Genomic DNA, 57,671 nt, shown 5'->3' with positions numbered 1-57,671 from the left:
GAGGTGGGCGCGTGGGCCGACCTGGAGCCGCGGACCCGGGAGTTGTACGCGCGGTACATGGAGGTCTACGCGGGCATGGTCGCGAACATCGACCACAACCTGGGCCGACTGGTGGACACCCTGGCGGCGCTCGGCGAGTTGGACAACACCGTCATCGTGTTCACCTCGGACAACGGCGGCACGGGCGAGGGCGGCGCCGAGGGCACCCGGGCCTACTTCAAGCGGTTCAATCAGCACCCGGCCAAGCCCGCCGACTGGCGCGGCGACATCGAGCTGGACCCGGACCTGATCGGCGGGCCGCGCAGCCTGATCCACTATCCGCGCGGCTGGGGCATGGCCTCGAACACGCCGTTTCGGCTGTACAAGGGCCAGACCTACGCGGGCGGGGTGCGGGTGCCGTTCGTGATCTCCTGGCCGGCCGGGTTGCGCGAACGCGGGGTGCGGCCGCAGTACCAGTACGTCACCGACGTGCTGCCCACGCTGCTCGACCTGGCCGGTGTGCCGGTTCCGCCGGAACGATCGGGCGCGCCGACGCAGGAGTTGGACGGGACCTCGTTCACGAACGTGCTCGCGGATCCGGCCGCCGAGTCGCGGCATGGCGAGCAGTACAGCGAGATGGTCGGCAATCGCAGCTACTACCGCCACCCCTACAAGTTGGTGACGCACCACCGGGCGGGCGACGCGTACGACGACGAGGAATGGGCGCTGTACGACATCACCGCGGATCCGACCGAGATCGACGATCTGGCGGACCGACATCCGGAGGTGGTCCGGGAGTTGGCCGCCGCGTGGGAGGCTGCCGCGTGGCGCAACGGGGTGTTCCCGCTGGCCGACGGCGGGGGGCTCGCGCTGCGTGGGCCGGCCGAGGAGCGGCTGCGCCGGCCGGTGCGGTTGCTCGCGGGCACGCCGGAGCTGGAGCGTTATCGCTCGGCGAAGCTGATCACCTTCCGGGACTTCGAGGTGTCCATCGAACTGGGCGGGCACGGGGCCGCCGATCAGGGCGTGCTGGTCTCGCACGGCGATCAGGGCGGTGGGTACAGCGTCTATGTCGAGGACGGCCGGCTGTTCTTCGCCTACAACGAGTACGGCGAACTGCACGAGGTGGACGCGGGCGAACTGGCGCCGGGCACCCGGGTGGTGGTGCTCCGGGCACACGCGCGGCCGCACTTTCGCTGGGACTTCACGGTCGCGGTGGACGGCGAGGACGTGGCCTGGCTGGAGGGTGTGCACATCCTGATCGGGATGGCGCCGCTCCAGGGGATCAGCGTCGGCGTGGATCGCAAGTCGCCGGTGTCCTGGCCGCTGTGGGAGCGCCGTCGCTCGTTCCGCTATACGGGCGACCTGACCGCGGTCACCTACACCCCGGGGCCACCGGCCCCCTACGACCCGGAGACGGTCGTTCGCGCGCTGCGCGAGGCGGCGGCCACGTTCGAATAGCCCCGGTCCGACACGGTGACCGCTCGGCGACCGGGCGGTCACCGTGTCTCCCGCGTGCCCTAACGTGCTCCGATGCGACAGGAACAGGTCACGCTCGTACTGCCGGACTCGGCCGGGCCCAAGTATCGATCCTTCGCCGTGGACGGCGCCGAGTTCGTCCGGGCCGCGTGGTCCGGGGAGGGGGCGGCTCGGCAGACCCGCAAGGAGTTCGCCGATCCGGCCGCCGCGGTGGTGACGCTGCGTCGGGAGGTGGGCAAGGCGCTGCGGGCCGGGTTCGTCCGGCTGGGCGGGCCGGAGGATCCGGTGGTGTTGGAGTTCATGCCGCCGGGCAAGACCGCGTCGCGGGCGCTGGACCTGCATCCGGACGGGCACACGGTGCTGATCGCCTACGACGGCGCGATCCGCCTGGTGGACGTGGCCACCGGGATCCGGCGCACGGTGCACGCGGTACCGACGGACGAGCGGCCGACCGGCATCCGCAGCGTGTTGTTCGACGCGACCGGATCGGCGGTGGTCTACACCGTCGGCGGGTTCACGCGTCGGCTCGACCTGGTCACCCTGCGCGAGGAACAGCTCGCCGGTTACCGGCAGTTCGAGGACGCCCTGTTCAACCCGTACACCGTGCAGCCGTCCTGGGACGCGGCCCGTGAACGACTCGTGGTCTTCGACTCCGGCGACCGGGTGCGGGTCCTGGACGCGGCCGGTGCGCAGGTGTGCGAGGTCTCGACCGACTCGTCGACCACCGAGTGCCGGGCCGCCGCGCTGTCCGCGTCGGGCCGGCTGCTGGCGGTGTGGCGGGTCAGTCGTGGGTTGGTCTACGGGCACCGGGACGCGATGCAGGACTCGACCAACGAGGTCGAGGTGTGGGACGTGGCGACCGCTCGCCTGGCGGCCCGGGTGCCGCTCGCGTGGGAGATCGGCGACCTCGGCTTCGATCCGAGCGAGACCCTGCTCCTGGTGAACCGGGGCCGGGTGCACGGGCCGTTCGCCATCTCGATCGACACCGGCGAGCCGGCCTGGCACTTCACCGACCCGCACCACCCGAACGGTTGGAACACGTGCTACGCGTGGGCCTACTCACCGAACGGCAAGCGACTCGCGGTCGGCGGCCGTCGCACCGGCACGCTGCACGTGTACGACGCGGAACTGCGCGAGGCCGACGGGCGGGCCCTGCCCGGCCACGACGACCAACGAGTACGCCGCCTCGCCTTCTCCGCCGACGGCACCCTCCTGGCCACGGGCGGCGACTTCGGCCGGGTCTTCGTACGCCGGGTCTAGCGGGTCCTCGCGGGCGGCCCGACCGGCCGCGAAGCCGCCCGTGCGGACGACCGGGCAACGTGCTGCCCGATCACCCGCACGGGTGAACGAAGGGCTACGGGGTCTTCGCCGCGGCGCACAGTGCGGCGATCGACTCGTCGGTGCAGTCGGCCCAGAAGGCCCCGACGACGTCTTCCAACTGGGTCATCGAGCGGGCCGCGTACAGGATGTCCTGGTAGTGGGTGATGTCGTACTGCATCGTGCCCATCGACACCAGGTCGAGGTCGCGGATGTCGACGGTGCGGAACTCGCGGATCTCGCCGTAGGACGACATGATCCCCGCGCCGTACGCCTTGAGCACGTCCGCCTCGTGCATGACGCCGAATTCCAGGGTGAACCAGAAGACCTTGGAAACGAATTCCAGCGCCTCGCGGCTCTCCACCCGGCGGGCCGCCTCGCCGGCCACCCGGTACAGCGCGGCGAACCGGTCCGAGGCGAGCATGTTCGCGTGCCCGATCACCTCGTGCACGACGTCCGGCTCGGGCGTGTAGAGCGGCACGCTGTGGTGGCGGATGTACTGCGTCGAGTGGAAGTACGAGTCGGCCAGTGATCCGTAGAAGTCGCGCAGCGGGACCAGGCCGGCCGCCGGCAGGTAACGGAACCCGGTGAGCGGTTGCAACGCGCCGCCGACCTCCTCCAACTGGGGGATCCGGTCGGTCGGCAGTTTCAGCCGCGCGGCACCCTCCAGATAGTCCGCGACCGCGTACTCCGCGTGCGCGATCGACAACTCGCGCGAGACCAGGCGCCAGACCTCGTGCTCCTCCTCGGTGTACTCGACCTCCGGGATCGGGTCGCCGCGGTGGTGCTTCAGGGCCAGCTCCGCGATGCGGTTGCGCCGCTCGCGATACACCGCGTCCGCGAACCCCGGGTGGCTGCGGGACAGCTCGACCTGGACTCCGCCGTCGGCCCTGCGGGTGACCGGGGCCAGATATTGGGCCTCCTCGAACATGGCGTCTCCTGATCGCATCGCCATCGGCTCGCCGGACGAGCCGAGGTACCCATACAGCACCAGTATGCGACGAATGCCTACTTTTCGGACCAATCGGTCCGGTGGGGGCGGTCGCGTGGATCGGCTATGCCTGCATCGAGACGGGATTCGGGCCCGCGTGGCAGGATCGCCCGTACATCGGGGAGGGCACCGTCGGGAGGGGGCGCGGTGGTGGATTCTCGCGGCATGGCCGGGGATCGTTCGAAGCGACGCGATGTGGTCGAGGCGCTCACCGAGACCTCCGACCATCTCGACTTCGCACTCGCCATGGTGCGCCGCATCGTCGGCGACCAGGAGCGACTGACCCAGTTGACCGAACGCATTCGCGAGATCGAGACGCGACTGCGCGACGATCGGTACTACCTCGCCGTGATCGGCGAGTTCTCGGCCGGCAAGAGCACGTTCATCAACGCACTGCTGGCCGAGGACCTGCTGCCCACCTCGGCGCTGCCGACCACGGGCGCGGCGACCAGGATCACCTACGGTGACGAGTTCGCCGTCGAGGTGCGCTTCAACGGCGACGGATACCGCTACGTCTACCCCTCCGGGCGCTACACCGGCGCGGCCAGTCCGCTCGGCGGGATGCTCGCCCAGTTGGCCCCGCACGTGGCCGTGCCCGACGACACGGCCGGCGTCCTGCGGCTGCTCACCGCCGACGACACCATCGCGCCGCACGTGCAAAGCCTGGAGGTGCGCCACCCCGCCGAGGCACTGCGCGACGGGCTGGTGATCATCGACACTCCCGGCACCAACGCCCGGGTCGGACACACCGAGATCACCCGCACGGTGATGCGCGACATCGCCGACGTCGCGGCGGTGCTCACCGCGTCCACGTCGCCCTCGCCGGTGTCGCTGGCCGAGTTCCTGACCGACGCGCTCGACCCCGGGCAACTGCGCCGTTGCATCGTCCTGGTCACCAAGATGGACCACATCGACGAGGACGAGCGGGAGGATCTGCTCGCCCACGTCCGGCAGCGGTTCGCCCGGATGCTGGGCGTGGCCGATCCGGTGATCGAGCCGGTGGCCGCCGAGCCGGTGGTCCGGCTCGCCTCCGGACGACCGTTGCGCGGACCGGAACAGGCCTACTGGGCCGAGGAGTTCCCGCGCACGCTGACCCGACTCCGGGACCTGATGCAGCGTCAGCGCATCGTCGCGGTATCCGACCACCTGCTCCGGCTCCTGGAGGACCTGCTCGAGGAACTGCGCCGCGAGGTGACCCTGGCCCAGCAGCGGCTGGACGCCGAGGAGGCCGAGCTCGCGGGCGCCCGGATCGCCGACATGGCCGCCTTCGTCCGGGCCCAACACGGCGAGACCGCACGCCTGCTCGGCGCCGGCGCCCAGCGCGCGCAGCAGGCGGTCGGCGGCATGGCCCCGCAGTGGTGGCGCTACACCCAGGCCGAGATCGACCACACGTTGGACGGCGCGGAGACCCCGGACGAACTGCGCGCGGTGATCGCGGTCCGCGCGCCCGAACTGATCCGCCAGGGCCTGCCCCGGATCGGCGACATCGTGCAGCAGGCCGTCACCGGCGCGCTGGCCACCGCCGCCGAGAGCGCCCGGGCCGCCGCCGACACCGCGTTCGAGGCGGCGTATCGCAAGCTCGGCGCGATCCACCGCCCGGCCGGCCCGGACCGGGTCACCGTGCTGACCGGGCATCAGCTCGCGGACGCGGCGATGCGTACATATCAGGACTCGGTCACCGGGGTCACCCAGCAGATCCGCGCCGTGCGACTCGATCCGGCCGGGCCGCGCACCCCCGGCGCCCGGATCGGCGGCGCGCTGGACCAGTGGTTCGGCGGCGCCCGCCACGGCGAGCCGGGAGCACCGTCCGGCCGAGCCGGCTTCGGCGGATTCATGGCCAAAGTGGCGGATTCACTCTCATCCACCGACATGACGGCCCTGCGGAACCGCGCACGCGTCGAAATGCATCAGACACTGCGAACCGTCGCCGACGGTTTGTCCCGACAGATCGACGAAGCCGTCGGCACGGCCACCACGCACTATTCGCTGGACGTCTCACAACACGTGGACCGCTACCGGGCCAGGTACGAGGCGACGGTCGCCGAACTGGTGACCGAGCATCACCGCCGTGAGGATATTCTCGCGGCTCGCAGAAGCCTGTTGCAGGACGCGGACAGGCAGACGGAACGGCGCCGCGACACGGTGAACAACCAACGCGAGCGCCTCACACGCCGGGGGGAATTCGGCAGATGAGCGACTACACGCACGACGACGACCTGTTCGCGATGGTCTCCGACGACACCATCGACACACTGGACACCGCCGACGGGGGCACTGTCGGGGCGGCACCACTGTGGGAGACCGACGCGGGCGGCGAGAGCAACGGCGCCTATCCCAACTCCACTCTGCCGTACACGGACCCGAACTTCGATCCGCTGCACGACCCGAACTACGACCCGTTCCACGCGGACAGCGACGGCGACGGCAAGATCGACATGTACGACCCGCACATGTTCGACCCCAACGACGGAGGCGACCCGGCCGCCACGCCCAGTCAGCAGTGGCGCGACGACCAGCTCGCGAACGACCCGTACGGCTCGGACCCGTACGCCGATCCCTACGGCGACCCGTACGCGGACCCCTACGGCGACCCGTACGGCAGCGACCCGTACGCCGACCCGCAGGGCGGCGACCCGTACGCCGACCCGGCGAGCTACCCGGGCACGGGCAACAGCGAGCCCGGTGTCCCCGCCGCGTGGGGCGCCGTCGACGACGGTTCGGGCAACTGGACGTACCACGCGCCGAACAACTGGACGCCGGCCGAGTTCGACGGCTTCGGCGACCCGGTCGGCGACGCGCAGTACTGGCAGCAGCAGGTCAGCCCGACGAGCTGCGCGGTGGTCTCCCAGGGGATGATCCTGGAGAAGCTCACCGGCCTGCCGTTGGACGAGAACGCGCTGATGACCGAGGCCCAGCAGGCCGGCATCTACGACCCGGAGAACGGCACCAGAACCGACGACATCGGCAAGCTGCTCGAAATGCACGGCGTGGACACCGACATGGTGCCGGGCGCCGACATGCAGCAGATGCTCGACGCGTTGGAGAAGGGCGATCAGGTCATCGTCGCCCTGGACGCTCAGGAGATCTGGTCCCCGATGCAGGACCCGGCCACCGGTGCGCCGATGGAGCAGGACCCCACGATGGGACACGCCGTGTGGGTCACCGGCATCGACACCCAGCCCGACGGCTCGGTCTACGTCCTGCTCAACGACCCCGGTGCGCCGTTCGGCCAGACCGAGCCGATTCCGCTCGCGGACTTCGTCAACGCGTGGCAGGACCGGGACACCACGATGATCGTCGCCCACCCGACGCACGCCTGATCGTTCGACATCACAACGGATTCGATGGGAGTAGGGACAACACATGTCGTTCGATCGTGAACACGTGCTGCGCCAGGCCGCACAGGTACAGCCGCGCCGACGCCCGGGCGTCGCGGGCCTGTTGAGCGGGATCCACCGCAGCGACGAGCTGCGCGGCTGGGTCACCATGGAATCGGTGGCGCTGCCGCCGGTGCCCGAGCGAACCGCGAACGGGTGGACGTTGTGGAGCCTGATCGGGGTCGGCAAGGCCACCCCGGGGCGCCGCGAACTGCCGATCCGCCCGGTGTGGGGCGCGGTCCAGTGGGCCTGGCCGTCCGAGGACGTGCTCCGGCACGTGAAGCTGACCGAGTTGCCCGAGGTCGCCAAGTCGATCGAGAGCACGATCGCGGACGAGGCCGCCTGGTCGTTGTCGATGCAGCCGGAGGCGCTGGCCGAGCGGGCTCGCTTCTTCCAGTCGCTCGGCCGCTTCCTGGCCGACCCCGAAGCGGACGCCAAGGGCGGCCCGCGGATCCTCGCCGGGCTGTACGCGCGGGTGATGCCCGAGGGGGCGGTGGCCGCGTACCACCGACTCGTGCCGAGCACGACCTCGTGGTTGCGGGCCGGTGCGCCGCGTGAGGCGGCGGCGCGTCGCGACTCGGGCGACTCGCCCTCCGGCCGACCCGGCCCGTCGGGGCAGACGGCGGACCGGAGGCAGGCCCCGGCTCCGGGTCCGCGCCCGGCGGGCGACGCTTCGGCTGTTCCGGGGCCGAACCCGGGCTGGGCGGGTCGCCTCGCGGGCGGCCCGTCCGGCGCGGGCGGGTCGGCGGGCGCAGGCGGGTCGGCGGGCGCGGTCCCGCCGCCTGCCGCGCGGGTCGCGCGGGTCGCGCGGGTCGCGCCCGGGGCGCCGGCTGCGCACAGGCCCGCACCGGCCGGCGAGGTGCCCGCCGGCTCGGTGACCAGCCTGGTCAAGCAGGCCCCGTCGGCGACCACGCTCGGCCGTCGGATCAACGACGCCCAGGCGATCGCCGGCGACTTCGGCCTGGACGCCATCGCCGCCGAACTGGACCGGTTGCGGGCCCGCATGCGCCGGCCCGGGCTGCGGATCGCGGTGGTCGGCGAATTCGGCCGCGGCAAGTCCTCGCTGATCAACCGGCTGCTCGGCGCCCCCGTGTTGCCCGAGGGCCGGCACACCCCGGTCCCGCTGGTGATCGCCGCCGGGCCGGAGCCGCGCCTGGAGTTGCAGTTCGCCGACGGGCGGGCCGAACCCAGGCCGGCGGTGTCCGCGTCGTGGGACGAGGTGCACCGGCTGAGTGAGCGGGAGGACCCGGATCAGGTCCGACTGGTCGGCGTTCGGGTGCTCGTCGCCGACCCCGAGCTGGCCAAGCTGGACGTCGAGTTGGTGGACACCCCCGGTGTCAACGCCGGGCGCGGCAAGGGCACCGACGCCGAGGAGGAGGACCGCCGGACCGAGGACCTGGTCCGGCGCACCGTCGCGGCCAGCGACGCGGTGCTGATGGTGGTCTCCGCGAGCGCGCCGCTCGGCCTGTCCGAGACCGCGTTCCTGGAGGAGGAGGTGATCGCCCGGCACGTGCCGCGGATCACCGTGGTGGTGTCCAAGCTGGACACCGTCGACGAGGACGAGCGCGAGGACATCGTCGACTACCTGGGCGGCCGGGTGCGCCGCATCGCACCGACGCTGCAGGTGCTCGCCGGCCCGCATCGCGAGGATGTCTCGCCGGTGACCGGCGTGTTGGCGCGGATCACCGAGTACACCACCTCCGGCGGCCGGCGCAGCATGCGCTCGCGGCAGACCGCGGGCCAACTGCTCGCGCTGCTCGACGAGATGGCCCGGGTGGGCCGGGACGGCCTGGCCGCGGTCGAGCTGGGCGCGGCCGAACGGCGGCGCGCCGTCGAGCAGTCCGAGGTGGAGATCGACCGGATGTCCGCCGAGTGGGGCAAGGTCCGGGTCGAGCTCCAGCAGCGACGCACCCAGACCGCGGAGAAGTTCCGCGAGCACCTCCAGCTCTCGCGCGGCGACCTGTTGGACACGCTGCGCTACGAAATGGAGCGCGCGCCCGACCCGCGGACCTGGTGGGAGCGCGACCTGCCGTTCCGACTGCGCCGCGAACTCACGGCGATGGCCAAGAAGTTCGAGGCCCAGTTGCATTCCAGCGTGCAGGCCGACGTGCAATGGCTGGACGCCAAGATGAAGGTGCACTTCGGCCGCGGCAGCGGCTACCGGCTGGAGAAGGTCGAGCAGTTGTCCACCGAGTTCGAACTCGGCGAGGCGGAGTCGCTCGGCCTCAAGGACCTCAAGAGCCGCAAGCTCGCCTGGCGGATCGGCCCGACCGGCCTGGCCGTGCTCGGCGCGCTGTTGATCCCGCTCACCGGCGGCGTCTCCGCGCTGCCGATGGGGGCGAGCATGGCCGCCTCTGCCGGCGGCATGGTGCTCGGCGAGGTCAAGTCGACGTCGTTGACCGAGGGTCAGCGCGCCCAGGCGATGAAGGCCCTGGAGCCGACGGTCGAGGAGGTGCTCGGCGGCTTCTCCGAGGAGGTCTCCAAGCGCCTGCACACGCTCTACGCCGGCGTGATGGACGAGGCGGTGCGCGGCCAGAAGGCGTGGCGCACCGATCGACAGACCGCGCTGGCCAAGGTCGGCACCGATGGACCCGCATGGCAGGATCTCATCTCGCGCAGCGAGCAGCTCGGGGTGCAGCTCAACACCATGCTGGGTGCCAGGGGCTGACAGCCGTCGAGGAGGGGAGCGTTCAGGGTGGACAGGGGTCACGGGGCGGCCGATGGGGCCTACGCGGGTTACGGCGCGTGGCGGGCACGGCAGGAGACCCTGGTCGGCCTGATCGACCGGCTCACGCCGATCGTGGCCGGACTGCGGATCGGTGCGGGCGTCAAGAAGTTGGATTCGTTGAAGCAGCGGGCCGCGTCCGAGGCGTTCAAGGTGATGATCGTCGGCGAGTTCAAGCGCGGCAAGAGCACGGTGATCAACTCGATGCTCGGCGAGAAGGTGCTGCCCTCCTTCGCGCGTCCGTGTACCGCGATCATCAACGAGGTGACGTGGGGTGACACCCGCTCGGCGCTGATCTATCCGCTGGAGGCGGACGGTACGGCGGGCGATCCGCTGACCGTCGGCGTGGACGAGATCGCCGACTACGTCACCATCGGCGCGGACGACGACAACACCCCGAATCCGTACGAGCGGGCGGTGGTGCGCTGGCCGCTCGAACTGTGCCGCAACGGCGTCGTGGTGGTCGACTCGCCGGGTCTCAACGAGGCCCCCGAGCGCGAGAAGGTCACCCTGAACTACCTCGAACAGGCCGATGTGCTGGTGTTCGTGGTGGACTGCCAGGCCGCGATGTCGCGCAGCGAACAGCTCTTCCTGGACGTGCACGTCAAGGCGCGCGGACACGAGGACGTGTTCTACGTCGGCAACAAGATCAACCTGGTCGAGGAGGAGGAGCGCGAGGACGTGCAGCGGGAGATCCGCAAGCGCCTCTCGCCCTACCTCTCCCGCCCGGACCGGGTCTTCTTCGTCAACGCCCGGGCCGCGCTGACCGGCCGGCAAAAGGGCGACCCGGAGCTGCTGGCCGGCTCCGGGATGCCCGAACTGGAGCGCGGCCTGGAGGACTTCCTGACCCGCGAGCGCGGCCGGGCCAAGATCCTGTCGCCCGCCCGGGAGTTGAAGTACCTGCTGATCGAGGCGCGCGAACAGATCGACCGCAAGGAGGCGTTGCTGACCCAGGACGTCGAGGAGTTGCGGGCCACCTACGAGCGGGTCCAGGGTCCGCTGACCCGGCTGGAGCAAAATCGCCGGGTGATCGTCGCGCAGATGGAGGAGCACCTGCGCGAGACCCGCGGCGAGGTGGAGGCCGCGACCCGGCGGTTCATGGACCGGGTCGCCGCGAACATCCCGAACTGGGCGCAGGAGTACGACCCGAGCAACACCATCGGCGCCAATCCGTTCAACGCGCGGGAGAAGATGGAGGCGGCGGTCAAGGAGATCACCGACCATCTCTCCGGGCGGGTCCAGGTCGAGTTCGCCCAGTGGCAGGAGAGCGAACTCAAGCCGCTCGTCGCGCGTCGCGTCGAGGACATGGAACGCATGATCGACGACGACGTGAAGCAGTTCGTCACCCGCATCGACGAGATCCGCGCCTCGCTCACCGCCGGCCCGGTCGGCACCGACGAGGACGGCAAACCCTCGACGCCGATCGAGCGGCTGCTCGCGGACGCGGTCAGCTTCGTGCTCGACCCGGCGACCGCGGTCTCCGGCGGCAAATTCAACCTCAGGTCGATGCTCACCGCGCTGCTGCCGCAGATCGCGGTCGGCACGGCGGCCTTCCTGGTCGGCCTGGGCCCGTTCGTGATCCTCGGCGCGGTGCTCGGTTCGACCGTGTTCAAGGGCGCGCTGCAACTGAACAAGGCCAACCGCCGGCTCAAGGAACAGGTCGCCGAGCAGGTCCAGCTCGAACTGCGCAAGCAGGCCGACACCGACGTGACCAACCTGGGCGAAGAGGTGGTCAAGCAACTCCGCAAGATGCGCGACGCGATCGCCCAGGGCCTGGACGCCGAGATCAAGTCGATCCGCGACGAGGTGGGCGCGGCCCTGCGCACCAAGGAGCAGGGCGAGTCCGACGCCAAGCGCGAAAGCACCGAAATGCGCCGCTACGCCCAGGAACTCAACCGGGTGGACGAATCCCTGGCCGACCTCATCATGGACGTGGCCATGTGAAACCCCGGCAGCCGAGTCCACCTCGGCCCGGCCGACGTTCGAGGCCAAATCAGCCCGGCCGGCGCTTGAGGCCACTCAGCCCCGCCGGCGCTTGAGGCCACTCAGCCCCGCCGGCGCTTGAGGCGAACCCGGCCCGGCGGGCGCAGAGGCCACCCTCAGTCCACCAGATCCCGCACGACCGCGTCCGCCAACAACCGCCCCCGCAAGGTGAGAACCGCCCGCCCACTCCCAAGCGGCTCCAGCAACCCGTCCCCCGCGGCCCGGTCCGCCGCCTTCCTCCCCGCCTCCGCAAGGAGCGAGAGCGGCACCCCCTCCGCCAACCGCAGTTCCAGCAGGATGCGCTCGACCCGGCGATCCTCCGCCGTGAGCAGCTCACGCCCCTGGCCGGGAGACACCCCCGCGGCCAGCCGCTGCGCGTACGCGGCGGGATGCCGGACGTTCCACCACCGCACGCCACCCACATGGCTGTGCGCCCCCGGCCCCGCACCCCACCAGTCGGCACCGGTCCAGTACAGCTCGTTGTGCCGGCAGCGCGCCGCGTCGTCGGCGGCCCAGTTGGACACCTCGTACCAGCCGAGCCCGGCGCCGGAGAACGCCTCGTCCGCCATCAGGTACCGGTCCGCGAGCACGTCGTCGTCCGGCATCGGCAACTCGCCGCGCCGCACCCGCCCGGCCAGCCGGGTCCCGTCCTCGACGATCAGCGCGTACGCCGAGACGTGGTCGGGCCGAGCCCCCAGCACCGCGTCCAGCGAGGCCCGCCAGTCGTCGTCGGACTCCCCCGGCGTGCCGTAGATCAGGTCCAGGTTGACGTGCTCGAACCCGGCCGCACGCGCGTCGGCCACACACTGCTCTGGCCGACCCGGGGTATGCCGGCGATCCAGGATCTGCAACACGTGTTTGCGCGCGCTCTGCATGCCGAACGACAGCCGGTTGAAGCCGCCCGCGAGCAGCGTGTCCAGGTAGGCCGGATCCACCGACTCGGGATTGGCCTCGGTGGTCACCTCGGCCCCGGCGGCGAGCCCGAACGCGTCCCGGATCGCACCCAGGATCCGAGCCAGGTCCGAAGCCGGCAGCAGGGTGGGCGTGCCACCGCCGAAGAACACCGTCTCCACCGGTCGGTCCACCTCGCCCAGCAGCCGCCGGGCCAGCCGGATCTCGGCGATCGCGTCGTCCGCGTAGGACCCCTGCGAGGCCGACCCGCCCAGCTCGGTCGCGGTGTAGGTGTTGAAGTCGCAGTAGCCGCACCGTGACGCGCAGTAGGGCACGTGCACGTAGAAGCCGAAGGGGCGACCCGCCCCCGCGAACTCGGCGAGTGCGGACGTGGGCAACGAACCGTCTTCGGGCACGGGCAGACCGTCGGGGGGTGCGGAGGGCATCCTCCCATTGTCCACGAGCCGGCGACCGGCCTCGGCGATCGTCGATCCGCGCGGTCCGCCCCGGGCTCAGGTGACCAGCGTGTCCTTGTACATGTCGTCGAGCAGTTCCGCGTACTCCCGCTCCACCGCCCGTCGCTTGACCTTCAGGCTGGGCGTCAGCTCGCCGTGCTCCACGCTCAGGTCGCGCGGCAGGATGGCGAACTTCTTCACCGTCTGCCAGCGCTGCAGCCCGGCGTTGAGTTCCTCGAGACAATCGGCGATGAGCGCGCGTGCCTCGGCGCTGCCGGCCAGTTCCTCGTACGAGCTGTCCCGCAGTGCCGGTCGGTCGGCGGCCCAGCCCCGGATCGCGTCCGGGTCCAGGGTGATCAGCGCGGAACAGAAGTTGCGGCTCTCGCCGTGCACCAGGATGTTGCTGACGTACGGGCACATGCCCTTGAAGCGCCCCTCGATCTCGCTGGGCGCCACGTACTTCCCGCCCGACGTCTTGATCAGGTCCTTCTTGCGGTCGGTGATCCGCAGGAAGCCGTCCTCGATCACCGCGATGTCGCCGGTGTGCAGCCAGCCGTCCTCGGTGAGCACCTCGGCCGTGGCCTCGGGGTTGTTGTGATAGCCCTGCATCACCGCCGGGCCGCGCACGAGCAGCTCGCCGTCCTCGGCGATCCGCAGCTCCGAGCCGGGCAGCACCACGCCGACGGTGCCGATGCGGTGCGCGTCGTAGCGGTTGACCGAGCTGCCCGCGCTGGCCTCGGTCAGGCCGTAGCCCTCCAGGATGGGGATGCCGATCGCGTCGAAGAACTCCGCGACGTCGGGCGAGAGCGCGACACTGCCGGATATACAGCCCTTGAGCCGGCCGCCGAACAGGTCGCGCAGCTTGGCGAAGACGAGCCGATCGGCCAGCCGATACCTGGCCTCGGACAGCGCGGAGGGCGTACGACCGGCCTGCCGGGTCTGCGACATCTCCCGACCGACGCCGATCGCCCACCGGAAGATCCGATACTTGAGGCCGCCCTCGGCCCGCATCCGCATGTGCACGGAGTTGTACACCTTCTCGAACACCCGTGGCGCGGCGGCCATGAAGGTCGGGCGCACGATCGGGAGGTTGGTGATCAGCTTGGGGATGCGACCGTCGATCGCGGTCGGGTAGCCGATCCGGATCTGGCCGGACATCATCACCTTGCCGTAGCAGTGCGCGAGCGGCAGCCACAGGTACTGCAACTCGTCCATGTCGGTCAGCCCCATCGCGGCCTGCGCGGCGGCCTGATAGGCCCACGTGTCGTGGGCGAGCCGAACTCCCTTGGGCCGGCCGGTGGTTCCGGAGGTGTAGATCAACGTCGCGAGCTGGTCCCGGGTGATCGCGGCGACCCGGGTCTCGATCAGATCCGGCTCCTTCGCCAGCCGGGCGCGGCCGAGTTCCTCCAGTTCGGCGAGGGTGAGCACCCAGTCGTCGCCGTCCCGGTCGGGCGTGTGGTCGAAGACGATCACCTTGCGCACCGCGCCGAGGGCGGCCCGCTCGCCGCGCAGCTTGGCGAGTTGGGCGTCGTCGGCGGCGAAGGCCGCCACGCTGCCGGAGTCGGCCAGGATGAAGGCCGCCTCGTCGGCGTTGGTGGTCGGATAGACGGTGGTGGTGGCCGCGCCGGCGCACATGATGCCCAGGTCGGCGAGTACCCAGTCCAGCCTGGTTTCGGCGACGATCGCGACCCGATCCTCGGGTTCGACCCCCAGCACCACCAGGCCGGCGGCGATCGCCTTGGCCCGGTCGCCGGCCTGTCCCCAGGTGAGCGAACGCCATTCCTCGCGGTCGCCGTCACCCACCGCCACCGGGTGCCGATACGCCTCGCGTTCGGGCGTCGCGCGAATGCGCTCCAGGAAGTCCACGGCGATGGACGGTGGGCGGTGGTCGATGCCGACCGACTCTGGACTCACTGCGGCCTCCTGCTCCTGGGCGGCTGACGGCCCGGGGATGTCGACCCGGGTGGATCCCGGGCTGCGCGGTTCAGGGAGTGCTGGCAATGCCGAGTACCGGTATCGATACCGGTATCGGCGGGGGTGAGAGCCCGATGTCGGTAGCGGCCGGGGGGAGCGTCAGGTATCGCGGGAGCAAAAAAGCAAAGCGGGTGCATCGGTTCTGCCCGATGCACCCGCAACGTACGCCGCCGCAGGGCTACGCGGTAGTAGCTTCGCCCGGATCCGTCCGCGAATCGCGCGCGCCACACCCGCCGTGCCCGGCCGCGGTGTCCTGCTTTCCCGCCGCCTGCTTGCCGCCTACCTCTTCCCGCCTACTTCTTGCCGCCGCTGTCGTCGGTGGACAGCGCCGCGATGAAGGCTTCCTGCGGCACCTCCACACGGCCGACCATCTTCATCCGCTTCTTGCCTTCCTTCTGCTTCTCCAGCAGCTTGCGCTTGCGGCTGATGTCACCGCCGTAGCACTTGGCGAGCACGTCCTTGCGGATCGCGCGGATGTTCTCGCGGGCGATCACCCGGGCCCCGACCGCGGCCTGGATCGGCACCTCGAACTGCTGACGCGGAATCAACTCGCGCAGCTTCTTGGTCATCTCGACGCCGTAGCTGTACGCCTTGTCCTTGTGCACGATCGCGCTGAACGCGTCGACGGCCTCGCCCTGGAGCAGGATGTCGACCTTGACCAGCGCGGATTCCTGCTCGCCGGTGGTCTCGTAGTCGAGCGACGCGTAACCGCGGGTCTTGGACTTGAGCGCGTCGAAGAAGTCGAACACGATCTCCGCGAGCGGCAGCGTGTAGCGCAGCTCCACCCGGTCCTCGGAGAGGTAGTCCATCCCGATCTGGACCCCGCGCCGGGTCTGGCACAGGTCCATGATCGTGCCGATGTACTCGCTCGGCGCCAGGATCGTGGCGCGCACCACCGGCTCGTGCACCTCGGCGATCTTGCCGCCGGGGAACTCGCTCGGGTTGGTCACCGTGTGCTCGGTGCCGTCCTCCATGACCACGCGGTAGACCACGCTCGGCGCGGTGGAGATGAGCTCCAGGTTGAACTCGCGCTCCAACCGCTCCCGGACGATCTCCAGGTGCAGCAGGCCCAGGAAGCCGCAGCGGAAGCCGAAGCCGAGCGCGACCGAGGTCTCCGGCTCGTACACCAGCGCGGCGTCGTTGAGCTGGAGCTTGTCGAGCGCGTCGCGCAGCTCGGGGTAGTCCGACCCGTCCAGCGGATACAGGCCGGAGAACACCATCGGCTTCGGGTCCTTGTAACCGCCGAGCGCCTCGGTCGCACCGTGGTGCAACGAGGTGATCGTGTCACCGACCCGGGACTGCCGAACGTCCTTCACGCCGGTGATGATGTAGCCGACCTCGCCGACGCTCAGGCCGTCGGACGGCTTGGGCTCGGGCGAGATGACACCGATCTCCAGGAGTTCGTGGGTCACCCCCGTCGACATCATCTGGATCCGCTCGCGCTTCTTCAGGTCGCCGTCGACCACCCGGACGTAGGTGACCACGCCCCGGTACGAGTCGTAGACCGAGTCGAAGATCATCGCGCGGGCGGGCGCGTCCTTGGCCCCGATCGGCGGCGGCACCAGACGAACGCACTCGTCCAGCAGTTCGGGCACACCCACACCGGTCTTGCCGGAGACCTTGAGCACGTCCTCCGGGTCGCAGCCGATGATGTGCGCGAGCTCGGCCGCGTACTTCTCGGGCTGGGCGGCCGGCAGGTCGATCTTGTTCAGTACCGGGATGATCTGGAGGTCGTTCTCCAGCGCCAGGTAGAGGTTGGCGAGCGTCTGCGCCTCGATCCCCTGGGCCGCGTCGACCAGCAGGATCGCGCCCTCACAGGCGGCGAGCGAACGGGACACCTCGTACGTGAAGTCCACGTGACCGGGGGTGTCGATCATGTTGAGGATGTGGGTCCGACCATCGGGGGCCGTCCACGGCAGCCGCACCGCCTGCGACTTGATGGTGATTCCGCGCTCACGCTCGATGTCCATGCGGTCGAGGTACTGCGCGCGCATCTGTCGCGCATCGACCACACCGGTGATCTGAAGCATCCGGTCGGCGAGCGTCGACTTGCCGTGGTCGATGTGGGCGATGATGCAGAAGTTCCGGATCAGCGCCGGGTCGGTACGGCTGGGCTCCGGCACGTTCACTGGCGGGGTCGCGGGCACGCGGGCTTCCAGATTCTCGATCGGGTGGACTGGCGAGGGCTTGCGAGGGTCGTGCGGTCTCGGGGTCTTGCGAGGTCCTGCGGGTGGCACGTGGGATCGGTGTGGGATCGCCGGTGTTCCCCACATCGTCCCATGCGGCATGGGTGAGCCGCGTTGGTGGAGCCGGCGAGGGCGATTCGAGTCGCGTCCGGCGCGGGTTCGGGGGCGGTGAGCCGTCCGGGTGTTTGTGGACCCGTTGATCACTGGTAATCTGATGGATCGCGTGTGGCGTACGTGTCTCTGCCACGCAAGTCAACGTCCGGACGGGCCCTCTCCCTGGATCGGATCCCGACCTAGTACTCAGAAGGCTCTTTCGTGGCGAACATCAAGTCCCAGATCAAGCGCAACAAGACGAACGAGATTGCGCGTCAGCGCAACAAGGCCGTCAAGTCGGAGCTCAAGACCTTCGTGCGCAAGGCGCGCGAGGCGGCCGAGGCCGGCAACGTCGAGCAGGCCGAGGCGCTCACCCGCCTCGCGGCCCGCAAGCTCGACAAGGCCGTCAGCAAGGGTGTCATCCACAAGAACCAGGCCGCCAACAAGAAGTCGGCGCTGGCGAAGCGGGTCGCGACGGCCAAGGCCTGAATCGCGGCACCCTTCACGGGGTGACATTCGAGCGATTGCGCTCGCAGTGACTTCGAAGGCGCCGTCCCCGGGATTCCGGGGGCGGCGCCTTTGTGGTGGGCGGCCTGTCCGTGGTGGGAGCAGGGCGTGCTCCCGTCAGATGTTGCGGACCGTGGAGACCGTCACGACGGCCTTCTCCAGCGCATAGGCCGGGTCCGTGCCGCCGCCCTTGACCGCCGCGTCGGCGTCGGCGACGGCGCACAGCGCGCGCACGATGCCGTCGGGGGTCCAGCCGCGCAGTTGTTGGCGCACCCGGTCCACCTTCCACGGCGGCATGCCCAGGTCGCGGGCCAGGTCGTTCGGCCGGGCGTTGCGCGGGGCGGCGCCGACCCGGGCGATCTGCCGCACACTCTGCGCGAGCGCGCTGGTGACCATGACCGGCGCGACGCCGACCGACAGCGCCCAGCGCAACTGCTCCAGCGCCTCGGCGGTACGACCCTCGACGGTCTTGTCGGCCACGGTGAAGCTGGACGCCTCGGCGACCCCGCTGTAGTAGCGCGCGACCACTTCCTCGTCGACCACGCCGTCGGTGTCCGCCATCAACTGGCTGCACGCGGACGCCAATTCGCGCAGGTCGTTGCCGATCGCCTCGACCAGGGTGCGACACGCGTCCTCGGTGAGCGAGCGACCCGCGATCCGGAACTCGGAACGGGCGAACGCGACCCGGTCGCCGACCTTGGTGACCTTGGGGCAGGTGACCTCGCGCACGCCGACCTTGCGGACCGCGTCCAGGAGGTTCTTGCCCTTGGGCCCGCCGAGATGGGCGAGGACGAGCACGATCTCGTCGGCGGGATCGGCGATCAGCTTCTTGACCTCGCCGGCCAGGTCCGTCCCGAGGTCCTGCGCGGACCGGATCACGATCACCTTGCGCTCGCCGAACAACGACGGGCTGGCCAACTCGGACAACATCCCCGCCTGCAGTGCGCCCGGCGCGAGATCGCGCACATCGGCGTCGGGGTCCTGCGCCCGCACGGCGCGCACCACCTCGCCGATCGCCCGATCCACCAGCAATTCCTCGGCCCCGACGACAAGCGTCACCGGCGCGAGCGGATCATCCTGCATTCTCCTGGCCACCCGACCAAGCATCCCACGCCCGACGGACACGCCTCCCCCGCGTCGCCGGCGCACGGGGACGGGGGATGCGGGCGGGGCGCGGAGCCGATCCGGACGGGCCGAACAGGGCCATGGGCGGCTCGTGTACCGCCCTTTGGGCAGCGGCGCTCGATGTACGCCCGATCCTCGTCGTACCGGGCGACATCGGCCGGCGCCCGCGCCGCGTCGGAGCCGGCCGGGCGGGGTGCGGGGGTGGGCTTGTGTGCGGGGTCGTGGTGGGCCGGGGGCGACGGCCGGTACCACCGCCGGGGTCGGAGCGGGAAGGCGGTCGGCGTGTGCCGGGGTGTCGGGGCCTCGGGCCACCGCGTCGAGGTGGGCGGGAGAGCCGGTCACCGCGATCGGGCCGTCGGTGTCGGTGCGCAGCAGGCGGGCGCCGGTGGCCGCGACCAGGGCGCGCGCGGACGGGGACGGATGGCCGTACGGGTTGCCCTTGCCCACCGAGACGAGCGCGAGGCGTGGATGCAATCCGAGCACCAGGCCCGGATCCTGGCGCGAGGAACCGTGATGGGCGACCTTGAGCACATCCACCCGGAGCCCGGCCAGCCGGTCCCGCAACGCCTCCTGGGCCTCGATCTCGGCATCCCCGGTGAGCAACATGCGAACGCCGTGCCGCTCGGCCAACACCACGAGACTCGCGTTGTTGGCCACCGATCCACCCACCGCGCTCCCCACCGGCAGCCCCCGAACCGGCGCCGACTCCCGTGCCCCGGGCCCGGCCCACGGGCGACCGGGAGCAAGGTCGCCCGCTCCGGTGATCGGGACCCCGACACCCGAGGGCGGCAACGCAGGCCCGCCGACCCGGGCGTCGGACACCCCGGGCACGGACACGTCGGCCCGGCGGATGGCCGGTGCGACCGAGTCGGTGGTCCGCCGGCCGGACAACGGCAGCCGGGCGGCATCGACGCCCGAGGCGGCAACGAACTCGGCCGGGACAGCGGCCGGCATGTCGGACAGGAGGCTGCGGGCGCCGACGGATCCGGCCGGCGCATCGGGTGACCACGACACCTCGGGGCAGGGGCACGAAGCCGGGCCGAGGGTGGCGGGGTGGGCCGCCCGGACGCCGGGCGGGAACGACGAGGCGGGTGCGGAACATGCGCCGCAGCCCGGGCCGGCCGGCGCGTCGAGTCGTGTCGGCGGGGCCGACCCGGGCTGCGAAGGAGGTGCCTGATCGGGCCTCCGGATGCCCGACGGGCCCGACGCCCGTGGTGGGGGCGGCTTAGGTTGCGAGGCGGGGGTCGGATCGCGGGGCCGGGTGGTCGGCATGTCGAGTCGGGGTGGGACCACGGGCGGGGTCCCGGCGGGGCGTGGTGGTTCGGGCAGGTGGGTGAGGGGTGCGTCTCGGAGTGGGTCGGGGTTCGGGGTGCGTGGGCCGGGACGAAGGCGGAGGGCCGTCGGGGGTGGGGTGAGGGTTTGCCAGGTCAGGGCGGCTCGGCTGCGGCGTTCGGCGTCGGTGGGGGTGGACAACGCGATGCCGGCGGCGGTGGCCCAGCGGCGCACTCGGGTGACCTCGGCCATCGGTTCGAGGACCGAGGTGCCCTGGATCAGACCCACCGCGCGATCGCGCAACGCGCCCGGGAGGCCCTCGACATGGTCGGCGTGGAAGTGGCTGAGCAGGATCAGCGGCAGCCGCCGGATCCCGAGGTCGCGCAGGCAGCGGTCGACCGCGTGTGGATCCGGGCCGGCGTCGACCAGGACACCCGTACCGGGACCGGCGTTGAGCACGATCGCATCGCCCTGGCCGACGTCGCACATCACCAGGTGCCAGTCCGGGGGCGGCCAGCCGGTCAGCGGGCGAACCACGGCCGGTGGACGCAGCAGGAGCACCACGGCGAGGAGGGCGAGCAACGCGGCGGTCATGGCGCGCGATCCGCCGAACGGGGTGGACCGCGGCCGACGCAGCGCGCGCAGCGTCGGCACGGCCGCAACGGTGATCGCGGCGAGCACCGCGCCGCCGAAGAGGCCGGTCGGCCAGGTGACGGCCGCACCGGGCAGCGCGGCGCCGGTGTGGGCCACGGTCACGATCCATCGGATCGGCCAGGAGCCCAACCACGCCGCCGCCTGCGCGAGCGGCAGGCAGACCGGCGCGAGCACGAGGGCGACGAAGCCGAGGATCGTGGCCGGCGCGACCGCGAACTCGGCGAGCAGGTTGCACGGTACGGCCATCAGTCCGACCCGGCCGGCAAAGCTCACCACGAGCGGCCCGCACACGGCCTGCGCGGCCAGCGGCACGGCGACCGGGACCGCCGCCCACTTCGGCCAACCTCGGGCACACAGCCGCGCGGCCCAGTGCGGCGCGAGCAGCAACAGCGCCCCCGTGGCCAGCACGGACAGCGCGAACGCGTACGAGCGGGCCAGGGTCGGATCGAACAGCACCAGGCCCAATACCGCGACGGCGAGCGCGGGAAGGCCGCGCCGGGGCCGCCCGGTGTACAGCGCGGCCAGGGTGACCAGGCCCATCACCGCGGCCCGCAACACGCTGGGTTCGGGCCGGGCCACCACCACGAAGCACGCGACGGCCACCGCGCCGGTGATCGGCAGCGCCCGACCGCGCAGTCCGCCGCGGCGCAGCACCAGCAGCACGAAGCCGAGCAGGATCGTGATGTTGGTGCCGCTCACCGCGGTCAAATGGGTGAGTTCGGTGGTCCGGAAGTCGGCTTCGAGGTCGGCGGGAAGCATGCCGGTATCCCCGACGATCAGCCCCGGGAGCAGGCCGCGAGCGGCGGGCGGCAGGTCCGCGCAGGCCGCGCGCAGGTGGGCCCGGAGTCGACCCGCGAAGCGCTGATGGGCTGCCGGAGCACCGATCCGCTCCGGGGCGGATCGCACCAGGAGGAGGGCCTGCCCGCCCTTGCCCGGAACGAGGCGACCATGGGCGCGGATCGGCGTGCTCGGCAAAAGCCCGAGCCAGGAGCCGGCCTCGGGGCCGGTGGCCAGGACGGTGACGGGGGTACGAACTCGCGTACCACCCGGGATGCTTGCGCCCAGGGATCGGCCGGTTCCGCTCGCCGGGTCGGTCCGAGTCGAGGAGCCGGGTGCGACGCGCACGTGGTCGATGCGGGCGGCGAAGACCGTGGGTGGCCCACCGAGTTCGCTGCCGCGCACCCGAGTGCCCCGGCGCTCCGGGTCGGTGCGTACGGTCAGCTCGACGGTGGCTTCGGCCTGCCGGCCGGCCGCGGCGGCGACCGGGCCGGCGTGGTCGGCGGCGGTGCGCAGGCCGGCCACCAGACCACCGGCCGCGAGACAGACGAGCACGACGGCCACCGTCGCCCGGCGACGGACGGTGGGCAGCCGCGCGAGCACGGCGGCGCCCAGGACCGCGCCTGCGCTCGCCGTCACCGTGGCCCGGAGGGGCACCAGCGGCGCGATCCACGCCGCCGTCCAGACGGCGAGCGCACCGGGCAACAGGCGCGCATCCGCCGAACGCTCCCGCCGGCCGGCCCCGGTCGCCTGGCCATGGGCCATCAGGCCGCGGCCGTGTCGCGGTCGGGCCGGCACCGCCGCACGCCACGCCTTCCGTCGCACTTCCGCCCCGAGCCCACGGACGCACCGACACCGCCGAGGCCCGACCGAGGCGCACACCCCGGCAGCGGGCCGGCCCGCCCCCGCCCGCCCGGACCCACCACATCGCCCACCGGCAGCGGGCGAATCCCGCCGTCCCGGCGGCGCCTCGTCGGGTGGGCCGCCGGCCCGCCCACGCTCGCGATCGGCCCGCTCATACCCGGACCCTCGGCTTCAGGTCGCTGTACTTGCGGTCGCCGATGCCGCGGATCCGGCGCAGTTGGTCGACCGTGGCGAAGCGGCCGAGCAGGGTGCGCTGTTCGATGATTTGCCGGGCCAGAACCGGGCCCACGCCGGGGAGTTGCTCCAGTTGTTCGGCCGTTGCCGTGTTGATGTCGACGAGCGCGCCCGAAGTCGCCGAGCCGCCCGGCCCGGTCGAGGCCACCGGCACCGGCGCCGGGGCGCCCGGGACGCCGACCGGGACCTGTTCGCCGTCGGCCAGCGGGCGGGCCAGGTTCAACGTGGCCAGATCCGCCGCCGGCAACGCCCCACCGGCGGCCTGCACCGCATCCGCCACCCGCGCCCCCGGCGGCAACAACACCACCCCCGGACGCGCCACCTTCCCGGCCACATGCACCGTGATCGGCCCGGTCGCAGGCACCGGCCCGGCAGCCGACGACGAAGCCGGCGCACCGGCCGACGCCGCGAAGCCCGACCCCGGACCCCCCGTCGCCTGCCCCACCGGAACCGCCGCCGGCGCCGCCACACTCTGCGGCCGCGCCCGCCACCAGCCGCCCACCGCGAGCGCGACCGCCACCAGCGCGAGCACCGCGACCGCGGCCACCGCACGCCGATCCACCCCCACCCGAAACCGGGCCGGCAGGCGATCCGCGACCGCCTCGGCCACCCGCCGCGCGGAATCCGGCCCCCGAGGACCCTCCGGCTCCCCCGCCCCGAGCAGCGCGGCAACCCGCTCGGCACCCGACCGCGGCAACGCCGAGGCCGCACGGCCGGGCGACGCACGCCCCGGCGAAGCCCGACCGGAGAACGAATACCCGGCGGACGAGTCTCCGGCCGACGAAGACGACATCCCGGGCGACGAGAACCCGGGCACGGCATATCCGGAGGACGAGTCCGGCACAGGAGACGGCGAAGGCGAAGGCGAGGAAAACGGCAACGAGGATCCGGGCATGCCCGAAAGCTAGGCCGCCCCGCTCACCCGCCCCCGCTCACCGCGGCCCCCTGTGCACAACCCGCCGGGCTGTGGAAACCAACCCCACCCACGTGGGTGACCCACCCCGCCCCGACAACGCCACCCCACCCGGCCCCGCCCGCCCCTCACCGAGGCGAAACCACCACCGCCAACAACCCCGGCCCCGCGTGCGCCCCGATCACCGCGCCCACCTCGCTCACGTACAACTCCCCCAGCCCGGCCACCCGCTCCCGCAGCCGCCCCGCCAACGCCTCCGCGCGCTCCGGACTGGCCAGATGATGCACCGCGATGTCGACCGCCCCGGCCCCCGCCCGCTCCACCGCCAACTCCTCCAGCCGACTGATCGCGCGCGTCGCCGTACGAACCTTCTCCAACGGCCCGATCAACCCGTCGCTCACATGCAACAGCGGCTTGACCGCCAACGCCGTACCCATGAACGCCGCCGCCGCCCCGATCCGCCCGCCCCGGCGCAGATACTCCAGCGTGTCCACGTAGAACAGCGCCGACGTGGTCTGCGCGCGCTTCTCCGCCGCGATCGCCGCCTCCTCCAGGGACGCGCCGTCCGCCGCCGCCTCCGCCGCGGTCAGCACGGAGAAACCCATCCCCATGCCCAACGTGCGCGAGTCCACCACCCGCACCGGCACCTCGGCGTCCCGCGCCGCGAGCAGCGCGGCCTCGTAGGTGCCGGAGAGTTCGCGGGAGAGGTGGATCGAGACGATGCCCGTCGCACCCTTCTCGGCGAGTTCGCGATAGACCTCGGCGAACGTCTCCGGCGCCGGGCGCGACGTGGTCACCACTCGGCGCTGACGCAGCGCGTCGGTGAGTTGGGCGGGCGTGGCCTCGATGCCGTCGTCCAGCGGCCGTCCACGCAGGACGACCTTGAGCGGGACCACCACGAGGCGGTGCCGCTCCACGAGCTCCTCGGGCAGATAGGCCGTGGAATCGGTGACCACGGCAAGATCGGTGGGCATCGTCGGCATGAGCGGGCAACCACCCGGATGTGAGACGACAGGGGGGCGGGGTCGGTGTCTCGACTACCCCGTGTCGGGTCGCTGAGTCGAGACACCACATTCAATCTCGGTCACCATGCCACGCCCCGACGCGCGGGTGACGCGCGCGAGGGTGCGGCCGGCGCGTCCCGTCGTCGGGGCCCGCCGCCGGCGGCTGCTCAGGTCAACCGCTTGCTCTCGGATCGGCTCTCGTCCGCGTACGCGCGCAGGGCCGCGGCCTCGCGCTCGACGTCCGTGCCGAGCCGGTCCAACTCGTCCTCGCCCAGGTGGCGTTCGCGGTCCTGAACGGCCCACCGCAGCGAGGCCGCGGCATGCTCGATGCGATCCGCGCGCTCCTTGAGGCCGGGCAACTCGCGGGCGACCCGGTCCCGATCGGGCTCGCGCTCGACCATCTTGAGGTCCGTGTCCAGCGCCTTGGCGAATTCGTCCAGCCGGCGCAACAGCGCGACCGCGTCGGAGAGCTGCGCGTCGTGTGCGTAGCCCGCCTCCAGCACTCTCCGGGTCTGGTCCAGCGAGCGCCGCACCGACCCGCGCAGGCGCGCCGCCTCGCCCGCATCACCCGTGCGGGTATACGCACGAGCCTTGGACGTGGCGTCCTCCACGAGGCCGCGGACCCGGGGCGCGTGCCGGTCGATCCGGCGGCGCACCGCCCGCCGCATCATCGTGATCAGGCCCACCACGACGCCCACGAGTACGAGACACGCGAGCACACCGGCGCCCAGCACCACGCCGAAGGTCTCGGCGCCATCGGCCAACGAGTCGGTGGTCGCGGGAACGTCGGCGAGGGCCACGAGGCGTCTCCTGCCTGGTCGGGGCCGGAAGGTTTCCCCTCACACTAACGCCGCCGGGCGGCTTCGATACGCACGCGGCGGAAAACACCGCGTTCCAGACCGATCGTCACCGACCGGAAACGGTCCGGACACCGTCCGGAAATCGGCCGCCGCACAAGCCGGCCCGCACACCGTGAAGGCCCGACCGCACACCGCGCGCCCCCGCCGCACACCGCGAGAACCCGCCACGCGGGCCCACCGCGAAGCACGGCCCGCGCGCGGTCGGCCGCTCACCGAGCGAGCGGCCGACCCGCACCGACCGACCTACGCCGGAACGATGTTCACCAGCTTCGGCGGCTTGACGATCACCATCCGCACGCCGGCCCCGTCCAGCGCGGCCAGCACCACCGGATCGGCCAGCGCCAGCGCCTTCAGCTCGTCCTCGCCGATGCTCGGCGGCACCTCCAGGCGGGCCCGCACCTTGCCCTTGATCTGCACGACACAGGTGACCGTGTCCTCGACCAGGTAGGCCGGATCCGCCTGCGGGAACGCCTCGTAGGTGACCGTGTCGCCGTGCCCCAGCCGGGACCACAGCTCCTCGGCCACGTGCGGCACCAGCGGCGCCACCATCAGCACCAGTTTCTCGGCGATCTCGCGCGGCACGGCCGGCAGCTTGACCAACGTGTTGTTCAGCTCGATCGCCTTGGCGATGGCGGTGTTGAAACGCAGCGCGTCCATGTCCCGCCGCATGCCGTCGATCGCCTTGTGGGTGGCCCGCAGCGTGGCCTCGTCGGCCGGCTCCTCGACCACGGTCGGCGCGCCGGTGTGCTCGTCCACGATGTTGCGCCACAGCCGCTGCAGGAAGCGGTACGAGCCGACCACCGCGCGGGTGTCCCACGGTCGGGAGATCTCCAGCGGACCCATCGACATCTCGTACAGGCGCAGGGTGTCCGCGCCGTACTCCTCGGCCATCTGGTCGGGCGTCACCGAGTTCTTCAGCGACTTGCCCATCTTCCCGTACTCGCGGCTGACCGCCTGCTCGCCCAGGAAGAACTTCCCGTCCCGCTCCTCGACCTCGCTCGCCTCGACGTAGACGCCGCGCTCGTCCTTGTACGCGAACGCCTGGATGTAGCCCTGGTTGAACAGCTTGTGGAACGGCTCGGACGAGGACACGTGGCCCAGGTCGAACAGCACCTTGTGCCAAAAGCGCGAGTACAGCAGGTGCAGCACCGCGTGCTCGACACCGCCGACGTACAGGTCCACGCCGCCGGTGTGGCCCTCGTGCTTCGGGCCCATCCAGTACTTCTCGACCTCGGGGTCGACCAGCACCTCGGTGTTGGTCGGGTCCAGGTAACGCAGCTCGTACCAGCACGAACCGGCCCAGTTGGGCATGGTGTTGGTCTCGCGGCGGTACTGCCGGGGCCCGTCCCCCAGGTCCAGCGTGACGTTCACCCAGTCGGCGTTGCGCGACAGCGGCGTCTCGGGCTTGGTGTCCGCGTCGTCCGGGTCGAAGGTGCGCGGGCGGTAGTCGTCGATCTCGGGCAGCTCGACCGGCAGCATCGAGTCCGGCAGCGCGTGCGCGACGCCGTCCTCGTCGAACACGATCGGGAACGGCTCGCCCCAGTAACGCTGCCGGGAGAACAGCCAGTCGCGCAGCTTGAAGTTGATCGTGCCCTCGCCGATGCCGCGCGCGGCCAGCCACTCGGTGATCGTCCTCTTGGCCTCGACCACCCCCAGACCGTCCAGCGTGATGCCCGCGCCGGAGCTGTTCACCAGCTTCGCGTCGTAGGACACGAACGCGTCGGCCCACTCGGTGGTGTCGCTGATCGAGCGGTCGTCGGTGGGCTCGACCACGCAGCGGATCGGCAGCTCGAAGGCCCGCGCGAACTCGAAGTCGCGGTGGTCGTGCGCGGGCACCGCCATGATCGCGCCGGTGCCGTAGCCCATCAGCACGTAGTCGGCGATGAAGACCGGGACCCGCTCGCCGTCGACCGGGTTGATCGCGTAGGCGCCGGTGAAGACGCCGGTCTTGTCCTTGCCCTCGCTCTGCCGCTCGACGTCGCTCTTGGACCCGGCGAATCGGCGGTAGGCCGCGATCGCCTCGGCCGGCGTCGCCGCGCCGCCCGTCCACACCGCCGGGATGCCCTCGGGCCAGGCGTCCGCGACGATCGCGTCGACCAGTTCGTGCTCGGGTGCCAGCACCATGTAGGTGGCGCCGAACAGCGTGTCGGGCCGGGTCGTGAACACCTCGATCGGCGCCGCGTCGGTGGCGAAGGAGACCTTGGCGCCCTCGGATCGGCCGATCCAGTTGCGCTGCATGATCTTGATCGGCTCGGGCCAGTCCAGCTTGTCCAGGTCGCCCAGCAGCCGGTCGGAGTACGCGGTGATCCGCATCATCCACTGCCGCAGGTTGGACTTGAACACGGGGAAGTTGCCGCGCTCGCTGCGGCCGTCGGCGGTGACCTCCTCGTTGGCCAGCACGGTGCCCAGACCGGGCGCCCAGTTGACCGGGGCCTGCGACACGTACGCCAGGCGGTACTCGTCCAGTACCGCCGAACGCTCGGTGGCGCTCAGGTCGGCCCACGCGCGCCCGTCCGGGGTGGCCCGGTCGCCCTTCTCGAACTGCTCGACCAGCTCGGTGATCGGACGCGCGCGACCGACGCCCCCGTCCGCGCCGGGCGCCTCGGGGTCGTACCAGGAGTTGAAGATCTGCAGGAAGATCCACTGCGTCCAGCGGTAGTAGGCCGGGTCGGTGGTGGCCACCGACCGGCGCTGGTCGTGGCCCAGGCCCAGCCGGCGCAGTTGCCGGCGCATGTTGGCGATGTTCGCCTCGGTGGTCACCCGCGGGTGTGTGCCGGTCTGGACCGCGTACTGCTCGGCGGGCAGGCCGAACGCGTCGTAGCCCAGCGTGTGCAGCACGTTGTACCCGGTCATGCGCTTGAACCGGGCGTATACGTCGGTCGCGATGAAGCCCAGCGGGTGTCCGACATGCAGGCCCACACCCGAGGGGTACGGGAACATGTCCATCACCATCATCTTGGGCCGCCCGGCGACCTTCTCCGGCTCGGCCAGCGGACCGGCCGGGTTCGGCGCCTCGAACGTGCCGTCGGCCTCCCACCGGTCCTGCCACCGCGCCTCGATGTCGCCGGCCAGGACGGCGTTGTAGCGGAAGGGCTCGGTCGGGGCGTCGGTGTTGCCGGCAGGACCCTGCGTCATCTCGGTCATCGTCCTCAACCATCGGGGTGTGGGCAGCCGTCGGCTGCTTCCGGTTTCGTCGCTTGCGCGAAGCGACCGTTTCTGGAAACGAAAAGACCCCTCGCTCAGGAGGGGTCGCCGCGCCGAGTCGGGTGGGAGCGGTCCTCCACCCGGTCTGCTCAGCGCGGCCCGGTAAGCAGCAGTACGGCACGCATGGCCTCAGGCTACCGCAGGTGACCCGGAGCCGGTTCGATCCGGGGGCGACATCCGGGCCGCCTCGGTCACAGTCCCGGAGCGGGCCCGGTGGACAACGACAACACCAGCAGGATCTGGGCGAGGTGGTAGGCGCCCACGATCAGCACCGGCGCGTACGGCGTCGGGGCGCGGAACCGGTTCCAGCCGACCAGGGTGTCGGAGACGTAGAACAGGAACGCGCCGGCCACCGCGCTCGGTCGACCGGTGGCCGCCGCGGCGACCACCATCAACGAGACCACGCCGACGTAGAGCAGCACCATGCCGATGTACGTGGGCGCGCTCTCGCGCGCGCCGGTGACCAGACGCACCGCGTAGGCACCCGCCGCGAACAGCACGACCACGATGCCGGCCGCGGCCCACAGCCAGGACCACCCCATGCGTTGAAAACCCGCGACGTAGCCGATGTGGGCGAACAGCGAGGCCACCACCGCGGCCACGAACCAGCGCGGGGCGAGCAGGTCGCGCAGCAGCGACAACGCGAGCGCGACGCTGAACAACGCGCGCAGTGCCCCGTCGACGTCGTCGAACGACCAGACGGCGACCAGCAGGGCACAGATCACCGCGGCCTTCAGGAGGCGATCGAGGGGGAGCCGATCGAGCGGGAGACGTTCCCGGGCGACGGCCACCCAGTCGGCGACCGCGAGCAGGCTCGCGAGCACCAGCACGAGTACTGCGGTGAGGGTCACGTCCGGCGACACTACTGGCCGGAAACCGGACCATTCGCCCACTCGTTCGACCCGTCACGCAACCGTGACGGGAAAGACCTCAATCGTGATCACCCGGGGCCTCGGGAGCGGTCCGCGCCCGCTCCCGAACCCCGCCGACCGGGCCGTCCTCACATGCGTTCGAAGCCCCGGAACAGTTCCCAGTCGGTGACCGCCGCGTCGTAGGCGGCGAGTTCGACCCGGGCGGCGTTGGCGTAGTGCTCGACGACCTCGGGACCGAACACCTCGAGCGCGAGCGTGCTCTTCTCCCACAGCTCCAGCGCCGCGCGCAGCGACGTGGGCACGTGCTGCCCGTCGGAGGCGTACGCGTTGCCCGCGCACGCCTCGGCCGGCTCCAGCCAGTGGTCTATCCCGTACAACCCGGCGCCGATCATCGCGGCCACCGCCAGGTAGGGGTTCACGTCGCCGCCGGGAACCCGGTTCTCCACCCGCAGGCCCGCGCCTCGGCCGACCAGGCGCAGCGCGCAGGTGCGGTTGTCGATGCCCCACTCGACGGCGGTCGGCGCGAACGTGCCGGGCTGGTAGCGCTTGTAGGAGTTGATGTTGGGCGCGTACAGGAGGGTGAACTCGCGCAGCGCGGCGAGCTGCCCGGCCAGGAACTGGCTGCCGAGCCGGGACAGTCCGTGCGCTCCCGAGCCGGCCAGGAGCGGCCGGCCGTCCGCCTCCTCGCGCAACGACAGGTGGATGTGGCACGAATTGCCCTCGCGCGCGTTGGGCTTGGCCATGAAGGTCAGGCTCATCCCCTCCTGCGCGGCGATCTCCTTGGCCCCGGTCTTGTAGACGCTGTGGTTGTCGCAGGTCCGCAGCGCCTCGTCGTAGCGGAAGGCGATCTCGTGCTGGCCGAGATTGCACTCGCCCTTCGCGGATTCCACGTACATCCCCGCGTCGGACATCTCGTTGCGGATCCGGCGCAGCAGCGGCTCGATCCGACCGGTGCCCAGGATCGAGTAGTCGACGTTGTAGAGGTTGGCCGGGGTCAGGTCGCGATAGGCGCGGTGCCATGCCTCCTCGTAGGTGTCCCGATAGACGCAGAACTCCAGCTCGGTACCGACCATCGCGGTCCAGCCGCGCTCGGCGAGCCGCTCGGTCTGCGCCCTGAGGATCTGGCGCGGCGACGCGGCCACGGGGCGTTCGTCGCCCCACTTCAGGTCCGCCTGGACCAGCGCGGCACCGGGATTCCACGGCACCGGGCGCAGGGTGCGCAGGTCGGCGTGCAGCACGAAGTCGCCGTAGCCGCGATCCCACGAACTCATCTCGAAGCCGTCGACGGTGTTCAGATCGACGTCCACGGCGAGCAGGTAGTCGCACGCCTCGGTGTGGTGTTCGAGCACCTCCTCCAGGAAGAAGCGGGCGGACAACCGCTTGCCCTGCAACCGCCCCTGCATGTCGGTGAACGCGACCACGACGGTGTCCACCTCGCGCGCCCGGACCAACTCCCGCAACCGCTCGATCTCCAGCATGATCCACGCCTCCCCGTCGGTTCCGGCCATCCAAGCGCACTCGATGTGCCGGGCGGGGGATTTCGCCGGGCGGGCCGACGCGAAACCGAGCCGGTCGAGGACACGACCGCCGCCGTCGCGGCTTCACGGGGCCGGTGCGTCCGCGCGGGTCGAGCGGGCATAGCGGTCCGTCAGGGCACGCAGATGGGCGACCAGTTCCGGGGGGTCGGTGACGGTGAAGTCGTGGCCGAGCAGGCCCAGGTGCACGGCCAGGGTGTCGAGCGAGTCGGCGCCGGTGTCCAGCACGCAGGTGTCGGCGTCGATCGCCTCGACCGTGCCCACGGCCGGGTTGATCCGGTCCAGGACGTCGGCGGCGGGCGCGTGCACCAGGACCCGGGCGCGATGTCGCCAGGCCGCCGCGGAGACCTTGCCGGCCACGTACCTGGCCGCGTCGCCGTCCGGGTCCTCGCGCGGCGCGAACCTGGGCCCGTTCGGGGTGCGCGGGGTGATCCGGTCGACCCGGAAGGTGCGCCAGTCGGCGCGGTCCACGTCCCAGGCGACCAGATACCAGCGGCGGCCCCAGTTGACCACCCGCTGCGGCTCGACGGTGCGCACGGTGCCCGCGCCGGCGTGGTCGAGGTAGTCCAGCCGCAGCCGCTCGCGGTCCCGGCAGGCCGCGACCAGGACGGTGAGCACGTCGGTGTCCACCTTGGCGGAGGGCCGATCCGCGGGTACCGGCACCGCGTACTGCTGCAACGTGCGCACCCGTCGGCGCAGCCGCGCCGGCAACACCCGCTCCAGCTTGGCCAGTGCCTGTATCGAGGTCTCCTCCATGCCCGCCATCGCCCCCTGGGCGACGGTGCGCAGGCCGATGGTGACCGCCACCGCCTCGTCGTCGGACAGCAGCAGCGGCGGCATCGCGGCACCGGCGGCGAGCCGATAGCCGCCGGCGGACCCCCGGGTGGCGTCGACCGGATAGCCGAGTTCGCGCAGCCGCTCGACGTCCTTGCGGATCGTGCGGCCGGTCACGCCCAAGCGGTCGGCCAGTTCCGAGCCGGGCCACTCGCGGGGTGTCTGGAGCAGGGACAACAGGCGCAACAAACGTGCCGAGGTTTCCAACATTTTCGCAGCCTGCCGCCCCAATAGGATCGAAGCATTCCTATTGGGATCCTACTGTTCCACTCATGGAGAACAGCAGCCACACCGCAGCCGAGACCGCCACCGCGACCGCCGACACGATCCGCCCCTTCCGGATCGGGATCGCGCAGGCCGATCTGGACGACCTGCGCGAGCGCCTGACCCGCACCCGCTGGGCCGCCGACGTCCCGGGCGTGCCCGAGTGGACGCGTGGCGTGCCGACGCCGTACCTGCGGGATCTGGCCGCGTACTGGGCGAACGACTTCGACTGGCGCGAGGCGGAGGCCCGGCTGAACTCCTTCCCGCAGTACCTCACCGGGATCGACGGTCAGGACATCCACTTCGCGCATGTGCGCTCGGCCCGGGCGGACGCCCCCGCGTTGTTGTTGATCCACGACTGGCCGGGCTCGTTCGTGCAGTTCGTCGACGTGATCGAGCCGCTGTCGCGCGACTTCCACGTCGTGGTCACCGACACGCCCGGTGTCGGCTTCTCCGGCCCGCTGTCCGGGCCGGGCTGGAACACCGGCCGGATCGCGGGTGCCTTCACCGAGCTGATGGCCCGCCTGGGCTACTCGCGCTACGGCGTGCAGGGCAACGGCGGCGGGGCGTGGATCGCGGCCGAGATGGGGCGGATCGCGCCGGAGCGGGTGATCGGCATCCACGTCAACGGCCTGGTCACCTTCCCGTCCGAGGACCCGGCCGACTTCGCCGGGTTGACCGAGAGCGAGCAGTCCAGGCTGGCCCGGCTCCAGGAGTTCCGGGACGACAAGATGGGCTTCAACGCGATCCAGTCGACCCGGCCGCAGACGCTCGCCCACGCGTTGCACGACTCCCCGGTCGGTCAGCTCGCCTGGATCGTGGAGAAGTTCAAGGAGTGGACGGACACCGCGAGCGCGCTGCCCGAGGACGCGGTGGACCGGGACACCCTGCTCACCAACGTCAGCCTGTACTGGTTCACCGGCACGGCGGGCTCCTCGGCCAACCTCTACTACGAGATGGCGCACGACCCGAGCGCGTGGGCGCCCAGGGAGCGCGGCACCGTGCCGACCGCCGTGGCCGTCGCCCTGCCCCAGGACGTCGCGATCCGCCGCTTCGCCGAGCGCGACCACCACGTGGTGCGCTGGACCGAGTTCGAGCGTGGTGGCAACTTCCTGTCGCTGGAGCAGCCGGAACTGCTGATCGGCGACGTCCGGGAGTTCTTCACGGGTCCGGACGGCCGGGACGTGTCCTAGGGGCCGTCCGAAACGACCGAAGGCCGCTTCCCGGGGGAAGCGGCCTTCGGGATTGCGGTGGAGCTACGGAGAATTGAACTCCGGACCTCTTGCATGCCATGCAAGCGCTCTACCAACTGAGCTACAGCCCCGCGTGAATACGTCACAAGTCTACCGGGTCGCCCGCAGTGCTCACGACCAAGGGGGTGCGCAGCGGCGGCGGCGCGCGCAGCGGCCCGACCGCCCGCAGCAGCACCGCGGCGGTGAGGCCGCACAGCGTCGCGAACAGGTGCCCGAGGTCCCAGATGGTGTGGTCCACGATCACCGGCAGGCCGACCGAGACGAACATCACCGCCGTGCCCGCGAGTCGGACCCAGCCGGACATGATCAGCACCGCCGCCGCGCACGAGCCCACCTCGACGTAGCTCACCCCGACGTCCGTCGCGAACGCGATCTTGTGCGGGAGTCGGCCCGCCTCGATCGCGCCCTTCTCCACCGCGGCGGTCAGCAGCGACCCGAACACGTGGCCGCTCGCGCCGATCAGCAACATCCTGGGCGAGCCGTAGCGGCGTTCCGCCCACGCCACGATCGTGCCGAACACGACCATGTAGGTGGCCAGTCCGGAGCCGTGGTCGGCGACCCAGAACGCGCTGGTGAGCAGCGCCTCCAGCGGATCGTCGCCGAGCCGGAGCAGGTTGGTGCTGTTCAGCTTGGTGAGCAGGTCGATCAGCCGGGGCGGCGAGGTGCGTTGCACGACGGTGGACGCGGTGAAGATGGCGATGTAGGTGAAGGTGACCGGCGCGGACAACACCCACGCGTGCAGCCGGGCGGTCCACGGGCTCAGCACCCGCACGCAGCGCCGGGCCCAGGCCCAGCGACGGGCGAGGCCGCGCAACACGTACCAGGCGATGGCGAGGCTCAGCCCGAGTGCGACGGTCACCCGGCTCCGGTGCCCCCGCGGCCCGCGCGCGAATCTTCTCCGCCCGGCTCAGCCGCCGATCGTGCTGCGGAAGCGGGCGCGGTAGGCGGAGGGGGTGATGCCCAGCCGGCGCAGGAACGCCCGGCGCAGGGATTCGTCGCTGCCCAGGCCGCTGTGCGCGGCGGCGGCGGTCACGGTGGCGCCGGCGGCCAGCAGGGATTGGGCCGCCTCGATCCGCACGGCCTCCACGTAGACCGCCGGGGTCGAGCCGACCCGCTCGTGGAACAGCCGGGTGAGGTGGCGCGGGCTGAAGCCGCCCAGTCGGGCGAGCGCGGGCAACGAGTGGTCGGCCGCCGGGTCCGCGGCGACCGCGTCCAGGACCGGGCGCAGCGGATCGTCGAGGCCGGCCCGGGCGCGCGAGGGGACCGAGAACTGCGATTGGCCGCCCGGTCGGCGCAGGAACACCACCAGGTCGCGGGCCACCTCGCGGGCCAGGTCGGCGCCCTCGTCCGCCTCGACCAGGGCCAGGGCGAGGTCGATGCCGGCGGTCACCCCGGCGGACGTGTAGACCGTGCCGTCCCGGACGAAGATCGCGTCCGGCTCGACCGAGACGCTCGGATGGCGCCGGGCCAGCATCGCCGCGTGCCGCCAGTGCGTCACCGCCCGCCGCCCGTCGAGCAGCCCCGCCCGGGCGAGCAGGAACGCGCCCGTGCACACCGACGCGATCCGCCCGGAGGTCGCGGCGAGCGTGGTCACCGCGTCGAGCAGCCGGGCCGACGGCGCGTGTTGCGGGAAGTCCACCGACCCCGGCACGACCAGCGTGTGGGCGCCGTCGATCTCCGTCGCGGCCGCGTCGACCAGCAGCCGGGTGCCCGCCGACGTGGTCACCGGCTCGCCGGTCGGCGAGCACAGGGTCAGCGTGTAGGCGCCGCCCAGGCGCTCGGCCGTGCCGAACACCTCCAGCGGCGCGGTCACGTCCATCAGCCGGACCCCGTCGTACGCGAGCACCGTCACATTCCTGCGTTGCATGCCTCCCACGCTACCCGCGAGCCGTGTCCGAATCCGAGGGATCGCCGTCTGGATGGACATGGCCGCGACCCGGGCCCGGGCGGCAGGCTTGAGCCGTTCCCCCCTCCCTCCATCGGAAAGGACCGTTGCCATGTCCGAGCGCATCGCCGACGTGGAGATCCCCGACAGCGCCCTGGCCAAGGAGGCCACCGAGCTGATCCGGGACGTCGCCGACCCACTGCTGTACGACCATTCGCGCCGCGTGTATCTCTTCGGCGCACTCCGGGGGCGCCGCCTGGACCTGGACTTCGACCCCGAACTGCTCTACGTCGGCGCGATGTTCCACGACCTGGGGCTGACCGCCGAATATCGCACCTCGCAGCAGCGCTTCGAGCTCGACGGCGCCGACGCCGCCCGCGACTTCCTGCTCCGGCACGGCCTGTCCGCCGACCGCGCGCGCATCGTCTGGACCGCGATCGCGCTGCACACCACACCCGGGATCCCCGCCCGGATGGAGCCCGAGGTGGCCCTGGTGACCGCCGGCGTCGAGCTGGACGTGCTCGGCCTGGGCCTGGCGGACCTCCCCGCCGAGACGCGCGCCGCCGTGGTCGCCGCACATCCCCGCCCGGACTTCGAGCGGCGGATCCTGCGGGCCTTCACCGAGGGCGTCGAACACCGGCCGCAGACCACGTTCGGCAACGTCAAGGCCGACGTACTCGCCCGGTTCGTACCGGGCTTCGAGCGGACCGACTTCGTCGACGTGATCGAGCAGTCGGGGTGGTCCGCGTGAAGCCGCCGCTGCCCCCGTTCACCGAGACCTCGGCCCGCGCCAAGGTGCAGGCCGCCGAGGACGCCTGGAACACCCGCGACCCCGAACGCGTCGCGCTCGCCTACACGCCCGATTCGGTCTGGCGCAATCGCGACCGGTTCGTCACCGGGCGCCCGGCGATCGTGGCCTTCCTGACCGAGAAGTGGGCCCGCGAGCACGACTACGCGCTGCGCAAGGAGCTGTGGGCGTACACCGACGACAGGATCGCGGTCCGTTTCCGGTACGAGTGGCACGACGGCGCGGGACGCTTCGTGCGCAGCTACGGCAACGAACTGTGGGAGTTCACCGAGGACGGTCTGATGCGTCGGCGCGAGGCGAGCATCAACGACGTGGTGATCACCGAGGCGGACCGCCGCATCCACGGCCCGCGCCCGATCGAGGAGCACGGGCTGACCTTTCCCCTCGCCTGACCACGCCGGGGGCCGCGCGTCTAGTCCGCGCGGCCGCCGCACTCCCCGGCCCACGGGTGGGTCAGTTCCTGGCAGCGTCGCCAGAACCAGGCCCGGTCCGGTCGGCTCTCCCGGGTCGCCGGCCGGTAGTGCGTCGGTCGCGGGGTCCGGTCCTGCCAGAACAGGCCGGTGCTGCCGCCCGGTTCGTCGGCCGCGCACAACCACACCACGGTGTCCGCGCCCTGCTCCGGAGTGCGCAGCAGCGGCGCGGTCAGCCGGCGGAAGGTCGGCATCGACGCGCGCAGGCCGGGGGTGTCCACCCACCCGGGGTGGGTGGCGTGCACGACCGGGCCGCCGGTGCCCAGGTGCTCGGCCCACAGCTCGGCCAGCACCACCTGCATGCGCTTGGTCCGCGCGTACGCCACGGCCGCCTTGTACGGGCCGCGCAGGTACTCGATGTCGTCCACCGGCAACCGTTGGGTGTACATCCCGCCCGAGCTCAACCAGACCACCCGGGCGCAGGACGCGGGGTCGGCGGCCACCAGGCGGCTGAGCAGGTGCGGCCCGAGCACGTGCACGGCCAGCGACAGTTCGTGCCCCTCGGCGGTCTCGGCGCGCGTCGCGGACATCGCGCCGGCGTTGTGCACCAGGGCGTGCAGCGGGCCGTGTTCGGAGCGCAGTTCCTTGGCGAACCGGGCCACGTCCGGCAGGCTGCCCACATCGCAGCGGCGCACGGTCGCCTCGGCGCCCGGGACCCGCTGCACCACCCGTCGGCGGGCCGCCTCGGTGCGCTCCTCGTCGCGGCCGACCAGCACCACGGTCGCGCCGAGCCGGGCCAGGCCGGTCGCCGCCGCCTCGCCGATGCCGGCGGACGCCCCGGTCACCACGACGGTCCGCCCCTTGAGTGCGGCCGGTTCCGGGTCGGCGGGCAGCCCGGCCCGCCGGCGCACCCCGTACCCGATCCGGCTGTATCCGGGCACGATCGCCCGGTCCATCGCCCGCTCCCAGAACCGACTCTCCGTCATCGCACGCTCACCTTCGTCGCAGTCACGGAGAGACAATGCCCGGTACGGGGCTTTCACACTATTTCCGCCCGATCGGCAGCCACCGGACCGACCGCTCCGACACCGGCCGCGACGGCATACGAAAAGGACCGCCTCCCGGACGAATCCGGGAGGCGGTCCTGTCTGTGGAGCTACGGAGAATTGAACTCCGGACCTCTTGCATGCCATGCAAGCGCTCTACCAACTGAGCTACAGCCCCGCTGTTTATCTCGGCCGGCGGGCTCACCCGCTCGACCACGAGTACTTTACACGCTCCCCCGGGCCGCATCCAAACGCCTTTCCCCGGGCCGCTCCCGGGCCGCTCCGGGGTCCGCGGAGGCGCTCCGCGAACCCCGGTGTCGGCTCAGAAACTGCCTGCGGGCCGGACCATCCCGGCCATCGCCCCGCCGTCCACGACCAGCTCGGTGCCGGTCAGGTAGGACGCCGCGTCGGAGGCGACGAAGGCGACCACCTCGGCGACCTCCTCCGGCGCGGCGATCCGGCGCAGCGGCACGGACGGGAACCTGCCCGGCCCCTGTTCCAGGCCGACCGCGGCGATCATCGGGGTGTCGATCGTGCCCGGGTGCACCGAGTTGACCCGGATGCCGTGCTCACCGACCTCCAGGGCGACCGTCTTGGACAGGCCGCGGACGGCCCACTTGGTCGCGCCGTAGGCCGCGTGCCCGGGCATGCCCTCCAGTCCGGCCTGCGAGGAGATGTTGACGATCGAGCCGCCACCCCGCTCCTTCATCGCGGGCAGCACCGCCTGCATCCCGTGCCAGACGCCGAAGAAGTTGACCCGGAGGATGCGCTCGACCCGCTCGGGCGTCTCGTCCGCGAAGCCCTTGGTCCAGTAGATCGCGGCGTTGTTGACCAGGATGTCCAGGCCGCCGAACTCGGCGACGGCGACGGCGACCACCTCGGCCCAGTCCGCCGGATCCGACACGTCGTGCCGGACGAAGCGCGCGGCGTCGCCGAGTTCGGCGGCGACCCGCTCACCCTCCTCCACCAACAGGTCGGTCAGCACGACCCGGGCGCCGCTCGCGACGAACAGCCGGGCCTCGGCCGCGCCCTGCCCGCGTGCGGCGCCGGTGATTATCGCGACCTTGCCGGTCAGATCCGCCATGGGATGTCACCTTTCCTCGATCGATGCGAACGCTGCGACGACACGGCTCCCATCCGGGTCAGCCGCCCATCACGTACTTCACCGTCGGCCCGGTGGTCCAGCCGCCGTCCACGGCCAGCTCCGCGCCGGTCACGTAGGACGCCGCGTCGGAGAGCAGGAAGGCGACGGCGGAGCCGATCTCGCTCGGCTCGCCGACCCGGCCCATCGGGGTGTTCGGGTAGTTGCCCTCGCCCGCCCGGATGCCCACGGACGAGGTCATCGGCGTGTAGACCATGCCGGGGTGCACCGAGTTGACCCGGATCCCGGCGGTGCCCAGCTCGACCGCGGCCACCTTGCTCATGCCGCGCACGGCCCATTTGGACGCGCCGTAGGAGCCGGTCATCGCCAGGCCCATCAGGCCGGCGGCGGAGGAGATGTTGACGATCGAGCCGCCGCCGCCCGCCTTGAGGTGCGGGATGACCGCCTGCATGCCCAGCCAGACGCCGGTCAGGTTGACCTTGATCACGAACTCGAAGTGTTCGAGCGTCTCGGTGTCGAACATCGCGCCGGTGGACACACCCGCGTTGTTGACCAGCCCGTCGACCCGGCCGAACTCGGCGATCGTGAAGTCCACGACCGCCTGCCACTGCTCCGGGCTCGTCACGTCGTGCTTGTGGAAGCGCGCGTTCGCGCCCAACGCGGCGGCCGTGTCGGCACCCTCGTCCAACAGGTCGGTGATCACCACCCACCCGCCGCCCGCGACGATCTGCGCGGCCGCGGCGGCACCCAGCCCACGGGCGCCACCGGTGACGATGACGACCTTGTCGGTCAGGTTGGGGCCCTGGAGTTCAGCCATGATGCGTTCCTTCGATCTGTGCCTGCCGACTTCTCGGCTCGCATTTGCATAGTACAACTAAGCAAATCGGCGAACAAAAGAACGGTTGCCGGACGGCCACCGCCCGCCGCTCCCGCTACCCCCGCACCGGCGGCACGATGCCCGCCATCGAGCCGCCGTCGATGACGAACTCGGTCCCGGTGATCCACGAGGACTCGTCCGACGCGAGGAAGACCACCAACTCCCCGACGTCCTCCGGCTCCCCGACCCGACGCAGCGGCACGGTCGGGAAGTTGCCCGCACCGCGCCTGAATCGATTGCCGATCATCGGCGTGTCCACGGCCCCTGGATGCACCGAGTTGACCCGGATCCCGTACTCGCCCAACTCCAGCGCGGCGGTCTTGGTCAGCCCCCGCATCGCCCACTTGGACGACCCGTAGGCCGCGTGCCCCGGAATGCCCTGGAGGCCCGCGAGCGAAGAGATGTTCACGATCGACCCGCCGCCGGCGGCCCGCATCGACGGAGCCACCGCCTGGATCCCGTGGAAGGCGCCGAACAGGTTGACCTTGAGGATGCGATCCAGCCCCTCGGCCGTCTCCTCCAGGATCGGCTTGGTCCACAGGATGCCCGCGTTGTTCACCAGGACGTGCACCCCGCCGAACTCCCGCACGGCCACCTCGACGACCGCCGCCCAGTCCCCGGCATCGGACACGTCGTGCCGCACGAACCGTGCCGCCGCGCCGATCGAGGCGGCGACCCGGGCCCCCTCGTCCGCGAGCAGATCCGTCACCACCACCTTCGCCCCACGCGCGGCCAACAACCGCGCCTCGGCCTCCCCCTGCCCCCGCGCCGCCCCGGTGACAATGGCCACCTTGCCCGTCAGATCCACCACACCGACCACCTCCGCATCGCCGAACCCCGCCCGCACAAGCAGCCCGGCCGGACCCAGTCCTCCGCACCGGGTCCGGCCGCACCGCCCTCGCCCGGGACGACCGCGCCGCACGCGTGTCGTCCCGGACGAAATCTCAGGCCCCGTACTTGGCCCGGAAGTGCGGGATGACCTTCTCGCCCCAGATCCGGATCGTCTCCATGCAGTCCTCCTGCGGGATCGTCCCCATCTGGATCAGGCACATGATCTCGTCCGCACCCGCGTCGATCAGCTTCTGCACGTAGCCGATCGCGTCCTCCGCCGTGCCGTAGGCGTGGTTGATGTTGTACGTCGCGGTGGCGTTCACCGTCACCGGAATCTTCGCCTCGTGCAGCATCGCGACCTGCTGCTCGGCGGCCTCGGTGATGATCGCCACCTCGTCCCGGCCCTCGACCACGGCCTCGTCCGGGATGCCGGACCTGCCGCCGGAGAACCAGTGCGCGATCGACTGCGCGAAGAAGCGCTGGCCGCGCGCGCCCACCTGACGGGCCCGGGCACCGTCCTCGGAGACGATCGTCGGGCACAGCGCGACGAGGTGGTCGTTGGTCACCGAGGAAACGAACCGCTCGCCGGTGCGCTCCTTGATCGCGTCCCGATAGATCTGGTTGAGGTTCGCCACCTCCTCCGGACCGGCGAAGCCCAGCACCAGCGCGCCGACGCCGTACTCCGCCGCCTCGACCAGGCTCGGCTGCTTGCTGCAGGCCAGGAACAGCGGCGGGTGCGGCGTCTGCACCGGGCGCGGCAGGATCGGGTGCGAGCCCTCGATGTCGAGCACGTCGCCGTGCCAGACCAACTCGTCCTGCTGCCACGCGGCGCCGATGATCCGCAGCGCCTCCTCGACCTGGGCCTTGGTCTGCTCGATGTCCACCCCGCACAGCGAGGACTCCTGGAGCGTGCCGCCCCGGGCCGCGCCGACGTCGAGCCGACCGCCGGAGAGCGTGTCGAGCATGCCGATGCGCTCGGCGACCCGCGCCGGGTGGTTGAAGTTGAACGGCATGCAGACCGCGCCGTGCGCGATCCGGATCCGGCTGGTCCGCGCGGCCACCCAGGTCAGGAAGATCTCCGGGGCGCTCATGTGCGAGTACCACTTGGTCGAGTGGTGCTCGACCGCCCAGATCCGGTCGAAGCCCATCTCCTCGGCGTATACGGCCTGATCCACGGAGTTGAGGATGACCTCACGCTCGTGCTCTGCCGTGGGGTTGGCCATCTGGGCTTCGAAGATCATCGAGAACTGCATGCCGTACTCCTGGTGCGCGAGGCGTGGAATACTTCAATTAGATGTATGACGACCAGTCAGGTCAATAGCCAACTGACGTAGAATCAGAAAAAGTTGACGCGTACCGATGGAGGCCACGATGACGGGGGACCCGCTCCCGAAGCTGCCCGCAACCGCGTGGGCCGTGCTCGGCCTCTTGTCGTTCCCGGGCGAGCGCTCCGGATACGACCTCAAGAAGTGGGCCGACGCGTCGCTGCGCTTCTTCTACTGGAGCCCGGCGCTGAGTCAGATCTACAGCGAGCTCAAGCGCCTGGAGCAGCTCGGCTTCGCCGTCTCGCGCATCGCCTCCCAGGACGAACTGCGCAACAAACGGCTGTACCGCATCACCGATTCCGGCCAGGAGGCCCTGGCCGCCTGGGCCCGGGAGACCCCCGCCGGACCGCCGGTGCTCAAGCACGGCGTCGCGCTGCGGGTCTGGCTCGGCCACCTCAGCGAGCCGGAGGAACTGCGCAAGACGCTGGTGGAGCACCGCGACTACGCGGCGGGCACGCTGGACGAGGTGCGCGCGAGCGAGGACTCGGCGCAGGACCGCTGGCCGTTCCCGGCCCTGGTGCTCAAGTGGAGCGAGCGCTACTGGCAGGCCGAACGCGATCTCGCCGACGGCATGCTCGCCGACCTGGAGGAGCTGTACCGCAAGCAGGCCGACGAAGGCTGAGCACCCGAGCGGCGGCACGAAAAACGGTCCCGAAGCCGAGGAAGGCGCCCCATCGGGGCGCCCTCGACTCCGGGACCGTCGGCTTCACCGGCCGGTTCGCGGCCCGTTCAGTCGTCGTCGCCGATGACCGGCTCGGGCAGCGTGCCGGCGTTGTGCTCCAGCAGTCGCCACCCGCGCGCCCCCGGGCCCAGCACCGACCAGCAACAGTTGGACAGCGCGCCCAGCGCGCCCCAGGTCTCCCGGGGCAGGCCCAGCATCGCGCCCAGTCCGCAGCGGATCGCGCCGCCGTGCGAGACGACCACGAGCATGCCGTCCGGCGGCAACTTCTCCACCGAGAGCTCGATCGCCGCGGCCATCCGGTCGGCGACCTCGCTCTCCAGCTCGCCGCCGCCGCGCCGCACCGGCTCGCCGCGCCGCCAGGCGGCGAACTGCTCGGGGAAGGTCTCCTCGATCTCCCGGTTGGTCAGCCCCTGCCACTCGCCCGCGTACGTCTCGCGCAGCGCTGAATCCACGGTGACCGGGACGTCCACCAGCCGGGCCAGTTCGGCGGCCGTGTCCACCGCGCGGGTCAGATCGGACGCCACGATCGCGTCCGGGCGCAGCGCCGCGAGCAGCCGGGCCGAGCGCCGGGCCTGGGCCAGGCCCGCCTCGGTCAGCGGGATGTCGGTCTGGCCCTGGAAGCGCCGCTCGACGTTCCACGTGGTCTGGCCGTGCCGCCACAGCAGGACACGGCGCCCCTTCCCGCTCAGAGCGCGCCCTCCGCCGCCTCCGCGGCCTTGGCCTGCTCGTTGCCCAGTCGCACCGAGTCCGGCAGCTCGATCCGCGGGCAGTCCTTCCACAACTTCTCGAGCGAGTAGTAGGCCCGCTCCTCGGCGTGCTGGACGTGCACCACGATGTCGATGTAGTCGAGGAGGATCCAGCGCCCTTCGCGCTCGCCCTCGCGCCGGACCGGCTTGGCGCCGAGGCCGCGCAACGCTTCCTCGACCTCGTCCATGATCGCCTTGACCTGGCGGTCGTTGGACGCGGAGGCGAGCACGAACACGTCGGTGATCGTGACGACCTCGCTCACGTCGTAGGCGACGACGTCGGTGGCGAGCTTCTCTGCACATGCCACGGCAGCCGCGGTGGCGAGCTCCAGGGCGTGGGGGGTTGCGGTCACGATTCGCTTCCTGCGGACGACAAGGGGATTACCGTTCAGGGTCTCACACACGGGGCATCCGACGGCCACTCGTTATTCGCGCGTTCACCGACCGCACGCGCACGGGCACCGGCCGGCCGCCGGACCCACCCGCCGGCGAGGTGCCGCGACCGGGTGCGGCCGGCCCCGAACCGATGGTCGGGACGGGCCGCACCCTCGGCTACGGCTTGTCCGGGTTGTAGTCCTGCCCGAGCGTGACCACCACGTCGGCGAGCATCTCGCCGGTGGCCTTCTTCACCGCGCTCGCCGGCAGCCGCAACGTCAGCGCCACCTGTTCCGCGTCGCCCTTGCGGGCGTCGTCGGCGTACTGCACGGTCGACGTCGGCTGGGTGCGCTTGCCCCCGGCGCCGCCCGGGACGTACGTGACGCCCGCGTTGAGCAGCCGCGCGTGTGCGTCCTCCTGGGCACCGGTCCGGCCGCTTGCGTCCTCCACCATCACCCGGGTCGGCCCGGTGCCGACCTTGCCCTGACGTACCGTGCCGCCGAGCAGCTCGCGCACGATCGGCACCGCCGCCGGGCCGTCCAGCACGCCGTCCGGGGAGACCGGGAGCGCGCGGACCTGCAATTGCTTCGCCTGGGTGGCCTTGGCCAGATTCGCCAGCAGCACGCTGAGCTTGTCGTCCGGCAGCGAGGGGTCGGGCAGGTTGGCCATGTTGGCGAGCAGCGTCAGGATCGCGTCCGACTGGGTCGGGAACGCGGCCAGCAGGCCTTGGAGGACCCGGCCGAAGCGATCGCCGGTCACCGAGGGCGCCTCGTTGGGCTGCTTGTAGGTGGCGAAGGCCAGCGCCGCGGCGCCGTTGGCCGGGTTGCGGCCCTGGCCGACCAGCACCTTGCCGTCCGGGCCCTTGACCTCGACGTCGGCGTTCAACTGGATGCCGCCGGTCAGGTCGACCAGCCCCTGCAGGACCGGTTCGGAGATCACCCACGAGCCGTCCAGCTTGACGCCGAGCAGGTCGGAGAGCGCGTCCCGGGACGCGCCGGGGCCCTCGTCGGCCATCAGCCGGCCGAGCGGGAAGGAGTTGTTGGCCGAGTTGACCACGGTGACCGAGGACACGCTGACCATCGACGCGGTGTTCTTGGCCGGGTCGACGGTGAGCAGCGCGTTGGCCGACGACTGGCCGTCCTTGGCGCGCAGTTGCACCAGTACGCCGCCGTTCTTGCCCGGCGCGGCAACCGTCTTCTCCTCGCGCATCCAGGTGTCCCAGGCGAAGTAGCCGCCGACGCCGAGCAGGGCCACCGCGAGCACCACCGCCAGCGCGATCAGCCGCTGCCGGATCGCCCGGCGCTTCTCGTCCCGGCGCTCGGAGCGGGTCTCGGCGAAGGACAGCCAGTCGATCACGTCCTCGGCCTGCTCGCTCTCGTCGTCGACGAACGCGAACTCGTCCGAACCGTAGCCGGGTCGGCCCGGTCGACCGGTTCCCGACCGGCGGGCCCGCGGCCCCGGCACCCGGCCGTCCTCGGCCGGGGATCCGGACTTGCCCGCGCCCGCACCGGACTTGCCGCCCGCACGGGATCGGGATCCGGCCTCGGCCGAACCCGAGGAGGGCGACGCCGAAGCCGGCTCGGTCCGCGAGGATCGGGTCGGGCCGGCCGGCCGGACCGGGATCGAGCCCGCCGCGATGCCGGTCGAGGCCGGATCCGGACCGACCGGAAGCGGCCCGCCGGGCGTCGGCCGACTCGCCGGAACCGCCGGCGGCGCGGGCGGCTGCTCGTAGTATCCGGCGGGCTGTTGCGGTTCGTGGTAGCCCTGCTCCCGGTCCGGGTAGCCGGTCGCCCCGCCCTGTTGCGGATCCGGGTAACCGGCTCCGCCCTGCGGGTAGCCGCCCGGCGCCTGCTGCGGGTACTCCGGGACGGCGTACCCCGTCGTGTCGTAACCGCCCTGCCCGGCACCGCCGTACGCGTTCGGGTCGTACGTCCCCGCGCCCTGGCCCGCGTCGTACCCGTTCCGGTCGTAGCCGCCCGACGAATAGCCCCCGGAGGGATAGGCGTTCGGGTCGTACGCGGTGGCGTCGTAGCCGCCCTGGCCGTAGGCGTTCGGGTCGTACGGATACTGCTGTTGCGGGGTGAAACTCACCGGGTCGAGCCCACCCGGAGCCGGCTGCGCCGGCTGCCCGTCGTACCCCGGATAGCCGCCGTCGGGACCGTACGAGCCGTATCCCGGCTGCTGCCCCGCCGTGCCGTCGCCTCGCTCGGTGCCGTAAGGCTCCTGCGCCTGTCCGCCGTCCCCTCGCTCGGTGCCGTAAGGCTCCCACTCGCGCCGGTCGTCGTTGCTCACGAAGCTCCCCGGTACAGCCCCCGCTTGCTGATGTATTGGACGACCCCGTCCGGCACCAGGTACCAGACCGGATCACCCCCGGCCACCCTTGCACGGATGTCGGTCGACGAGATGGCCAGTGCGGGGACCTCCACCAGGCTCACGCCGCCGTCCGGGAAACCCGGGTCGGACAGAGTGTGCCCCGGACGGGTGCAACCCACGAAATGCGCGAGCTCGAACATCTCGTGCGCGTTGTGCCAGGAGAAGATCTGGGACAGCGCGTCGGCGCCGGTGATGAAGAATATCTCGGTCCCCTCGGGCGAGGACTCGCGCAGGTCGCGCAGGGTGTCGAGGGTGTACGTCTCGCCCTCGCGGTCGATGTCCACCCGGCTCACCGAGAAGGTCGGGTTGGACGCGGTGGCGATCACCGTCATCAGGTAGCGGTCCTCGGGCGAGGACACGTCCTGTGCGGACTTCTGCCACGGCCGCCCGGTCGGTACGAACACCACCTCGTCGAGCCCGAACTGGCCCGCCACCTCGCTCGCGGCGACGAGGTGTCCGTGGTGGATGGGATCGAAGGTGCCGCCCATGACACCGACACGTCTGTTCCGCTCGCTCATGGCGCGAGAATCTATCGGTCCGCGCTCCCGGACCGCGCGGTCCCTACTCCTTGACCGCGCCCGAGGTGATGCCCGCGACGATCCGCTTCTGGAAAACCAGCACCAGGACGACCACCGGAATGCTCACCACGACCGACGCCGCGGCGATCGCGGCGGTGGGCTGCTGGAACTGCGAGGCACCGGTGAAGAAGGCCAGCGCGGCGGGCACCGTGCGCGAATTGTTGGTCGAGGTCAGCGACACCGAGAAGACGAAGTCGTTCCACGCGAAGAAGAACACCAGGATCGCGGTGGTCACCACCGCGGGCACCGCCATCGGCGCGATCACGTAGCGAAACGCCTGCCACGCGGACGCACCGTCGATCCGCGCGGCGTCCTCCAGGGCCCACGGGATCTGCTTGAAGAACGAGGTCAGCGTCCAGATCGACAACGGCATGGTGAAGGACAGATACGGCAGGATCAGCCCGATCCAGGTGTCGAACAGGCCGATGCTGCGCCACATGTCGAACAGCGGACCGACCACCGCGATGGTCGGGAACATCGCGATCGCCAGCGCGCCGAGCAGGATCAGTCGCTTGCCCGGGAACTCCATCCGCACGATCGCGTACGCGGTGCCGGTCGCACAGGCGACCGCGATCACCGTGGCGATCAGCGAGATGCCGATCGAGTTGCGCAGCGCGTCGGTGAACAGGTCGTTCCGAAACACGGTCCGATAGTTGTCCCAGCTCCAGGTCTTCGGCAGGAACTGCGCGTTGTTGATGTCGTCGCCGCCCTTGAACGACAGCGACACCATCCAGGCCAGCGGAAGCACGGTGATCGCGATCACCAACACGCAGACCAGGGCGCGGACGCCCTCCCGGACCGGGCTGGGCCGACTCACGAAGGGCTCCCGAGCTTGCTCACGTCGGTACGGAAGAGCTTGATGAACAGGAACGCGATCAGCAGCACGCACGCGAACAACAACACCGAGATCGCCGAGCCCAGCCCCAGCGCGGTGCGGCTGACGAGTTGTCGGTAGGCCAAAAAGGACACCGTCTCGGTGTTGTTGGCTCCGCCGGTCATCACGAACACCGAGTCGAAGATCCGGAACGCGTCCATCGTGCGAAACAGCAGCGCGACCAGGATGGCCTGCTTCATGATCGGCATGGTGACCCTGGTCAGCCGCTGCCACGGCCCCGCGCCGTCCACCCGGGCCGCCTCCTGCACGTCCGGGGAGACCTGGATGAGGCCGGCGAGCAGCAGCAGGGACATGAACGGCGTGGTCTTCCAGATCTCCGAGAGGGCGATCACGAACAGCGCCGACCAGCGGTGGTCGAACCACGCGATGTCGGTGCCGAACCAGTCGTTGACGAACCCGGTGGAGGGGTCGAACGCGTAGCGCCACGCGTAGGCGGAGACGACCGTGACGATGCCGTACGGGATCAGCACGATCGTGCGCAGGGTGCGCCGCAGGTACAGCGCCCGCTGCATCAACCAGGCGAGCCCGAAGCCGATCACGAACTCCACCGAGACGGTGGCCACGGTCAGCGCCAGCGTGGTCCACACGTCGGTCCACCACAGCGGGTCCTTGAGCACCACCCAGTAGTTGGACAGGCCCGCGAACGAGTTCGCGTCCGGGGTGGTCAGCCGCTTGTGGAAGAGCGAGAGCCAAACCGCGTCGGCCAGCGGCGCGATCGCGACCAGGAGCATGATCGTCACGGCGGGCGCGGACAGCAGCAGGCCGGTGCGCCGCATGCGCTGGGCGTGATCGAACTGCTTGCGGGGCTTGTGCCCGCGGGGCTTTCGGTGCCCGGGCGCGGCGTCGGTGGTGGATACCGTGCTCACAGCAGCACCTTGTCGTGCAGGACCCCGGTGATCAGGTCGTCGGTGTCCCGTGGGGCGGTGTCCGGGTTCACGTCCGCAGGCGGGTGGTAGATGCGCTGCACGGACGCGGAGACGTCGTTGTAGTACGGGGTGCGCGGGCGCGGGCCGGCCTGGTCGAGCGACTCCTTGATCAGGTCGGCCATCGGCAACGCCGCGCGTACGCGCGGATCGTCGTAGGCGGCGGCCTTGGCGGTGGTCTCCTTGGACTCCAGCATGTAGGTGATCTGGTTCTCCAGCGTGCCCGCGCAGCGCACCGCGCTCACCGCCGCCGCGCTGTGTCCGCCGTACTTGCTGACGCCCAGCGCGATGCCACCGAACGGCGGCCTGGACGCCTTGCCGGGGTCGGTCCGCGGGTAGCGCGCCCAGCCGTAGTCGTCGAGCACCTCGCGCCCGAGTTGGCCGGCCGCCACCGCCTCGGCCGCGGCGCCGTGGGCGTACGTCCAGTTGATCATGAAGCCGCCCGTGTCGGACTGGAACGTGGTCCGGGTGTCGTCCTCGATCGAGGTGGCCAGATTGGTCGGCGCGGCGGAGGAGCGGCCGAGTCGGCGCATGATCTCGGCGGCCCGCTTGCCCGAACCGCCCTCCTGGAGCGTCGGTTCGAGGTCGACGCCCTTTTCCACGTCCCGCACGATCGCGCCGCCGGCGCCGGCGACCAGGCCGTTGACCCAGACGGTGATGCCCTCGTAGCGCTTGGCGGGCACCGCCACCGTTTTGTGCGTCTTCTCGGCGGCGGCGATCACCTCGTCCCAGCCGACCGGCCGGCTCGGGTCGAGCCCGGCGGCGGCGGCCACCGACTTGCGGTACCACAGGAGTTGGGTGTTCGCCCGGAACGGCGCGGCGACCAGTCGATTGCGCCAGCCCGAGGACTCGACCGCGCTGCGCAGCATGCCCTCGGTGAGCGCCGCGGCCTCGGCCGGCTCGAACGGGCGCAGGAAGCCCGCTTCGGCGAACTCCGGTACGTAGACCGGGTCGAGCGCCATCACGTCGATCGAGGAGTCCTTGGCGGCCAGCCGCCGCACCAACTGCTCCCGCTGCCCGGACGCGTCGGTGGGCAACACCGAGACCTTGACCCGATAGGCGCCGCCGGACGCCCGGCTGCACCGGTCGGCGAGCTTTTGGTAGGCCCCGTTGTCCGGCGGCGCGTACCAGTTGAGCACCGGTGGGCCCGAACCACCGCCCCCGCATCCGACCGTGGAGGCCACCAATGCGAGCGCGACGGCCCGGAGTCCGCAACGCCGCAGGATGTGGTTCACCGGGTCAGCAGACCAAGCAAACCGCTCTCGTCGCTCTATTTACCCCCGAATGGTGGCGTGTCGACGCGGGGTTCAGCCGCCGTCCGCGGTCAGCGACCAGTCGCCGTCGGCTTCGAGTTCGATCAGGCACGGGCCCTTGGGCAGGATCGACTCGCCCTCGTAGTCGCCGATCGTGTTGGCCAGGGTGCCCAGGTAGGCATCCTCCGTGCCGTGCTCGGCGAAGGTGCCGACGATGAAGTTGCTGTCGCCCCGGTGGGTCATCGCGAGCACCGTGCGCGGGCCGGTCCAGCGCACCGTCTCCGGGCCGCTGCCGGCCAGCCGGTCGGTCAACACCCGGGCCGCGTCGGGAGCGAGCAGCCGCACGGTCCACTCGCCGTCGGCCTCGATCTTCAGGCGCGAGGTGTGGCCGCCGCGCTCGTCCACCAGGGCGCGGCCTCGGTACGCGCCGATCGCGTTGGCGAGCAGCTTGTCCGTCTCCAGTTCCGCGTTCAGCGTCCACACCACGAAGTTCTCGGTGCCGCGTCCTTCCAACTCGACCAGGAAAGGGCCGGATCCGACCGGGCGGTCGATCGAGAGGACCTTGTCGCCGCGACCTTCGTACACCGGGGCGGGTGGTTCCTCGACGGCGGCGGGAGCGTGGGCGGGCGACGGCTCGGACTCCGGCTCCGGCGCGGACTCGGCCTCCGGCTGCGGCGCGGACTCGGGCTCGGGCTCCGGCGCGGACTCGGGCTCCGGCTCCGGCACGGACTCCGGCTTCGCCTCCGGCGCGGCCGAGTCGACCGGGTCCGGCGTCGCTCGCGTCGGCTCCGCGTCGGCCGGCATCGCCGCGACGATCAGCGTCTGTTCGGGGTCCCCGCCCAGATCGCGCACCAATTCGTCCACGCCCGCCTCGTAGCCCTGTCCCACCGCGCCGAACCGCCAGCCGTCCCGCCGATAGACCTCGGCCAGGATCAGCGCGCGTTCGCGCGTCAGTTCCGCCACCGGCAGTACGAAGCGGCCGATCTCGCCGTCGACGCCCAGCAGGCGGATCAGCGACCCGGCGCCGAACCCGGGCGCCTGCGCGCCGACCGCGAACACCAGGCGATCCACCAGGTCGTCCACCGCGGCCAGGTCCACGTGGAACTCGGCGGTGCCGGTGCCGCCGGCCACCAGTGCGACCGCGCTGGTCAGCGACGCCGGCCGGGCCGTACAGACCACGTCCAGGTCCGCCGCGCCCAGGCTGAAGCAGTACGCGGCCAGGCCCTCGCCCGACACCTCGAACTCCACCCTGATGGCCGAGTCGTCCAGCCTCGTCTTCTCGCCCATGGCGAATGTGCGCATCGCGTCCTCCCCCGGCCACCCCTGGTCTGGCGTCACCTTAACGCGCACGACGAAGTGCCGGGACGGCAAAGTGCCGGCCCGGCGATCACGGAAGGAAATCCGACCACCGGACGCCCACGCCCGGCTTCGGCAACGGATGCTCAGCGGTCCTTGTTGAACCGCGTCACCACGAACAGCAGGAGCAGGAGCACGGCCAGCGCACCGATGCCGGCGCCCAACGGGTTCAGGTTTTCGTGCTTGCCGCTCTCGTTGGCCAGCGTGGTGAGGACGGTCGTCGCGTGCTGGGTCATCCGTGGTCAGCCCTTGCGTAGTTTTTGCCGACGTGTGCGCACGACATCGTACGGGCGCGCACGGCGAGTCGCGCGGCCAGGTTCCGGGGACGACCCTCGGCCGCGGGCGGCGGACGCGCCTAGTGTGGGGGCAGATTGGTCGAGGCAAGGGGGCAGGGCATGCCGGACGACAAGACGATCGGGACCTTCGAGGGGCGCAGGCGATTCCCCGGGATCTCCTCCCGGGCGTACGAACATCCCGCCGACCGCACCGCGCTGGTGGCGATGCGCCGCCTCAGCGGGTTCGACACGGTGCTCAAGCAGATGTCGGGCATGGTGTCCGAGCGGGCCATCCGGCTCGCCTTCCTCGCGGGCTCGGTGCGCGCGGGCGAGCAGCAGTTCCGCCGGTTGCACGAGATGGTCCGCGAGTCCGCGTACATCCTGGACCTGCCCACCGTGCCCGAGTTGTACGTCAGCATGGACCCGCAGCCCAACGCGATGGCGATCGGCATGGACAAGCCGTTCATCGTGGTCACTTCGGGCCTGGTCGAGTTGCTCGACGACGACGAGATGCGCACGGTGATCGGGCACGAGACCGGGCACATCCTGTCCGGGCACGCGGTCTACCGCACCATGTTGTTGATCCTGACCCGGTTCGCCTCCGCGCTGTCCGGGATCCCGCTCGGCACGCTGGGCGTGCACGCGATCATCACCGCGTTGCAGGAGTGGTTCCGCAAGTCGGAACTGTCCTGCGACCGGGCGGGCCTGCTGGTCGGGCAGGACCCCGAGGTGTCGATGCGCGCGTTGATGAAGGTCGCGGGCGGCTCGCAGTTGCACGAGATGAGCACGGACGCGTTCCTGGAGCAGGCCGCCGAGTACGAGGGCGCCGGCGATCTGCGCGACAGCGTGCTCAAGTTGATGAACCTGCTCGGCCGCTCGCACCCGTTCCCGGTGGTCCGGGTGGCCGAACTGCGCAAGTGGGCGGACGGCGGGGAGTACACCCGGATCGTCGCGGGCGAGTATCCGCGCCGCGAGGACGACCCGAACGCGTCGGTGCGCGAGGAGGCCAAGGCGTCGGCGGGCGCCTACCGCGATTCGGTGCGCACCACCACGGACCCGCTGTTCGGGCTGCTCCGCGACCTCGCCGACGGCGCGGCGGACGCGGGCGGCAAGCTGCGCGACAAGTTCACCGGGCGCCGCGACGAACCGGGCGCGACCCCGACGAACAACGGCGGCGGCTGACCGTCGTCAGGGCGAGCCCGCCAGTCGGGCACACGTGCCGGTCGGGGCCGAGCGAAACGGATCCACCTGCTCGGCCGCCGGCGGCGCGTCGCTCGGCGCCGGGCCGGTGAACGCGGGCCGGAACCAGGCCGAGGAGTCCGCGTCGCACCCCTGCGGCCCGGCCGCGGTCAGGATCCGGCGGACCTGGAGCAGGCCGTCGTGCACCATCGCCGGGTCCAGATGGAAGTCCCACACCCGGTGCAACACGAACCGGGTCCAGCCCGGCCCGCCGACCTGGGCGACCGCGTACACGAACACCACGTCGGCGGTGACCACGAGGTCCGCGCGCGCGTGCTCGGCGACCACGAGCGTGCCCGCGACCTTGATCGGCACCTCCAGGACCTTGACCGAGGCCGGATCGAATCGGGTGATCCACCCGGTGGGCGCCGACGTGTCGTCGTCGTGAGGCGCGATCAGCGCCGCGTCGAGTTGCTCGCGCTGCTCCGAACGCAACAGCGGCAGCGCGGCCCACGGCCGGCCGCCCGCGAGCACGGCCGGGTCGAGCTGGGTGCCGACCACGAACTCCCGTACCAGGTCCAGGGCTTGGCCGACCTGGGTGGCCGAGAAGTGCGCGGTCGCCCGGCGCTCGCCCACGACGATCCCGGCGGCACCCTGGGCCCAGCCGGCGGCCGGACCGCCCGCCATCGGATCGGCGGGCAGCGCCCCCGTCGCATAGCCGGACGGTGGCAGCAGCGAGACCCGGTGCAGCACCGCCGGGCCGATCACCAGGCGCGGCGCGGGCGCGGCGGCCCGCCGCGCGCCCAGAAAACTCGCGCCGGCGATCACCAGCAGTACGAGTAACGCGCCCAGCACGCCGCGCAGCGTGCGCACCCGCACGCCGAACACCCGACGCTGCCGGTGCGGGCGTTTGCCTTCGTGCAGCCGTTCCCGCGCCGAGGGCTCGTGCAGCCCCGCCGCGCGCACGAAGGTCGCGTCGAATACGACGGCGTTGAACTCGTCCTCGCCGTCGGGCCCACCCCGGTTCGGGCCTTCGGGGGGCACTCCCCGTCCGGACATGGACTCAGCTTAAGTCGCCCGCGAGCAGGTGGATATGCACCCGGAGCAGGGGTTGCCGACGGTCAGCCGGGCCCCGAACGCGCCGACCCGGGCAACGACGCGACCGGCACGGACCGGTCCGTCGCGCGGGAGTCCCCCGGCGGGACGGTGATCCGCACCTGGGACGTGTCCTGCCCCGGGAGCGGCGCGAACACCGGGTTGTTGTCGGTCGTCGCGCTCCGCCCCGTCCCCACCGAGGGTTGTCGGGGCGTGGTGGGTCCCTGGGTGGATCCGCTGCGATAGAACGCGGTCACCGCGATCGCGACCACACCGACGCCCATCAGCAGCGCCAGCACCCAGGCCGTTCCGCGCCGCCAGCGGGTGGACCGGGTCGATCGGGTCCACGGCTCGCTCGCGAACCAGGTCGGCACGTCCGCCGACATCGGGGTCGAGTCGTGGCCGGACCCGGTCCGGGCCCGCCACGGGTCCTCGCCGTCCGCCGGATACGTCCCGTCGTCGAACCAGTCGGAGCGATCGGCCTGTTCGGCCTGCTTGTCGGTCCGCTCGGGCGCGGCCGGGGTGGGCGTCGGCGCATGATCGATCGCCGCACCACGCTCGTTCGCCGAGGGCTCGTGCACGCGAGCGGCGCGCACGAACGACTCGTCGAAAACGACGGAGGAGAGCTCATCCTCCGAGAACTCGGGAAAGTCTGGGCCGTCCGGGAACTCTGGCCCTGGTGATTCGGGCACTCCTAGACAGTATTACCGCAGGCGCCCGGATGGGTACCGATTCATCGCACCGGTCGCGTCGCCGAGCACGATCCGGGCCGATCCGCGGCCCCTCGCTCCCGGGTCAGGGGCGCACGTGACCGTCGCCGGTGACCACGTACTTCGTGCTGGTCAGCTCGGGCAGACCCATCGGCCCGCGCGCGTGCAGCTTCTGCGTCGAGATGCCGATCTCCGCACCGAAGCCGAACTGGCCGCCGTCGGTGAACCGCGTCGACGCGTTGACCATCACGGCGGTCGAGTCGACCAGGCTGACGAACTCGCGGGCCGCGGCCTGCGACGTGGTCACGATCGCCTCGGTGTGGCCGGAGCTGTGTCGACGGATGTGCGCGACCGCGTCGTGCAGCGAGGGCACCACGGCGGCGGCGATGTCGTAGGAGAGGTATTCGGTGTCCCAGTCGGCATCGGTGGCGGGCACCACGTCGGCCGAGAACGCCTGCACCGCGGCGTCGCCGTGCACGGTCACCCCGGCGTCCTTCAGCGCGGCCAGCGCGAGCGGCACGAAGGCGTCCGCCACGTCCCGGTGCACCAGCAGCGTCTCGGCCGCGTTGCACACGCTGACCCGGTGCGCCTTGGAGTTGACCAGGATGTTCACCGCCATCTCCAGGTCGGTGTGCGCGTCCACGTAGACGTGGCAGTTGCCGACACCGGTCTCGATCACCGGCACGGTCGAGCCCTCGACCACGGTGCGGATCAGGCCGGCGCCGCCGCGCGGGATCAGCACGTCCACCAGGCCGCGCGCGGTCATCAGCTCCTTCACCGAGTCGTGCGTCTCGCCCGGCACCAGTTGGATCGCGTCGGCGGGCAGGCCGGCCGCGACGATCGCGTCGCGCATCACCGCGACGATCGCGGTGTTCGAGCGGTAGGCGGACGAGGAGCCGCGCAGCAGCACCGCGTTGCCCGACTTCAGGCACAGCGCGGCGCCGTCCACGGTGACGTTGGGACGAGCCTCGTAGATGATCCCGACCACGCCGAGCGGCACCCGCACCTGGCGCAGTTCCAGACCGTTGGGCAGGGTCGAGCCGCGCAACACCTCGCCGACCGGGTCGGGCAGGCCGACCACGTCGCGCACGTCCGAGGCGATCGCGGCGATCCGCTCGTCGGTCAGGGTCAGCCGGTCGATCATCGCCTCGCCGGTGCCGTTGGCCCGGGCCCGCTCGACGTCCTCGGCATTGGCGACCACGATCTCGGCCGAACGAGCCACCAGCGCGTCGGCGAGCGCGAGCAGCGCGTCGTCCTTGGCCCGGCGGGTCAGTGGCGCGAGGACGGCGGCGGCCTCCCGGGCGCGACGGGCGGTGTCGAGGACTGCGGAGGCTTCGCTGCTGGTCATGCCGGCAAGCCTACCTACGCCCGCCGATGATCAACACGAGGATTTCAGCGGTCGAGACGCTTCCGCCCGGCCGCCGTGCCGGACACAATGACGCCTCCATGTGCTGCACAGAGGCAAGGAGCCATCCGTGACCGCTGTACAGGCCCGCCGGCACGGCGTCGCCGACCTGCTCGCGCGCACCGCCGCCCGGTTGCCGAACCGGCTCGCGATCGTGGCGGGCGAGCTGCGGCAGACCTTCGCCGAGTTCGACGACACCGTCTCGGCCGCCGCCGGTGCGCTCGCCGCGCGCGGCATCGGCAAGGGTGATCGGGTCGTATTGCTCTCCCGCAATTCGCACGGCTTCGCGGTGGCCTACTTCGCGCTGGCCCGGCTCGGCGCGGTCTCCGTCCCGGTCAACTTCATGCTGACCCCGCCCGAGGTGGGCTACGTCCTGGAGCACGCGGGCGCCCGCGCCGTGCTGGCCGGCCCGGAGCTGACCGACACCGCCGACGCCGCGTTGGCCGGCCGCGAGGCGCTGCGCGTGGTGTTCGGCCCGGCCGCGCCGGGCTGGGAGCCGTTCGCGACGCTGCTCGCCGAGGGCGGCCCGGTGCCCGATCTCGACCTGGACGACGACGACCCGGTGCAGATCATGTACACCTCGGGCACCGAGTCCCGGCCCAAGGGCGCGGTGATGACCAGCCGCAACCTGATCGCGCAGTACGCCACCGCGATCATCGACGGCGGCATGGCGGCCGACGACATCGAGATCCACGCGCTGCCCCTCTACCACTGCGCGCAGCTCCACTGCTTCCTGACGCCGGACGTCTACCTCGGCGCGACCTCGATCATCCTGCCCGCCCCGGACCCGGCCGCGGTGCTCGCCACGGTCGAGCGCGAACGAGTCACCAAACTCTTCTGCCCACCGACCGTCTGGATCGCCCTGCTGCGCCACCCCGACTTCGACACCCGGGACCTGTCCAGTCTGCGCAAGGGCTACTACGGCGCGGCCGCGATGCCGGTCGAGGTGCTGGCCGAACTACGCCGCCGACTCCCGCAGTTGCGGCTGTACAACTTCTACGGCCAGACCGAGATGTCGCCGGTCGCCACCATCCTGGGCCCGGACGACCAGGAGCGAAAGGCCGGTTCGGCCGGCCGCGCGGGGCTGAACGTGCAAACCGCCGTGGTCGACGAGCAGGACCGCCCGGTGCCGGCCGGCGAGGTCGGCGAGATCGTGCACCGAGGCCCGCACACCATGCTCGGCTACTGGAACGACCCGGAGCGCACCGCCGAGGCGTTCCGAGGCGGCTGGTTCCACAGCGGCGACCTCGGCGTGCTCGACGAGGAGGGCTACCTCACCGTCGTCGACCGCAAAAAGGACATGGTCAAAACCGGCGGCGAAAACGTCGCCGGCCGCGAGGTCGAAGAGGTCATCCACACCCACCCCGCCGTAGCCGAAGCCGCCGTCTTCGGCATCCCCCACCCCTACTGGATAGAAGCCGTCACCGCGGTGGTGGTCCCCAAACCCGGCCAAACCATCACCCCGGACCAACTCATCCAACACTGCCGATCCCACCTGGCAGCCTTCAAAGTCCCCAAATACGTAATCCTCACCACCGCCCTCCCCAAAAACCCAAGCGGCAAAATCCTCAAACGCCAACTCCGAACCGAACACAACTCCCTGGCAACCCAAACCCCCGAATAGCCCAACCGACACTCAAAACCCACGCAGCCCGGCCGACGCATGAGACCACCCAGCCCGGCCGGCACTCGAGGCCACCCAGCCCCGCCGGCGCTTGAGGCAAACCCAGCCTCGCCAGCGCAGACGAACCAGCCCGGCCGGCGCATGAGGCCACCCAGCCCCGCCGGCGCTTGAGGCGAAGCAGCCTCGCCGGCGTTTGAGGCGAACCCAGCCCGGCCGGCGCTTGAGGCCACCCAGCCCCGCCGGCGCTTGAGGCGAACCCAGCCCGGCCGGCGCTTGAGGCCACACAGCCCCGCCGTCGC

Annotated in this window: 44 protein-coding genes and 2 tRNA genes (1 of these 46 running past the window's edge); 13 read left to right on the top strand and 33 right to left on the bottom strand. The window is 71.5% G+C overall.

Annotated elements, in window-relative coordinates:
• Both ACFXMF_RS13825 and ACFXMF_RS13820 read left to right on the top strand, forming a co-directional pair.
• Nucleotides 1-1,437, top strand: the 3' portion of a protein-coding gene (locus tag ACFXMF_RS13825) for an arylsulfatase (protein ID WP_379990759.1). The gene continues 879 nt to the left of window position 1, outside the view; the window shows 1,437 of its 2,316 coding nt (coding positions 880-2,316); its start codon lies beyond the left edge, outside the window; the stop codon is at nt 1,435-1,437.
• Between the two features lie 72 nt (nt 1,438-1,509).
• Nucleotides 1,510-2,715, top strand: coding sequence for a hypothetical protein (locus ACFXMF_RS13820; protein ID WP_360304596.1), 1,206 nt, complete (start codon nt 1,510-1,512; stop codon nt 2,713-2,715).
• 94 nt (nt 2,716-2,809) lie between these two features.
• Here ACFXMF_RS13820 and ACFXMF_RS13815 read toward each other — a convergent pair whose 3' ends face one another.
• Nucleotides 2,810-3,703, bottom strand: a complete 894-nt coding sequence (locus tag ACFXMF_RS13815; protein WP_379990761.1) for a phenylalanine 4-monooxygenase — start codon at nt 3,701-3,703, stop codon at nt 2,810-2,812.
• Between the two features lie 225 nt (nt 3,704-3,928).
• Here ACFXMF_RS13815 and ACFXMF_RS13810 point away from each other — a divergent pair, with 225 nt between their 5' ends.
• From ACFXMF_RS13810 to ACFXMF_RS13795, 4 genes are read left to right on the top strand one after another with little or no spacing between them, the layout of a single operon-like run.
• Nucleotides 3,929-5,956, top strand: coding sequence for a dynamin family protein (locus ACFXMF_RS13810; RefSeq protein ID WP_360304592.1), 2,028 nt, complete (start codon nt 3,929-3,931; stop codon nt 5,954-5,956).
• Entirely contained in the window at nt 5,953-7,083 is a 1,131-nt protein-coding gene (locus tag ACFXMF_RS13805; protein ID WP_379990762.1) for a hypothetical protein, read from the top strand. The genes ACFXMF_RS13810 and ACFXMF_RS13805 overlap by 4 nt, the downstream gene beginning before the upstream one ends.
• Before the next feature lie 43 nt (nt 7,084-7,126).
• Nucleotides 7,127-9,808, top strand: coding sequence for a dynamin family protein (locus ACFXMF_RS13800; RefSeq protein ID WP_380017686.1), 2,682 nt, complete (start codon nt 7,127-7,129; stop codon nt 9,806-9,808).
• Between the two features lie 27 nt (nt 9,809-9,835).
• Nucleotides 9,836-11,809 (top strand): dynamin family protein, encoded by a 1,974-nt coding sequence (locus ACFXMF_RS13795; protein WP_360304586.1) that lies wholly within the window; start codon nt 9,836-9,838, stop codon nt 11,807-11,809.
• A gap of 155 nt (nt 11,810-11,964) precedes the next feature.
• Here the strand turns inward: ACFXMF_RS13795 and hemW are convergent, their stop codons facing one another.
• From hemW to lepA, 3 genes are all read right to left on the bottom strand, one after another.
• Nucleotides 11,965-13,185: a radical SAM family heme chaperone HemW gene (hemW, locus tag ACFXMF_RS13790; RefSeq protein WP_379989302.1), complete on the bottom strand. Its 1,221-nt coding sequence runs from the start codon at nt 13,183-13,185 to the stop codon at nt 11,965-11,967.
• A 66-nt stretch (nt 13,186-13,251) separates the two neighbouring features.
• Nucleotides 13,252-15,108: an AMP-dependent synthetase/ligase gene (locus ACFXMF_RS13785; RefSeq protein ID WP_379989301.1), complete on the bottom strand. Its 1,857-nt coding sequence runs from the start codon at nt 15,106-15,108 to the stop codon at nt 13,252-13,254.
• Nucleotides 15,109-15,461: 353 nt separating this feature from the next.
• Nucleotides 15,462-17,315: a translation elongation factor 4 gene (lepA, locus tag ACFXMF_RS13780; protein ID WP_360304580.1), complete on the bottom strand. Its 1,854-nt coding sequence runs from the start codon at nt 17,313-17,315 to the stop codon at nt 15,462-15,464.
• 354 nt (nt 17,316-17,669) lie between these two features.
• Here lepA and rpsT point away from each other — a divergent pair, with 354 nt between their 5' ends.
• Entirely contained in the window at nt 17,670-17,936 is a 267-nt protein-coding gene (gene rpsT / locus ACFXMF_RS13775) for a 30S ribosomal protein S20 (RefSeq protein WP_078977364.1), read from the top strand.
• Nucleotides 17,937-18,071: 135 nt separating this feature from the next.
• Here the strand turns inward: rpsT and holA are convergent, their stop codons facing one another.
• The 8 genes from holA to ACFXMF_RS13735 form a co-directional block, all read right to left on the bottom strand.
• Nucleotides 18,072-22,547, bottom strand: a complete 4,476-nt coding sequence (gene holA, locus ACFXMF_RS13770) for a DNA polymerase III subunit delta (RefSeq protein WP_379989300.1) — start codon at nt 22,545-22,547, stop codon at nt 18,072-18,074.
• 250 nt (nt 22,548-22,797) lie between these two features.
• A complete protein-coding gene (locus ACFXMF_RS13765; RefSeq protein ID WP_379989299.1) occupies nt 22,798-23,490 on the bottom strand; it encodes a helix-hairpin-helix domain-containing protein in 693 nt (230 codons plus the stop codon).
• 431 nt (nt 23,491-23,921) lie between these two features.
• Nucleotides 23,922-24,767 (bottom strand): DegV family protein, encoded by an 846-nt coding sequence (locus ACFXMF_RS13760; RefSeq protein WP_360304574.1) that lies wholly within the window; start codon nt 24,765-24,767, stop codon nt 23,922-23,924.
• Between the two features lie 197 nt (nt 24,768-24,964).
• Nucleotides 24,965-25,597, bottom strand: a complete 633-nt coding sequence (locus ACFXMF_RS13755) for a hypothetical protein (protein WP_360304572.1) — start codon at nt 25,595-25,597, stop codon at nt 24,965-24,967.
• Between the two features lie 303 nt (nt 25,598-25,900).
• Nucleotides 25,901-28,801 (bottom strand): leucine--tRNA ligase, encoded by a 2,901-nt coding sequence (leuS, locus tag ACFXMF_RS13750; RefSeq protein WP_379989298.1) that lies wholly within the window; start codon nt 28,799-28,801, stop codon nt 25,901-25,903.
• Between the two features lie 251 nt (nt 28,802-29,052).
• Nucleotides 29,053-29,712, bottom strand: a complete 660-nt coding sequence (locus ACFXMF_RS13745) for a lysoplasmalogenase family protein (protein ID WP_360304568.1) — start codon at nt 29,710-29,712, stop codon at nt 29,053-29,055.
• A 149-nt stretch (nt 29,713-29,861) separates the two neighbouring features.
• Nucleotides 29,862-31,241 (bottom strand): glutamine synthetase family protein, encoded by a 1,380-nt coding sequence (locus tag ACFXMF_RS13740; RefSeq protein ID WP_379989297.1) that lies wholly within the window; start codon nt 31,239-31,241, stop codon nt 29,862-29,864.
• A 93-nt stretch (nt 31,242-31,334) separates the two neighbouring features.
• Nucleotides 31,335-32,312 carry a YafY family protein gene (locus ACFXMF_RS13735; protein WP_360304566.1) on the bottom strand — a complete coding sequence of 326 codons (978 nt, stop codon included), beginning with the start codon at nt 32,310-32,312 and terminating at the stop codon, nt 31,335-31,337.
• Nucleotides 32,313-32,374: 62 nt separating this feature from the next.
• Here ACFXMF_RS13735 and ACFXMF_RS13730 point away from each other — a divergent pair, with 62 nt between their 5' ends.
• Nucleotides 32,375-33,559, top strand: a complete 1,185-nt coding sequence (locus ACFXMF_RS13730) for an epoxide hydrolase family protein (protein WP_379989295.1) — start codon at nt 32,375-32,377, stop codon at nt 33,557-33,559.
• 58 nt (nt 33,560-33,617) lie between these two features.
• On the opposite strand, the gene ACFXMF_RS13725 is transcribed toward ACFXMF_RS13730, so the two are convergent.
• From ACFXMF_RS13725 to ACFXMF_RS13715, 3 genes are all read right to left on the bottom strand, one after another.
• A tRNA-Ala gene (locus ACFXMF_RS13725) sits at nt 33,618-33,690 on the bottom strand.
• Between the two features lie 11 nt (nt 33,691-33,701).
• Nucleotides 33,702-34,478, bottom strand: a complete 777-nt coding sequence (locus ACFXMF_RS13720) for a rhomboid-like protein (protein WP_360304562.1) — start codon at nt 34,476-34,478, stop codon at nt 33,702-33,704.
• Nucleotides 34,479-34,526: 48 nt separating this feature from the next.
• Nucleotides 34,527-35,486, bottom strand: a complete 960-nt coding sequence (locus ACFXMF_RS13715; protein ID WP_360304560.1) for a DJ-1/PfpI family protein — start codon at nt 35,484-35,486, stop codon at nt 34,527-34,529.
• Nucleotides 35,487-35,616: 130 nt separating this feature from the next.
• Between ACFXMF_RS13715 and ACFXMF_RS13710 the strand changes: the two genes are divergently transcribed.
• The gene (locus tag ACFXMF_RS13710; RefSeq protein WP_379989294.1) at nt 35,617-36,255 is read left to right on the top strand and encodes an HD domain-containing protein; all 639 of its coding nucleotides are present in this window, start codon (nt 35,617-35,619) and stop codon (nt 36,253-36,255) included.
• Entirely contained in the window at nt 36,252-36,704 is a 453-nt protein-coding gene (locus tag ACFXMF_RS13705; RefSeq protein WP_379989293.1) for a nuclear transport factor 2 family protein, read from the top strand. Before ACFXMF_RS13710 ends, ACFXMF_RS13705 begins: the two co-directional genes overlap by 4 nt.
• Before the next feature lie 20 nt (nt 36,705-36,724).
• On the opposite strand, the gene ACFXMF_RS13700 is transcribed toward ACFXMF_RS13705, so the two are convergent.
• The 6 genes from ACFXMF_RS13700 to ACFXMF_RS13675 all read right to left on the bottom strand — a co-directional run bounded on the left by ACFXMF_RS13700 (nt 36,725) and on the right by ACFXMF_RS13675 (nt 41,831).
• The gene (locus ACFXMF_RS13700; RefSeq protein WP_360304554.1) at nt 36,725-37,708 is read right to left on the bottom strand and encodes an SDR family NAD(P)-dependent oxidoreductase; all 984 of its coding nucleotides are present in this window, start codon (nt 37,706-37,708) and stop codon (nt 36,725-36,727) included.
• Nucleotides 37,709-37,873: 165 nt separating this feature from the next.
• Nucleotides 37,874-37,946: transfer RNA gene (locus ACFXMF_RS13695), tRNA-Ala, on the bottom strand.
• A gap of 144 nt (nt 37,947-38,090) precedes the next feature.
• Nucleotides 38,091-38,852: a glucose 1-dehydrogenase gene (locus ACFXMF_RS13690; protein WP_379990554.1), complete on the bottom strand. Its 762-nt coding sequence runs from the start codon at nt 38,850-38,852 to the stop codon at nt 38,091-38,093.
• Between the two features lie 58 nt (nt 38,853-38,910).
• Nucleotides 38,911-39,687 carry a glucose 1-dehydrogenase gene (locus tag ACFXMF_RS13685; RefSeq protein WP_360304550.1) on the bottom strand — a complete coding sequence of 259 codons (777 nt, stop codon included), beginning with the start codon at nt 39,685-39,687 and terminating at the stop codon, nt 38,911-38,913.
• Between the two features lie 115 nt (nt 39,688-39,802).
• Complete coding sequence (locus tag ACFXMF_RS13680; protein ID WP_360304548.1) at nt 39,803-40,558, bottom strand: glucose 1-dehydrogenase; 756 nt, start codon at nt 40,556-40,558, stop codon at nt 39,803-39,805.
• A gap of 133 nt (nt 40,559-40,691) precedes the next feature.
• Nucleotides 40,692-41,831 (bottom strand): LLM class flavin-dependent oxidoreductase, encoded by a 1,140-nt coding sequence (locus ACFXMF_RS13675; RefSeq protein ID WP_360304546.1) that lies wholly within the window; start codon nt 41,829-41,831, stop codon nt 40,692-40,694.
• A 118-nt stretch (nt 41,832-41,949) separates the two neighbouring features.
• On the opposite strand from ACFXMF_RS13675, the gene ACFXMF_RS13670 reads away from it, so the two are divergent.
• A complete protein-coding gene (locus tag ACFXMF_RS13670) occupies nt 41,950-42,525 on the top strand; it encodes a PadR family transcriptional regulator (protein ID WP_360304544.1) in 576 nt (191 codons plus the stop codon).
• 107 nt (nt 42,526-42,632) lie between these two features.
• Here the strand turns inward: ACFXMF_RS13670 and ACFXMF_RS13665 are convergent, their stop codons facing one another.
• From ACFXMF_RS13665 to ACFXMF_RS13625, 9 genes are all read right to left on the bottom strand, one after another.
• Entirely contained in the window at nt 42,633-43,274 is a 642-nt protein-coding gene (locus tag ACFXMF_RS13665) for a histidine phosphatase family protein (protein ID WP_360305441.1), read from the bottom strand.
• Complete coding sequence (gene rsfS / locus ACFXMF_RS13660; protein ID WP_360304542.1) at nt 43,271-43,684, bottom strand: ribosome silencing factor; 414 nt, start codon at nt 43,682-43,684, stop codon at nt 43,271-43,273. The genes ACFXMF_RS13665 and rsfS overlap by 4 nt, the downstream gene beginning before the upstream one ends.
• A 199-nt stretch (nt 43,685-43,883) precedes the next feature.
• Nucleotides 43,884-45,998 (bottom strand): LytR C-terminal domain-containing protein, encoded by a 2,115-nt coding sequence (locus ACFXMF_RS13655; RefSeq protein ID WP_379990552.1) that lies wholly within the window; start codon nt 45,996-45,998, stop codon nt 43,884-43,886.
• Nucleotides 45,995-46,597 carry a nicotinate-nucleotide adenylyltransferase gene (gene nadD / locus ACFXMF_RS13650; protein WP_355544154.1) on the bottom strand — a complete coding sequence of 201 codons (603 nt, stop codon included), beginning with the start codon at nt 46,595-46,597 and terminating at the stop codon, nt 45,995-45,997. Before nadD ends, ACFXMF_RS13655 begins: the two co-directional genes overlap by 4 nt.
• A gap of 43 nt (nt 46,598-46,640) precedes the next feature.
• The gene (locus tag ACFXMF_RS13645) at nt 46,641-47,474 is read right to left on the bottom strand and encodes a carbohydrate ABC transporter permease (protein ID WP_360304538.1); all 834 of its coding nucleotides are present in this window, start codon (nt 47,472-47,474) and stop codon (nt 46,641-46,643) included.
• On the bottom strand, nt 47,471-48,418 hold the full coding sequence (locus tag ACFXMF_RS13640) for a sugar ABC transporter permease (protein ID WP_360304536.1): 948 nt from the start codon (nt 48,416-48,418) through the stop codon (nt 47,471-47,473). The genes ACFXMF_RS13645 and ACFXMF_RS13640 overlap by 4 nt, the downstream gene beginning before the upstream one ends.
• Entirely contained in the window at nt 48,415-49,710 is a 1,296-nt protein-coding gene (locus tag ACFXMF_RS13635) for an extracellular solute-binding protein (protein ID WP_379990550.1), read from the bottom strand. The genes ACFXMF_RS13640 and ACFXMF_RS13635 overlap by 4 nt, the downstream gene beginning before the upstream one ends.
• A 72-nt stretch (nt 49,711-49,782) precedes the next feature.
• Entirely contained in the window at nt 49,783-51,030 is a 1,248-nt protein-coding gene (locus ACFXMF_RS13630) for a TerD family protein (protein WP_379990549.1), read from the bottom strand.
• A 140-nt stretch (nt 51,031-51,170) separates the two neighbouring features.
• Nucleotides 51,171-51,320 (bottom strand): hypothetical protein, encoded by a 150-nt coding sequence (locus ACFXMF_RS13625; protein WP_360304530.1) that lies wholly within the window; start codon nt 51,318-51,320, stop codon nt 51,171-51,173.
• A gap of 159 nt (nt 51,321-51,479) precedes the next feature.
• Between ACFXMF_RS13625 and ACFXMF_RS13620 the strand changes: the two genes are divergently transcribed.
• Nucleotides 51,480-52,541 carry a M48 family metallopeptidase gene (locus tag ACFXMF_RS13620; protein WP_360304528.1) on the top strand — a complete coding sequence of 354 codons (1,062 nt, stop codon included), beginning with the start codon at nt 51,480-51,482 and terminating at the stop codon, nt 52,539-52,541.
• A 6-nt stretch (nt 52,542-52,547) separates the two neighbouring features.
• On the opposite strand, the gene ACFXMF_RS13615 is transcribed toward ACFXMF_RS13620, so the two are convergent.
• The 3 genes from ACFXMF_RS13615 to ACFXMF_RS13605 all read right to left on the bottom strand — a co-directional run bounded on the left by ACFXMF_RS13615 (nt 52,548) and on the right by ACFXMF_RS13605 (nt 55,691).
• A complete protein-coding gene (locus ACFXMF_RS13615; protein WP_360304526.1) occupies nt 52,548-53,597 on the bottom strand; it encodes a hypothetical protein in 1,050 nt (349 codons plus the stop codon).
• A 62-nt stretch (nt 53,598-53,659) separates the two neighbouring features.
• Nucleotides 53,660-54,229, bottom strand: coding sequence for a hypothetical protein (locus ACFXMF_RS13610; protein ID WP_360304524.1), 570 nt, complete (start codon nt 54,227-54,229; stop codon nt 53,660-53,662).
• Between the two features lie 199 nt (nt 54,230-54,428).
• Nucleotides 54,429-55,691 (bottom strand): glutamate-5-semialdehyde dehydrogenase, encoded by a 1,263-nt coding sequence (locus ACFXMF_RS13605; protein WP_360304522.1) that lies wholly within the window; start codon nt 55,689-55,691, stop codon nt 54,429-54,431.
• Nucleotides 55,692-55,818: 127 nt separating this feature from the next.
• Here ACFXMF_RS13605 and ACFXMF_RS13600 point away from each other — a divergent pair, with 127 nt between their 5' ends.
• The gene (locus tag ACFXMF_RS13600) at nt 55,819-57,372 is read left to right on the top strand and encodes a fatty acyl-CoA synthetase (protein WP_360304521.1); all 1,554 of its coding nucleotides are present in this window, start codon (nt 55,819-55,821) and stop codon (nt 57,370-57,372) included.
• The last annotated feature ends 299 nt before the right edge of the window (nt 57,373-57,671 follow it).

Source organism: Embleya sp. NPDC059213 (assembly GCF_042754445.1).
Taxonomy (GTDB): Bacteria; Actinomycetota; Actinomycetes; order Streptomycetales; family Streptomycetaceae; genus Embleya.
This window is presented reverse-complemented; position numbering and strand designations above follow the sequence as displayed.

Coding starts and splice junctions, on each gene's coding strand:
- ACFXMF_RS13630 (WP_379990549.1), bottom strand. CDS start 51,030: ATGCGCACATTCGCCATGGGCGAGAAGACGAGGCTGGACGACTCGGCC.
- ACFXMF_RS13820 (WP_360304596.1), top strand. CDS start 1,510: ATGCGACAGGAACAGGTCACGCTCGTACTGCCGGACTCGGCCGGGCCC.
- holA (WP_379989300.1), bottom strand. CDS start 22,547: ATGGCCCATGGCCAGGCGACCGGGGCCGGCCGGCGGGAGCGTTCGGCG.
- ACFXMF_RS13760 (WP_360304574.1), bottom strand. CDS start 24,767: ATGCCCACCGATCTTGCCGTGGTCACCGATTCCACGGCCTATCTGCCC.
- ACFXMF_RS13670 (WP_360304544.1), top strand. CDS start 41,950: ATGACGGGGGACCCGCTCCCGAAGCTGCCCGCAACCGCGTGGGCCGTG.
- ACFXMF_RS13620 (WP_360304528.1), top strand. CDS start 51,480: ATGCCGGACGACAAGACGATCGGGACCTTCGAGGGGCGCAGGCGATTC.
- ACFXMF_RS13815 (WP_379990761.1), bottom strand. CDS start 3,703: ATGTTCGAGGAGGCCCAATATCTGGCCCCGGTCACCCGCAGGGCCGAC.
- ACFXMF_RS13810 (WP_360304592.1), top strand. CDS start 3,929: ATGGCCGGGGATCGTTCGAAGCGACGCGATGTGGTCGAGGCGCTCACC.
- ACFXMF_RS13715 (WP_360304560.1), bottom strand. CDS start 35,486: ATGCAACGCAGGAATGTGACGGTGCTCGCGTACGACGGGGTCCGGCTG.
- ACFXMF_RS13730 (WP_379989295.1), top strand. CDS start 32,375: ATGGAGAACAGCAGCCACACCGCAGCCGAGACCGCCACCGCGACCGCC.
- ACFXMF_RS13740 (WP_379989297.1), bottom strand. CDS start 31,241: ATGGCCGGAACCGACGGGGAGGCGTGGATCATGCTGGAGATCGAGCGG.
- ACFXMF_RS13625 (WP_360304530.1), bottom strand. CDS start 51,320: ATGACCCAGCACGCGACGACCGTCCTCACCACGCTGGCCAACGAGAGC.
- ACFXMF_RS13685 (WP_360304550.1), bottom strand. CDS start 39,687: ATGGCTGAACTCCAGGGCCCCAACCTGACCGACAAGGTCGTCATCGTC.
- nadD (WP_355544154.1), bottom strand. CDS start 46,597: ATGAGCGAGCGGAACAGACGTGTCGGTGTCATGGGCGGCACCTTCGAT.
- leuS (WP_379989298.1), bottom strand. CDS start 28,801: ATGACCGAGATGACGCAGGGTCCTGCCGGCAACACCGACGCCCCGACC.
- ACFXMF_RS13735 (WP_360304566.1), bottom strand. CDS start 32,312: ATGTTGGAAACCTCGGCACGTTTGTTGCGCCTGTTGTCCCTGCTCCAG.
- ACFXMF_RS13675 (WP_360304546.1), bottom strand. CDS start 41,831: ATGCAGTTCTCGATGATCTTCGAAGCCCAGATGGCCAACCCCACGGCA.
- ACFXMF_RS13800 (WP_380017686.1), top strand. CDS start 7,127: ATGTCGTTCGATCGTGAACACGTGCTGCGCCAGGCCGCACAGGTACAG.
- ACFXMF_RS13605 (WP_360304522.1), bottom strand. CDS start 55,691: ATGACCAGCAGCGAAGCCTCCGCAGTCCTCGACACCGCCCGTCGCGCC.
- ACFXMF_RS13700 (WP_360304554.1), bottom strand. CDS start 37,708: ATGACGGAGAGTCGGTTCTGGGAGCGGGCGATGGACCGGGCGATCGTG.
- ACFXMF_RS13690 (WP_379990554.1), bottom strand. CDS start 38,852: ATGGCGGATCTGACCGGCAAGGTCGCGATAATCACCGGCGCCGCACGC.
- ACFXMF_RS13805 (WP_379990762.1), top strand. CDS start 5,953: ATGAGCGACTACACGCACGACGACGACCTGTTCGCGATGGTCTCCGAC.
- ACFXMF_RS13710 (WP_379989294.1), top strand. CDS start 35,617: ATGTCCGAGCGCATCGCCGACGTGGAGATCCCCGACAGCGCCCTGGCC.
- hemW (WP_379989302.1), bottom strand. CDS start 13,185: ATGCCCTCCGCACCCCCCGACGGTCTGCCCGTGCCCGAAGACGGTTCG.
- ACFXMF_RS13615 (WP_360304526.1), bottom strand. CDS start 53,597: ATGTCCGGACGGGGAGTGCCCCCCGAAGGCCCGAACCGGGGTGGGCCC.